Source organism: Dorea sp. AGR2135 (assembly GCF_000420885.1).
Lineage (GTDB): Bacteria > Bacillota > Clostridia > Lachnospirales > Lachnospiraceae > Dorea > Dorea formicigenerans.
On the sequence record NZ_ATVU01000005.1, the window covers coordinates 57,672 to 115,342 of the forward strand.

51 protein-coding genes, 1 tRNA gene and 1 other RNA gene (2 of these 53 cut by a window edge) are annotated in these 57,671 nt (G+C 42.4%); 9 read left to right on the plus strand and 44 right to left on the minus strand.

All coding sequences use genetic code 11. The annotated features are described in order from the left end of the window. The 5 genes from G593_RS0105005 to G593_RS0105030 all read right to left on the minus strand — a co-directional run. Positions 1-96 carry the 5' portion of an aminotransferase class I/II-fold pyridoxal phosphate-dependent enzyme gene (locus tag G593_RS0105005; RefSeq protein WP_005338049.1) on the minus strand. 1,071 nt of this gene lie to the left of the window's left edge, so the window shows 96 of its 1,167 coding nt (coding positions 1-96); its start codon is at positions 94-96; its stop codon lies beyond the left edge, outside the window. After that, positions 96-587 carry an Lrp/AsnC family transcriptional regulator gene (locus G593_RS0105010; RefSeq protein WP_005338050.1) on the minus strand — a complete coding sequence of 164 codons (492 nt, stop codon included), beginning with the start codon at positions 585-587 and terminating at the stop codon, positions 96-98. The genes G593_RS0105005 and G593_RS0105010 overlap by 1 nt, the downstream gene beginning before the upstream one ends. A gap of 27 nt (positions 588-614) precedes the next feature. Further along, complete coding sequence (locus tag G593_RS0105015) at positions 615-1,484, minus strand: AIR synthase-related protein (RefSeq protein ID WP_029730973.1); 870 nt, start codon at positions 1,482-1,484, stop codon at positions 615-617. A gap of 114 nt (positions 1,485-1,598) precedes the next feature. Then, the gene (locus tag G593_RS0105020) at positions 1,599-3,116 is read right to left on the minus strand and encodes a VanW family protein (RefSeq protein WP_242827037.1); all 1,518 of its coding nucleotides are present in this window, start codon (positions 3,114-3,116) and stop codon (positions 1,599-1,601) included. A gap of 137 nt (positions 3,117-3,253) precedes the next feature. After that, a complete protein-coding gene (locus tag G593_RS0105030; RefSeq protein ID WP_029730975.1) occupies positions 3,254-5,002 on the minus strand; it encodes a B12-binding domain-containing radical SAM protein in 1,749 nt (582 codons plus the stop codon). A gap of 159 nt (positions 5,003-5,161) precedes the next feature. On the opposite strand from G593_RS0105030, the gene ffs reads away from it, so the two are divergent. Next, an RNA gene (gene ffs, locus G593_RS19310) (signal recognition particle sRNA large type) lies at positions 5,162-5,425 on the plus strand. A 49-nt stretch (positions 5,426-5,474) separates the two neighbouring features. On the opposite strand, the gene tadA is transcribed toward ffs, so the two are convergent. Genes tadA through G593_RS0105050 form a run of 4 tightly spaced genes read right to left on the minus strand, consistent with a single transcriptional unit; the run spans position 5,475 to position 9,816 of the window. After that, the gene (tadA, locus tag G593_RS0105035) at positions 5,475-5,948 is read right to left on the minus strand and encodes a tRNA adenosine(34) deaminase TadA (RefSeq protein ID WP_029730976.1); all 474 of its coding nucleotides are present in this window, start codon (positions 5,946-5,948) and stop codon (positions 5,475-5,477) included. A 12-nt stretch (positions 5,949-5,960) separates the two neighbouring features. Next, a complete protein-coding gene (locus G593_RS0105040) occupies positions 5,961-6,992 on the minus strand; it encodes a hypothetical protein (protein ID WP_029730977.1) in 1,032 nt (343 codons plus the stop codon). Positions 6,993-7,027: 35 nt separating this feature from the next. Continuing rightward, complete coding sequence (locus tag G593_RS0105045) at positions 7,028-8,467, minus strand: deoxyguanosinetriphosphate triphosphohydrolase (RefSeq protein ID WP_029730979.1); 1,440 nt, start codon at positions 8,465-8,467, stop codon at positions 7,028-7,030. Between the two features lie 35 nt (positions 8,468-8,502). After that, positions 8,503-9,816 (minus strand): hypothetical protein, encoded by a 1,314-nt coding sequence (locus G593_RS0105050; protein WP_029730980.1) that lies wholly within the window; start codon positions 9,814-9,816, stop codon positions 8,503-8,505. 294 nt (positions 9,817-10,110) lie between these two features. On the opposite strand from G593_RS0105050, the gene aroF reads away from it, so the two are divergent. Together aroF and aroB are read left to right on the plus strand one after the other, a co-directional pair. Then, a complete protein-coding gene (gene aroF / locus G593_RS0105055; protein ID WP_005338141.1) occupies positions 10,111-11,124 on the plus strand; it encodes a 3-deoxy-7-phosphoheptulonate synthase in 1,014 nt (337 codons plus the stop codon). A gap of 67 nt (positions 11,125-11,191) precedes the next feature. Further along, positions 11,192-12,253 (plus strand): 3-dehydroquinate synthase, encoded by a 1,062-nt coding sequence (gene aroB / locus G593_RS0105060; RefSeq protein ID WP_029730981.1) that lies wholly within the window; start codon positions 11,192-11,194, stop codon positions 12,251-12,253. A 225-nt stretch (positions 12,254-12,478) separates the two neighbouring features. Here aroB and G593_RS0105065 read toward each other — a convergent pair whose 3' ends face one another. The 5 genes from G593_RS0105065 to G593_RS0105085 all read right to left on the minus strand — a co-directional run bounded on the left by G593_RS0105065 (position 12,479) and on the right by G593_RS0105085 (position 16,891). Beyond that, on the minus strand, positions 12,479-13,093 hold the full coding sequence (locus G593_RS0105065) for an HAD family hydrolase (RefSeq protein ID WP_005338143.1): 615 nt from the start codon (positions 13,091-13,093) through the stop codon (positions 12,479-12,481). Positions 13,094-13,125: 32 nt separating this feature from the next. Next, a complete protein-coding gene (locus G593_RS0105070) occupies positions 13,126-14,286 on the minus strand; it encodes a phosphopentomutase (RefSeq protein WP_029730983.1) in 1,161 nt (386 codons plus the stop codon). 20 nt (positions 14,287-14,306) lie between these two features. Continuing rightward, entirely contained in the window at positions 14,307-14,540 is a 234-nt protein-coding gene (locus tag G593_RS0105075; protein ID WP_029730984.1) for a hypothetical protein, read from the minus strand. A 154-nt stretch (positions 14,541-14,694) separates the two neighbouring features. After that, positions 14,695-16,257 carry a glycogen synthase gene (locus G593_RS0105080; RefSeq protein ID WP_005338150.1) on the minus strand — a complete coding sequence of 521 codons (1,563 nt, stop codon included), beginning with the start codon at positions 16,255-16,257 and terminating at the stop codon, positions 14,695-14,697. 561 nt (positions 16,258-16,818) lie between these two features. Beyond that, a tRNA-Lys gene (locus G593_RS0105085) sits at positions 16,819-16,891 on the minus strand. 376 nt (positions 16,892-17,267) lie between these two features. Here G593_RS0105085 and G593_RS0105090 point away from each other — a divergent pair. After that, positions 17,268-17,753: a QueT transporter family protein gene (locus tag G593_RS0105090; protein WP_005331853.1), complete on the plus strand. Its 486-nt coding sequence runs from the start codon at positions 17,268-17,270 to the stop codon at positions 17,751-17,753. 35 nt (positions 17,754-17,788) lie between these two features. Here the strand turns inward: G593_RS0105090 and G593_RS0105095 are convergent, their stop codons facing one another. The 5 genes from G593_RS0105095 to G593_RS0105115 form a co-directional block, all read right to left on the minus strand. After that, a complete protein-coding gene (locus G593_RS0105095) occupies positions 17,789-18,136 on the minus strand; it encodes a hypothetical protein (RefSeq protein WP_029730985.1) in 348 nt (115 codons plus the stop codon). 140 nt (positions 18,137-18,276) lie between these two features. Continuing rightward, positions 18,277-20,709: a hypothetical protein gene (locus G593_RS0105100; protein WP_029730986.1), complete on the minus strand. Its 2,433-nt coding sequence runs from the start codon at positions 20,707-20,709 to the stop codon at positions 18,277-18,279. Continuing rightward, the gene (locus G593_RS0105105; protein WP_029730988.1) at positions 20,710-21,861 is read right to left on the minus strand and encodes a class I SAM-dependent methyltransferase; all 1,152 of its coding nucleotides are present in this window, start codon (positions 21,859-21,861) and stop codon (positions 20,710-20,712) included. A gap of 132 nt (positions 21,862-21,993) precedes the next feature. Continuing rightward, complete coding sequence (locus G593_RS0105110; RefSeq protein ID WP_029730989.1) at positions 21,994-24,636, minus strand: sensor histidine kinase; 2,643 nt, start codon at positions 24,634-24,636, stop codon at positions 21,994-21,996. A 51-nt stretch (positions 24,637-24,687) separates the two neighbouring features. Continuing rightward, positions 24,688-25,383, minus strand: a complete 696-nt coding sequence (locus G593_RS0105115) for a response regulator transcription factor (protein WP_005331843.1) — start codon at positions 25,381-25,383, stop codon at positions 24,688-24,690. Positions 25,384-25,611: 228 nt separating this feature from the next. Between G593_RS0105115 and G593_RS0105120 the strand changes: the two genes are divergently transcribed. Further along, positions 25,612-25,959 (plus strand): sporulation initiation factor Spo0A C-terminal domain-containing protein, encoded by a 348-nt coding sequence (locus tag G593_RS0105120; protein ID WP_005338160.1) that lies wholly within the window; start codon positions 25,612-25,614, stop codon positions 25,957-25,959. A gap of 92 nt (positions 25,960-26,051) precedes the next feature. On the opposite strand, the gene G593_RS0105125 is transcribed toward G593_RS0105120, so the two are convergent. From G593_RS0105125 to moaC, 16 genes are all read right to left on the minus strand, one after another. Next, positions 26,052-27,437, minus strand: a complete 1,386-nt coding sequence (locus tag G593_RS0105125) for a citrate/2-methylcitrate synthase (RefSeq protein WP_005338162.1) — start codon at positions 27,435-27,437, stop codon at positions 26,052-26,054. 3 nt (positions 27,438-27,440) lie between these two features. Then, positions 27,441-28,319, minus strand: a complete 879-nt coding sequence (gene rsmA, locus G593_RS0105130; protein ID WP_005331837.1) for a 16S rRNA (adenine(1518)-N(6)/adenine(1519)-N(6))-dimethyltransferase RsmA — start codon at positions 28,317-28,319, stop codon at positions 27,441-27,443. Between the two features lie 375 nt (positions 28,320-28,694). Next, on the minus strand, positions 28,695-29,477 hold the full coding sequence (locus tag G593_RS0105135) for a TatD family hydrolase (protein WP_005338165.1): 783 nt from the start codon (positions 29,475-29,477) through the stop codon (positions 28,695-28,697). Between the two features lies 1 nt (position 29,478). Then, positions 29,479-30,465: a diaminopimelate dehydrogenase gene (locus tag G593_RS0105140; RefSeq protein ID WP_022279451.1), complete on the minus strand. Its 987-nt coding sequence runs from the start codon at positions 30,463-30,465 to the stop codon at positions 29,479-29,481. Positions 30,466-30,623: 158 nt separating this feature from the next. Then, positions 30,624-32,570 carry a methionine--tRNA ligase gene (gene metG, locus G593_RS0105145; protein WP_005338168.1) on the minus strand — a complete coding sequence of 649 codons (1,947 nt, stop codon included), beginning with the start codon at positions 32,568-32,570 and terminating at the stop codon, positions 30,624-30,626. A 628-nt stretch (positions 32,571-33,198) separates the two neighbouring features. Beyond that, positions 33,199-33,819, minus strand: a complete 621-nt coding sequence (locus G593_RS0105150) for a hypothetical protein (RefSeq protein WP_005338170.1) — start codon at positions 33,817-33,819, stop codon at positions 33,199-33,201. Positions 33,820-33,913: 94 nt separating this feature from the next. Next, positions 33,914-34,975 carry a sulfate/molybdate ABC transporter ATP-binding protein gene (locus G593_RS0105155; RefSeq protein ID WP_029730990.1) on the minus strand — a complete coding sequence of 354 codons (1,062 nt, stop codon included), beginning with the start codon at positions 34,973-34,975 and terminating at the stop codon, positions 33,914-33,916. 131 nt (positions 34,976-35,106) lie between these two features. Further along, positions 35,107-35,811: a molybdate ABC transporter permease subunit gene (modB, locus tag G593_RS0105160; RefSeq protein ID WP_022279449.1), complete on the minus strand. Its 705-nt coding sequence runs from the start codon at positions 35,809-35,811 to the stop codon at positions 35,107-35,109. Positions 35,812-35,926: 115 nt separating this feature from the next. Beyond that, positions 35,927-36,817 (minus strand): molybdate ABC transporter substrate-binding protein, encoded by an 891-nt coding sequence (gene modA, locus G593_RS0105165; protein WP_005338176.1) that lies wholly within the window; start codon positions 36,815-36,817, stop codon positions 35,927-35,929. 173 nt (positions 36,818-36,990) lie between these two features. After that, a complete protein-coding gene (locus G593_RS0105170; protein WP_029730991.1) occupies positions 36,991-37,926 on the minus strand; it encodes an MOSC domain-containing protein in 936 nt (311 codons plus the stop codon). 4 nt (positions 37,927-37,930) lie between these two features. Next, positions 37,931-38,938, minus strand: a complete 1,008-nt coding sequence (gene moaA, locus G593_RS0105175; protein ID WP_029730992.1) for a GTP 3',8-cyclase MoaA — start codon at positions 38,936-38,938, stop codon at positions 37,931-37,933. Between the two features lie 6 nt (positions 38,939-38,944). Beyond that, a complete protein-coding gene (locus G593_RS0105180; protein ID WP_029730993.1) occupies positions 38,945-39,967 on the minus strand; it encodes an XdhC family protein in 1,023 nt (340 codons plus the stop codon). Between the two features lie 10 nt (positions 39,968-39,977). Further along, positions 39,978-41,000 (minus strand): molybdopterin-binding protein, encoded by a 1,023-nt coding sequence (locus G593_RS0105185; protein ID WP_029730994.1) that lies wholly within the window; start codon positions 40,998-41,000, stop codon positions 39,978-39,980. Positions 41,001-41,270: 270 nt separating this feature from the next. Further along, on the minus strand, positions 41,271-42,071 hold the full coding sequence (gene yqeB / locus G593_RS0105190) for a selenium-dependent molybdenum cofactor biosynthesis protein YqeB (RefSeq protein WP_029730995.1): 801 nt from the start codon (positions 42,069-42,071) through the stop codon (positions 41,271-41,273). Positions 42,072-42,136: 65 nt separating this feature from the next. After that, positions 42,137-43,105: a LysR family transcriptional regulator gene (locus G593_RS0105195; protein WP_242827038.1), complete on the minus strand. Its 969-nt coding sequence runs from the start codon at positions 43,103-43,105 to the stop codon at positions 42,137-42,139. 85 nt (positions 43,106-43,190) lie between these two features. Next, positions 43,191-43,700 (minus strand): cyclic pyranopterin monophosphate synthase MoaC, encoded by a 510-nt coding sequence (gene moaC, locus G593_RS0105200; protein ID WP_029730997.1) that lies wholly within the window; start codon positions 43,698-43,700, stop codon positions 43,191-43,193. 172 nt (positions 43,701-43,872) lie between these two features. Here moaC and G593_RS0105205 point away from each other — a divergent pair, with 172 nt between their 5' ends. Then, positions 43,873-45,675 (plus strand): DUF885 domain-containing protein, encoded by a 1,803-nt coding sequence (locus G593_RS0105205; protein WP_029730998.1) that lies wholly within the window; start codon positions 43,873-43,875, stop codon positions 45,673-45,675. Between the two features lie 49 nt (positions 45,676-45,724). On the opposite strand, the gene G593_RS0105210 is transcribed toward G593_RS0105205, so the two are convergent. The 4 genes from G593_RS0105210 to G593_RS0105225 all read right to left on the minus strand — a co-directional run bounded on the left by G593_RS0105210 (position 45,725) and on the right by G593_RS0105225 (position 51,872). Beyond that, on the minus strand, positions 45,725-49,087 hold the full coding sequence (locus G593_RS0105210) for an SbcC/MukB-like Walker B domain-containing protein (protein ID WP_029730999.1): 3,363 nt from the start codon (positions 49,085-49,087) through the stop codon (positions 45,725-45,727). Then, positions 49,044-49,688, minus strand: coding sequence for a DUF4194 domain-containing protein (locus G593_RS0105215; RefSeq protein WP_029731000.1), 645 nt, complete (start codon positions 49,686-49,688; stop codon positions 49,044-49,046). Before G593_RS0105215 ends, G593_RS0105210 begins: the two co-directional genes overlap by 44 nt. Before the next feature lie 76 nt (positions 49,689-49,764). Beyond that, positions 49,765-51,228: a Wadjet anti-phage system protein JetA family protein gene (locus tag G593_RS0105220; protein WP_029731001.1), complete on the minus strand. Its 1,464-nt coding sequence runs from the start codon at positions 51,226-51,228 to the stop codon at positions 49,765-49,767. A 116-nt stretch (positions 51,229-51,344) separates the two neighbouring features. Then, positions 51,345-51,872, minus strand: coding sequence for a spore maturation protein (locus tag G593_RS0105225; RefSeq protein WP_029731002.1), 528 nt, complete (start codon positions 51,870-51,872; stop codon positions 51,345-51,347). A 96-nt stretch (positions 51,873-51,968) separates the two neighbouring features. Between G593_RS0105225 and G593_RS0105230 the strand changes: the two genes are divergently transcribed. Together G593_RS0105230 and G593_RS0105235 are read left to right on the plus strand one after the other, a co-directional pair. Then, on the plus strand, positions 51,969-53,375 hold the full coding sequence (locus G593_RS0105230; protein ID WP_044994104.1) for an MATE family efflux transporter: 1,407 nt from the start codon (positions 51,969-51,971) through the stop codon (positions 53,373-53,375). Between the two features lie 62 nt (positions 53,376-53,437). Then, positions 53,438-54,058: a nucleoside recognition domain-containing protein gene (locus tag G593_RS0105235; protein WP_029731004.1), complete on the plus strand. Its 621-nt coding sequence runs from the start codon at positions 53,438-53,440 to the stop codon at positions 54,056-54,058. Positions 54,059-54,083: 25 nt separating this feature from the next. On the opposite strand, the gene G593_RS0105240 is transcribed toward G593_RS0105235, so the two are convergent. Continuing rightward, positions 54,084-54,713 (minus strand): hypothetical protein, encoded by a 630-nt coding sequence (locus G593_RS0105240; RefSeq protein ID WP_005338201.1) that lies wholly within the window; start codon positions 54,711-54,713, stop codon positions 54,084-54,086. Positions 54,714-54,980: 267 nt separating this feature from the next. Between G593_RS0105240 and G593_RS0105245 the strand changes: the two genes are divergently transcribed. Continuing rightward, positions 54,981-55,490, plus strand: a complete 510-nt coding sequence (locus G593_RS0105245; RefSeq protein ID WP_005338202.1) for a hypothetical protein — start codon at positions 54,981-54,983, stop codon at positions 55,488-55,490. A gap of 67 nt (positions 55,491-55,557) precedes the next feature. Here the strand turns inward: G593_RS0105245 and G593_RS21715 are convergent, their stop codons facing one another. The 4 genes from G593_RS21715 to G593_RS0105260 all read right to left on the minus strand — a co-directional run. Beyond that, positions 55,558-55,710 (minus strand): cyclic lactone autoinducer peptide, encoded by a 153-nt coding sequence (locus tag G593_RS21715; protein ID WP_081472126.1) that lies wholly within the window; start codon positions 55,708-55,710, stop codon positions 55,558-55,560. After that, positions 55,643-56,263 (minus strand): accessory gene regulator ArgB-like protein, encoded by a 621-nt coding sequence (locus tag G593_RS0105250; protein WP_029731007.1) that lies wholly within the window; start codon positions 56,261-56,263, stop codon positions 55,643-55,645. Before G593_RS0105250 ends, G593_RS21715 begins: the two co-directional genes overlap by 68 nt. Positions 56,264-56,334: 71 nt before the next feature. Continuing rightward, the gene (locus G593_RS0105255; RefSeq protein ID WP_005338206.1) at positions 56,335-57,642 is read right to left on the minus strand and encodes a sensor histidine kinase; all 1,308 of its coding nucleotides are present in this window, start codon (positions 57,640-57,642) and stop codon (positions 56,335-56,337) included. Next, a protein-coding gene (locus tag G593_RS0105260; RefSeq protein WP_005338208.1) for a LytR/AlgR family response regulator transcription factor crosses the window boundary here: on the minus strand, positions 57,643-57,671 show its final stretch. It continues 679 nt past the right edge of the window; only the last 29 of its 708 coding nucleotides appear in the window; its start codon lies beyond the right edge, outside the window; it ends in the stop codon at positions 57,643-57,645.

The following is a 57,671-nucleotide window of genomic DNA, read 5'->3' on the forward strand; positions in this document are numbered from 1 at the left end:
GGAAATTGCATCTGGCATCTCGCTTACAATATCAAAAAATTTACGGATACCTGACGGTGCAATGCCGGTTATTTTCTTAGATAATGGATCTCTCATTATGGCATCACCGGTATCCTTTCTTCTTTTTTCTCATGTTTCAGGATCGTTCCATGATCCTTATATTTCTTTAAGATGAAATGTGTCGTTGTTCCTACTACACCTTCCAGAGTCGATAACTTCTCTGATACGAATCTTGATACTTCCATCAGTGTCTTTCCGTCAATGCTGACAAGGTAATCATAAGATCCGGAAATCAGGTAAACTGCAGTTACTTCCGGATAGTTCACAATACGGTCAGCCATATGGTCAAATCCACGCTCTCTCTGCGGGGTCACGCGAACTTCGATCAATGCATTCACAAAACCTCTTCCGGCTTTATCCCAGTCAATCAGTGTATGGTAACCACAGATAATTCCTTCTTTCTCCATGTCTGCAATTTCATTTGCAACAGAAATTTCGTCTGTCCCAAGTAAAATTGCGAGTTCCCCAAGATCAGCTTTGCTGTTCTTTTCCAGATGTTTTAATATCTCACTACGAATTTCGTTCATCTTAAACCTCCACTTTGGAGGATTCTGCTATATCTTCATCAATTCGTCCGGAGCAGGACGGTCGATATAGCGGATGTCCTCCCCATTCTGTATTATTTTGTCATTATTATCCGTAAGGCGTCCGATCACAGCCGCCTCTGTCTCCTCTTTTCGAAGCGCATCTGCCAGTGCTTCCCCGTCATCACATATCATTAATATGTTTCCCGTGGAAGCAAGCTGATACGGATTGAGCTTGTAATATTCACAAATCTCGATTGTTTCCTGTCTCACAGGCATTGCCTTGAGATCCACTACAAGTCCGGTATCAGCTTCCTTAGCCAGTCTGTAAAGTGCGGCAAAGATACCGCCTTCTCCAACCTGGCGCATGACAGATACGCCTCCGGCTTTTGCAACCCTGATTTCACGTTCTGCGAAGATGGTCTCTCGGAATTCCTCTACCTGATGCAAAAAAGTTCCGGAAAAACGCTTTCCAAGTTCTCTTCTTTTTTCATCCAGGATACGAAGAGTTCCCTCCAGGCCAATCCATTTTGTAAGGACAATGTCCTGACCGGCTCGCATCGTCTCCTTGTTCCACGCCTGCTGCTTTACATCAGCCGACAAAGCGTTCACCTGTACAAATGTACATGCTGCCCAGGCTGCGCGGATAATCTCCGGCTCCCAAAACGTCTGACCGTGTTCTCTTGCGCAGCGCGCGGCTTCAGCTTTCACATCATAAAGATGCTTTTTCTTTTCTTCCAGCGGTGCACAGACTCTGATTTCCATCTGATCCACTCGTTCCGCCTGCGTCAGCACTTCATTCATTGCCGCCGCAATTGCATATCTTCCTATCTGTTTTGAATTTCCGTAAGCTGTTGCCATCTCACTGACCACACAGCCATGTTCTGTCTCAAACTTCATATCTTGTCTGTTCACCTCCTGTCTTTTATTTCATTTATTTTCTCATTGATTTCCTGATTTTCAAAAAAAATAAATCTGTCCTTTTTACCCGGTAGAAAATTCCTCCCGGCATTCTTACTGCTCAGACGAAGATTCCATGGAACTCGCCTCGCTAATCGCCGCCTGTATCTTTGCTTTATCCTGTGTTGAGACTGCTTCTTTCACAACCGCTGCCGCACTGCTGTTCTTTGTCTTGATTCCTACAGAAATGGTTTTGTCCGCTTTGCTGTAAGTACTTTCGTTAATGACATCTTTGCTCACCTGCTTACCATTCTCATAGACAATCTTCCAAAGTTTTACTTCTTTCCCCGTATGTGCACTTCCGGTCACTTCCATCTCTCCAAGCTCCAGTTCCGCATCTGCTTTATACTTGACTCCCGGCTCTTCTGTCGATACCTCTTCCGACTCAAATTCAATCTTTCTTGTCTTATCTCTTGTCTCTTTTCCGTAAATTGCAAAACAAAGCTGATTATCGTCATCAATCTCTCCAAAAATGTAAATCGGAGTATCATAGTTATTTTCAAACACAAAATCTTTCGTGTCACCGGCAATTGCCGCATCTCTTGACGGCGGTACATAGGACACCAGCATCGAGTGTGGATACCGTTTTACGACTTTCAATTCAGAGAATAGCACTGCATTGTAGAGTGTCGTGGAAACCTGACAGATGCCACCGCCATATGTATCTACGACCTGACCATTCTCATAAGAACCTGCCTGCACATATCCATGTTCTTCATCATATGGTGCTGTTACATCGTGAACCGAAATCTGTTCTCCCGGCATCACGACTGTACCATTCAGTTTCTCCACACCATTTTTCAGATTCTTCCAGCGTTCTCCGCCTCCGGCATCTGTAGAAAATGAGCCAAGTTCATCCTGTATCGTGGACAGATCCGCCTCTGTCACACTTGGCTGTTCTTCTTTTACCTTTGCCTCCATGGCGAATGATCCATGATCCCAGGAGTCATTTAAATGCTTCTTAATTGCTTTTATAGTTCCACTCTTATCTACGGTCTCGCCAATTTCCTCTTTGTTAATCTGAAGTCCGCTTCCACTTTTCGTAATGGTCGCATTCTGTGCGTGCTTTGCAAATGGAACTGCCCGTTCTTCCAGAATATTCTCCGCCGCTTTCTGATCCAATGTATATTCCGGGCTCAGGACAACTTTTTCTTTAGATAGTTTACGAAGGCTCTTATATCTTCCAAAAAGTCCGCCGCTTTTTCCATAGTCCATGGCAGCCTTCACATTCGCCTTCACGTCTGCGTAATCAAATCCACATTCCTCAAGTGTCGCTTCTGCCTTCTGACCTTCCACAGTCAACGATACCGTCTGCTTCTGATCTGCTTTCTTCTGACCGGCCAGTTTCTCTAGTGCCTCTTTTTTTGAAAGCCCGGACAGATCTACGGTTCCGACATAGATATTCTCTGCAATCTTATCCTCCGGAAACTGTGATACATAGTGATGAAACGCGCCACAGACAATTCCAAGTATCAGAATACAGCCTGCAAGACAAAATCCTGCAATCCTGATTCTGCGTCTTCTCATTCTCGCCTGTTTCCTGGTCATTCTCCTGCGTCTTCTTCGCGCCATCTTATTTTCTGCATCCTTTCCGGTTTATTCTAGGCCATCATATAAGGGATAATCATCGTTGCCACCATCGCGACAATCACAACAAGTACTACGATTGAAATGATTCTCCTTGTCTTTTTATCATTGAAATTCATTCTCTATCCTCTTCTTTCCAACGAATCTTTCTTTATCATACACGTTCTCGCTTCCTGATTCAATGGATTTCGAAACTTGTAATCAAAAAGTAACATTTTCCCCATATGCGGGAAATATTCCAGGTGCGTCATCTTGCGCATCTGATTTCTATCAAACTGTTCATATCCCGGCAAATGCTTTCGTTCTTTTTCCTCTTCTTCATAAAATGCTCTGACAAACCGCTTGTCTGTTGCATCTTCGCCTGCAAATTCCGGACGGCTCTTCGCATTTTCCCTGAGATAATAATCATAAGTCAGAAGTTCCCGCATTACGTCTGCCTGCTCTGGATATTTTTCTTTCACAAAATCCAGCACAATCTCATACCGGGCGCTTCTTCGGTGCTGAATCCCCATGTAATCATGCTCTTCATAATACTGCCACAAATCTTGGTACATCTGATATGCAGATGCATAGTTTTCCACCAACGCTTCCACTACATGGGTGAATTGTCCACTATTATAGTAGATTTCCACCATTTCTTCAATCCCTTTCAGCTCAATTACATCTGAATATGGAAGCCATTTTGTAGAAAGTACTTCATACGGCGGCTCTTCTTTATATCGCAGCTCATATTCCTGCTGCATCTCCTGCATATACGAACCTTTTAACACTTTCAGAAAACCAAGCTGTAACTGGTCCGGGCGCATGCTGTAGACATCATCAAATGACTTTCGAAAGCTTTTTATGTCTTCATACGGAAGTCCTGCAATCAGATCCAGATGTTGATGGATATTTCCCTTTTCTTTTATCCTTGCCACATGCTCACGGACTTCCTCAAGCCTCATTGTTCTTCGAATCTCCCGAATCGTATCCGTATTCGTAGACTGCACCCCGATTTCCAGCTGAATCAGTCCCGGACGCATCTGCCGGATCAGTCTGATTTCCTCATCATTCAGCAGATCCGCCGCAACTTCAAAGTGAAAATTCGTGATTCCATTGTCATGCTCTTGAATATATTTCCAGATTGCCATAGCATGGTCATGTTTACAGTTAAATGTACGATCTACGAACTTCACCTGCGGAACCTTATAATCCAGGAAAAACTGCAGTTCATTAAACACCAGATCCAGGCTCCGGAATCGAAGCCGCTTATCAATCGAAGACAAACAATAGCTGCATGAAAATGGACACCCCCGGCTCGTCTCATAATAAATAATCTTGTTCTCGAACTTTTTCATATCGTGATAGACAAATGGAACCTCACTCAGATCCATTGGCACACGCCACGGCCGCTCACAGATTGTCCCATCCGGACATCGGAATGTAATCCCGTCTATTTGCTCCAGCGATAATTCTGATGTTTCGGAACGCTTCCCATACACTTTACATAATTTTGCAAACGTCTTCTCTCCTTCCCCTTTCATCACACCAGTCAGTTCCGGCAGCCTCCCCAAAGTCTCCCGGGAGTCATAGGACACCTCCGGTCCCCCTGCCCAGATGATTACATCTTTCATAACTTTTTTCACATCCCGAATCATCGACTCCACATAATCCAGATTCCAGATATAACATGAAAAACAGATCATCTCTGCCTGTCTCCTATAAATATCTTTTAAAACCTCATCTCTATTCTGATTAATCGTATATTCCGCCAGTTCTATCTGAACATTCACATCCTGCGGCATATTCTTTTCGGCATATGCCCTCAGACAATACACGGCAAGGTTCGAATGTATATATTTCGCATTGATCGCGACAAGTAAAATCTTCATAAATATATGCTCCTTTTCGAACGATTATACCACCTGAAATCAAAAAGGGACAGGTTAAAGTTCAATTGGGGACGGGGTTTTTTGAAAAAGAACCGGGGTAAAACTGAAAAAACCCCGTCCCCAATTGACTTTTCCACCATCTTCCGTTATAATATGGACTTGTGCAGCCGGGGTGGTAGCGGTACCTTGAACCTGCAATCCGCTATAGCAGGGGTGATGTTGTGCCGAGGGCATTGGTCTGGTGAAGCCGCCCCTGGTATGTGGCGTTGATATCTGGGTCTTACGCGACGAAAATCCATGAACCGTGTCAGGTCGGGAACGAAGCAGCACTAAGTGGAATCTTTCGGGTGCCGTAAGGGTGCCTGGGTTGAGTTTACTGCCAGGGTAACGTTCGTTGGATCATGTTCGACGCACAACGCACGAAAAAAATATTATTCGTGCACAAATAAAAGCAATAATCCGTAACTTTGGATTATTGCTTATTTTTTTTACGTTTTTCCCTCAGTTCTTTAAAAAATGTTTTCATCATCTGACTGCATTCTTCTTCCAGAACCCCTGTTGTAAGCTCTACCTGATGATTGAACTGCGGCATCTGCAACAGATTTAATATAGATCCTGCGCATCCTGCCTTTGGGTTCATGCAGCCAACTACAACTCTTGTCATTCGAGATTGAACAATTGCGCCGGAGCACATCTGGCACGGCTCCAGAGTCACATACATCGTACATTCTTCCAGCCGCCAGTCTTCCATTTTCTTACTTGCTTTACGAATTGCCTGAAGCTCCGCATGAGCCAGTGTATTTTTATCGATTGTTCTTCGATTATATCCGCGAGCAATAATTTTGTCCTGATACACGATTACACAACCAATCGGAACTTCTCCGATAGCATATGCCTTTTTCGCCTGTTTGATTGCCTCCCACATATATTTTTCATCTGCAGTCATTTTTACTCCTTACTATCTCGGCGGTCTTCGCACCTGCCGGCACCAGTAGCCGAATTGCTGATTTTCATTTCTTTCCTGTGGTTCAAGCGTCACATTCACATCTGCTTCTGCAATAAATTCCGGAAATCCAAATGTTGCCGCCGCTCTTGCTTCCCGTTCATGATAAATGCCAGGAACTCCCAGCTTTAATTGATTACCTTCGTCGATCAGAACAAGATGCCGGTAATTATAATATCCATGAAGCAGAAAATTATTATTGGCAAGTTTCCACTCGCATCGTGGCAGGATACTGATTTCTCCACGCTGGATTTTCATGATCTGCCGCCGGAAATTTTGCAAATCTATGTCTCTATCGTCTTTTTTCAGATCTTTTTTCTCCGAGGATTCTTCTACTGTTTCCTGTTCTTTTTTCTCCGGGAGCTCTTCTACTGTTTCCTGTTCCTTTTTCTCCGAGGATTCTTCTACTGTTTCCTGATCTTTTTTCTCTGGCTGTTCTTCTTCCAGATTTTCTGTCTCTTCATCGTCCCCGAACCGCGTTTCTACCTCTGCCTCTTTTTCGTCTATACTCTTAGTACTCTTAGATTCCCCGGCGGTTTTATCACTATCGAATTCTTGAAAGACCTTCGCCTTCGCAATATCAAGGTCTCCATACATTTCCTCATTCCAAAGCGCTACATAAAATGCTTCCTTGGGATCACCAAGACCAAGCCCACAAATGTCGTCTTTTTTCTCACACGTCTGACCGACACTCTGCTCTGTCTTTCCATAGCCAGCTCTTATCAGTTCTTCTGTATAGCAAAAACATCCCCCGCAGGAAATCATTCCAATCTGTATCTCTCCTGCCGGAACGAAAAGTATATTTCCCATCTCAGAATCCAATTTTATAAGATAACAGGAAATGTTTTCATTGCTTTTTCCACACAGCCCTTTCCCATGTACAGAAATCGTTGTTTCTTTCCCATCTTGTTCAACTTTTACAAACCCGACATTTCTTTTTTTCTGATTCCCTTCATATTCATACAGATATCGAATAAACCTCTTCAATCCTATCCGTCCTGACTTGTATCATTTACCACAGTCTATTCTGTTCCACTCAAAAACATTCCTCGCATTTCCTGATAAAGACGCATTGCATAGCTGTCCGTCATTCCACATATATAATCTGTCACAAGCAGAATCCTCAAATACAGTTTTTCCGCCTCCGTCTTGCCCTCTGCCTGACAATGATATGCCCGCTTATAGTTATCAGAAATAAATGACACAATCCTAAGATCCATGGAATTTAATTTCTGCGACGGGTCATCATATTTGATGATTGCTGTCATAAACTTATCCAAAAGGTCACTCAGCATGACAGATTCTGTCACTTCCATTCGATAAATAGGTTCCGATGTAAAGACTTCTCTGTATGCCAGGTCACCAAGAAGCTGCATCAGCCTCTCACAGTAAGTACCGTAAAACAGATCATACTTATATTCACCCTTCATAATTGCATCATAATTCGATGTAAACCCATAAGTTGCGCAGTTGATCACAAATCCCTGCACACGGATGATCCAGTTCTTTACTGCATAATCCTCTGGATTTGCCACATGCATCTCTTTCCCCCGAAAATATAACTCTTCCAGCTTATCCGCCGGGCGAAATATATTCGTTTCCTGATGATACATCCTTTGCAGTTCCTTAAGTTCCTCCAACAATGTATGATAACTTAAGTACCCTTTTACAAATGCATCCTCGATATCCGCAGTCTTATATGCAATGTCATCTGCCGCCTCTAATATAAACGTCAACGGATGCCGACAGCCATTCGTTCCAGTCTCCCTCTCGATCTCACGGAACATTTTCTCATCTGCCAGATAATATCCCATCTTGCGCGTCTTAATATCCCCGGAATCCAAGTCGATTCCTGTGGACGGCACCGGATATTTTACAATGGTGCTCAGAAGCGCATACGTCAGGTTCATACCTCGCTCATCCACCAGAAAATGCAGTTTCGTCACAAGCCGGAACGCCTGTGCATTTCCTTCAAAATGATACAGATCCTCTACCATCTGCCGGCTCATCACTTGTTCCATCGGCTTTCCATGATATGTCATAAGTGGCAGCTTCCGTTCGAACCACTCCCGGATCACATCTTCTCCAAAATGCCCAAAGGGCGGATTCCCGATATCGTGAATCAGCCCTGCGCATTGCAAAATATTACATATATCTTCTTTCATCTGTGGTGTAAACTCAGAATCTTTTTTGTAAACTAAAATATTTTCTCCGATGTTCTGTCCAAGAGATTTTGCAAAAGAAGAAACCTCCAGAGAATGAGTTAGTCTTGTCCGGATAAAATCACTTTTATCCAGTGGAAATACCTGTGTCTTATCTTGAAGTCTTCGAAATGAAGCACTGCCAATAATTCGATGGTAATCTTTTTCAAATTCACTCCGCAAGTCTGAACTTTTAGCATTTCTCCCTCTCGTCTGTCCACCACGACATCTCTTTGCCGACAGAAGTTCTTCCCATCTCATCTTCTTATTTCTCCTCACAAATGATCTACTATTACTTAATCCAGATAAATCGGAGGCTCGTAATCCTTGCCGAGAAGCGCTTTCTTGCGCTCCTGATATCCAAGGAATGCCCACTCTGTCATGTCGGTCCACTGATGATCACTTCTGTCATAGACCTGGACATAACCGATTCTCTTTGGATGCATTCTCACACTGTTGGATTCATATTCCATGCCCGTATATGGGTTGATATCACCCACATTTTCTTCTTCCGGAGCTTCCCAATCCTGTGCGGTATCAGCAAACTCTTCTTCCATATCCTGTTGATTTTCCTCAACATATTCTTCGTATGCCTGCTCCTCTTCCTGATACGGTTCTGACTCCTGATACTCTTCAGCTTCCTGATATTCTTCCAGCTCCTGATGCTCTTCAGCTTCTTGATATTCTTTCGGCTCCTGATATTCTTCTGACTCCTGATACGGTTCTTCTGATACAGCCTCTTCTGTCTTGTCTTCCGGCTGCGCCTGATTCATCGCAGATTCTGCCTCCAACTGTTCTGTGGCAGCTTCCTGCTTGTCCTCATGAACCGCCTCTGCTTGCTTTTTCTTACGGCGCGGGAAATAAGCCCTCCAGCCACGTGGCTTCTCCTGCTCTTTTTCCTGTTCCTTTTCTCGCTCTCTTTCTCTTTCTTCTCTGTCTTCTCTTGCCTTCTTCTCTTCAGCCTCTATCGCAGCCATTTCTTCCAGAATATCCTTCACATCCTCCTGCTTGTTGTACTCAGGAACTTCCGAAGACTGCGGCTCTTCTTCATATTCTGCCGGTTCTTCATATTCTGCCGGCTCTTCATATTCTGCCGGTTCTTCATATTCTGCCGGTTCTTCATATTCTGTCTGGTCTGCATATTCTGATGTTTCTTCCATCTGATCTAAATCTTTATGGATATCTACCAGTTCTCCAATTGTAATATCACGTTCTGCTCCAGATATGCCAAATTCCCTTGCTTTTACCGGCTGTTCTTCCTGTACCTGCTCTGGTTCATCATACTCCAGATTCAGTGTCAGCTGTTGTGGTTCTTCATCTATAATAATATTATTTTCAGATCGCTTATCGATTTTGATATTTTCACGGGTTGTATATTCACTATCCGCATTCTCTTCCAGTATACTCAGATGAAATGGGCACTCTAATATAGATGCAATTAAACGCATGTCCTGTTCCTGAAAATTATCTCTGGCCAGTCTCTGCGTCAGATTCTGTCTGGACATTTTCTTTCCTGTTCGTTCTTCAATCATCTCCGCTAGCTGCTTGATCGTCATATCTTTACGGTTCAGAACGATTTTGACCTGTTCCCCAAATGTTAACTCTAACATCGCATTTCCTCCTTATTAAATTTCCCTTACTCTCCCTTGAGAATTTTCTGTCTTTGTAAACTTTTTTGTTGCTAGATAAACCCTTATTTTTCCTCTTTCATTTTAGCAAATGCCCTGTATCAAGTCAACTTAATTAAACTGGAACATAATGAGAGATATTTTCATAAAACCCATTGACAAATGCTATTCTAACGGGGTACTATATGTATTAGTTTCACACTTTAAACAACTAAAATTTTACAGTGCGAATATTATAGAAGTTACATATATAAAAGTATAGAAGGAGTTACTATTATGATTATTGTATTAAAACCACTTTCCCCAAAGGAAGATATTGAACGTGTTGAAAATATGGTCAAAGCAAGAGGTCTGGACACTCACGTAATTGAAGGAGCAGAGATGACGATCATCGGCTGTATCGGTGACACATCACGTATCGACCCAAAACTCTTCGAAGTTGATCCTGCTGTCACAAAGGTTATGCATGTGCAGGAGCCTTACAAATTAGCAAGCCGCGCTTTCCACCCGGACAACTCCATCATCGATGTGTCCGGAGTCAAGATTGGAGGAGATAATCTGGCGCTGATCGCCGGACCTTGTTCTGTAGAGTCTGTAGACCAGGTTCTTGAGATTGCAAAAGCTGCGAAAGCTTCCGGAGCCAACATGCTCCGCGGTGGTGCTTTCAAACCTCGTACAAGTCCATATTCATTCCAGGGACTCGGTCTTGAAGGTCTGGATATCCTCTGTGAAGCAAAAGCTGCAACAGGACTGCCAATCGTTACAGAATTGATGTCCGCCGAATATCTGGATGTATTCAACGAAAAAGTTGACCTGATACAGATTGGTGCAAGAAACATGCAGAACTTCGATCTGTTGAAACAGTTAGGACAGGTAGACCGCCCGATTCTTCTGAAACGTGGTCTGAACGCTACCTACGAAGAGTGGCTGATGTCTGCAGAATACATTATGGCATCCGGTAATGAAAATGTCATTTTATGTGAGCGCGGTGTCCGTACATTTGAATCCTATACAAGAAATACACTGGATCTCCAGAGTATCCCGGTTATCCAGAAGCTTTCACATCTTCCGATCATCATTGATCCAAGCCATGCCGGCGGAAAATGGTGGCTGGTTGAACCAATGGCTAAGGCTGCTGTTGCTGCAGGAGCAAACGGTCTGATGATCGAGGTTCATAACAATCCTGAGATGGCACTGTGCGACGGTTCCCAGTCTCTGAAACCTGCGAAATATGATGCACTGCTGAAACAGGTTGCTGAGATTGCAAAAGTAGTCGGAAAAACATTTTAACTATTCAAGACCTGTTCGCGGGTCTTGACGTTTTCACAGGTGTAAAAGAAAGAAGAGGATTATCAGCATGGAATTATATGTAGACCTCGGAGCACACAGCTACTCCATTTATATTGAAAATAATATTTTGAAAGATACCGGAAGCTATATCAAAAAAGTTTACTCCGGGGAAAAAATCATGATCATCTCAGACGACAACGTATTTCCTCTGTACGGAGATACTATTGTAAAAACACTGGAAGATAAATATGAGGTTCATTCTCTTATTCTCCCACACGGTGAGCCAACCAAGAGTTTTCAAAGTCTTCCGAAAATTTATTCCGCACTTTTGGAAGCCCGTTTTTCACGAAGTGATCTGATCATTGCCCTCGGAGGCGGTGTCATCGGAGATCTGGCAGGATTTGCAGCCGCAAGCTTCCTTCGCGGGATCAAGTTTATCCAGATTCCGACCTCACTTCTGGCACAAGTCGATTCTTCCGTCGGTGGAAAAGTCGCCGTAGATCTGCCGGAAGGCAAGAACCTGGTCGGTGCTTTTTATCAGCCGGCTCTTGTGCTCATCGACCCACTTGTGTTAAATACACTGCCAGAGCGTTACATCAACGACGGTATGGGCGAGGTCATCAAATACGGCTGCATCTGGGATGCTGATTTATTCAAAAATCTGGAGGCACACACCTCATTTGAAGATTTGAAGAAAGATCTGACCGAAGTTATCTATCGCTGTGTAGATATCAAGCGAATCGTTGTTGAGCACGATCAGTTCGACACCGGCGAGCGCATGCTCCTGAACTTTGGTCACACTCTGGCACACACAATCGAACAGCATTACCACTACACACGTGAAAGCCACGGTGAAGCAGTTGCCATCGGAATGTATCAGATTACAAAGATTGCAGAGGAAATGGGACTGACGAAATCCGGCGAGGCGGAACATATACGCAAAGTCCTGGATATCTATGGACTTCCACACAAGTGTGACCTTATGCTCCACGACCTGATCGGAGCCATTGCCCTAGACAAGAAAAACCTGGGTGGAAAATTAAATGTCGTGCTGCTCAAGGAAATTGGTAAGAGTTATACCTACCCGACTACAACGGAATTTTTCACAGAGCATGATAGAATGGTGTAATATGTAAAATTTCTTAATATGTAAATAAAAGCCCAACCGGGCATCTTGAAGTCTACCCGGTTGGGCTTTTATATCATGAAATTAATTTCAAACAATAAAATAGGACTGCATGTTTGGGAGGTTGCAGCCCTGAGGAAAAAGTTATGAAAAAGAAAATTGTTTTGTTCTTTCGAACAATTAATAGTATAGACACAAAGTGTGATGAAACTATGTTTAAAATGAAAACTAATTGTGAACAAAATATGACTGAAACCATTCATATAATTCTTCCATAGTCCCTTTGTACTCTGTCTCAGCTTCTTCTAATGGAATGTTCTTTTTATTTTCCAGTGTATCTGTTAATAAATATGTCTTTACGCCAAGGGAGCGGATCGTCAGGTCTTCCTGCACATCATTTCCTACCATGAGGCATTCTTTTGGATTAAGTCCAAACTCCTCCATAACTTCCTGAAAATATTTCGGATTCGGCTTGCAGTAATGATATGTTTCATAGGTCGTAATAACTTCAAAGTCTTCTGCATCGATTCCTGCCCAGCGGATACGGTTCATAGTTCCCACACGCGGGAAGATCGGATTGGTCGCAAGGTACACTTTCACACCATGTTCTTTCAACAGTTTAACCACCTGGTCTGCGCGCGGATTCGGTTTTGTAGATGCAATTGCCTCATTAAATTCATTTGCATAAAAATCCAACGTCTCCTGCTCTACCTCTGCTCTGGAAAGCCCGGATATTTCCTCAAAACATTTCCAGAAAGCATCCTCGTTGGTCATTCTTCCATCATTCAGTACCATTGCCTCCACACCTTTCCAAATCGTCCCGATCAGTGCTTTCTGCCCCATTCATTACTTTAATTACTATTCATTTTCAGTCTTTATTTTAGCATTTCAAGAAATCCCGTACCATCACCATGATACTCGATTTCAAATATCTGTGCAAGGGTGGCCGCTATATCAGCATAAGTATCTCTTGTTCCGATATTCACGCCCTGTTTCCAGCATTTACTGTAACCAAGAAGCGGTACAGACTCACGCGTATGATCAGTTCCTTTATATCCCGGATCACAGCCATGATCAGCTGTGATAAATAACACATCATCGCCGCGCATATTAGCAAGAAATATTTCAAGATCCTTGTCAAATTCATTTAATGCAGTTGTATATCCTAAAATATCTCTTCGATGGCCATATATCATATCAAAATCAACCAGATTAATGTAGCACAGTCCATTAAAATCTTTCTTTTGCAACTCAAATACTTTCTCCATGTTCTTTTTATTTCCATGGTTCGCAGTTGTCTCTGTAATTCCTTTTCCGGCAAATATATCATATATCTTGCCAACACCGATGACATCTTTTCCGGCATCTTTCAAATCATCCAGCACCGTCTGTTTGGGCGGCACAAGCGAAAAGTCATGTCTACGGTCTGTTCTTTCGAAGTTCGGATATTGTCCTACAAATGGTCTTGCAATGACTCTTGCTACTGCATGAGCGCCCATCAAAATTTTTCTTGCTATTTTGCAATATTCATACAGAGTTTCTACCGGCACAACATCTTCATGAGCTGCAATCTGGAACACACTGTCAGCGGATGTATATACGATCAACGCACCTGTTTCCATATGCTCACGCCCATAATCCTTGATAACTTCTGTTCCGGAATATGGTTTATTACACAGCACTTCCCGTCCTGTCTGCTTTCGGAATTCATCCAGCACATCCTTCGGGAATCCGTCCGGATATACCGGAAATGGTTTCGGAGATATCATACCTGCCATCTCCCAATGCCCGATGGTCGTATCTTTTCCCATAGATTTTTCATGAAGTCTTCCGTAACATCCAATTGGACTTAAAGCCTTATCCCCATAATTCATCTCGTCGATGTTATAAATCCCCAATTTTTCCATATTCGGAATATGCAGTTTTCCGGAATCATAACAAGTCTTCCATGTATTGCTTCCCTCATCACCAAATGCTTCTGCATCCGGCGCATTTCCTATTCCTGCACTGTCCAGTACGATCCAAAATGCTCTCATAATAACCCCTGCCTTTCGTATTATGCATTCGCTTTCTTATAAGCAACAAACTCTTCGGGACTCAATAATGCATCCCTATATCCAAGCTCATAAGGATTGATCTTCTCCGCTCCCTTCAAGCCTACCATATCCAGTGCTTTTAATGCAACTTCTTTCGCCTGCTTTTTGCTCATTCCAATCTGAAGCGGACCAAACATCACTTCATCCAAAACTGTATTTTTGAAAATCTGATCATTCGGATTCTGGAACACCATTCCTACTTTCTGACAAAGCTCATCTACCTCTATATTCTAGCACCAATATTTCTTTTTATTTAGGACAAATGTCCTTTTATTTCTCACCTTTTACAAGGGTGTGCGTTCCACTTAAGAACAACACACCCTTATAATTTTTATTACATATATTTTTTTAGTTTCTCGGTGTCAGCTCTACATACAAATCTTTGTATTGTTTTGCACTCTTTTCCCAGGAAACATCTTTGTTCATATCCCGGATCACCATATCATCCCAATACTTTCTGCTCTCAAAATAGAGCGTCTTTGCCCTGTTAATGGCATCGTAAAGAAGTCCGCTTTCATACCGGTCAAATGTAAAACCATTCCCTGTATTGTCGTACATATTATAAGGGGAAACGGTATCCTTAAGTCCTCCTGTTTCTCTGACAATCGGAATCGTACCATATCTCATAGCTATCAGCTGTGTAAGCCCGCATGGTTCAAATCTTGACGGAACCAGGATTGCATCACAGCCCGAATAAATGCCGTGGGCGACATTTTCATTATAATCAATGTATGCACAGAAGCTGCCTTTATATTTATATTCATAATAACGGAATGTATTTTCATACCAGGCATCACCGGTACCAAGAACCACCACCTGTGTATTCCCATCCATAATCCCCGGAATTACAGCATTTACAAGATCAAGGCCTTTTTGGTTGGTAAGACGTGAAATAAGTCCGATCACCATCTTATGGTCATCCACTTCTAATCCCAAAGATTCCTGGAGTGCTTTCTTGTTTATCTTTTTATTTACTACTGCTGACTCGGCATCATAATTAGCTGTTAACAGTTTATCTGTTGCAGGATTCCAGTTATCTGTATCAATTCCATTCACAATTCCTCTGATTTTATTATTATGATATCTCAAATGTTCCGCAAGACCTTCACCGTACTCTTCCGTCTGAATCTCGCCCGCATAAGTATTGCTAACTGTCGTAATTTTATTACAGTAAGCGATACCGCCCTTTAACATGTTGGCATCCAGCCAGTTCTGAATCATGCAGTCTTTATTGAATACATAATCCGGAAGACCTGACCAGTATTGAATCATTTTTCTGTCATATATTCCCTGGAATCTCAGATTATGTATCGTAAGTACTGCACTTGCCCGTCCAACATTCGTATTCTGAAAACAGGTTCTTAAATAAAGCGGTACTAAAGCGGCCTGCCAGTCATGACAATGTACGATGTCAGGTGTCCAGTCCAGATAATTGAGTGCAGCAAGAGATGCCTTCGCAAAATAACAGAACTTCGGAATATCATCTATGAGGTTCGTATACGGATTGCCCCAGGAAAAGAACTCGTCATTGTCGATAAAATCATAGACAACTCCATCTTTCTGATATTCCATGATTCCTACATAATACTGTTTCCCGTCAGAACAAAGATCCATATAAAAAGAACCTCTGTACTCCATCTTTTCCTGAAACTTCTGAGGAATACATTTATATCTTGGAAGAATTACCTTAACATCCAGATTTAACTTCGCCAGAGTCTTTGGAAGCGCAGACATAACATCTCCCAGTCCGCCAGTCTTAACAAATGGATAGCATTCCGAACCGATGAATGCAACACTTCTTCGCGGTCCTAAATCCAGTTGCACCATCTGTTCCTCCTGTTTCACAGGGGTTTTGTTTACAACTGCTATTTGCTTAACAAAATTCTTTTTTCTATTCTTTTTTCTACTCATACCTGGTCTCCAATCTGCAAAACATTTGCACCATCACGGATAATATCATCCTATTATTTTATTTCAAGAATGCCTCGGCATTCTTGCTGCGAGGTGCGCATCATGCAATTGCATAACATACTTCTACTGCGCACCTCTGCAAGTCTACACTCCGTTTCGGTCGGCGCAAAACCATTGTCCACCGGACAATGTGCGCCCTGCCGGAGGCTATATCAGCTGGGGGATTGACTCCCGCCACTGATACCAGCTTGTTTCTCACCACCTATAGAGGTGGTAGTCATCTCCCAGCTGATATAATAATTGTAGCGAATAATACAACGATTATCAATGACAAATCATCGAATCCAACATTCTGGCAAATCTTAACGGATCAAGAATCTGCATCTTTCCTGGACTGTTTATTTTCTCGCGACGAGCTCGCGACAGAATCTGCGACAAAGGCACTTCACCCTTGCTTTCCCTGGTGATTTCCGTTTTATCCCCCTATAAAGTCCCTATTTTCAGGCACAAAAAAATCACCGTCCCCAGAGCTCTAAGCCTCTAAAAACAGTGATTTTGTAGTGCGCGATCAGGGGTTCGAACCCTGGACACCCTGATTAAGAGTCAGGTGCTCTACCAACTGAGCTAATCGCGCATCTCTTATTTTTCTGTCGCATCTCTTAACGACAAGTGTTATTATATAATAGCCTTTCTGAAAATGCAAGCACTTTTTTTCATTTTTTTTACAAATTTTTGCAATTGAGTCTCTTTTCCCATTTTATACTTTTTTGTTTCTTCCCTTGATTTTTCAGAACTTCCATGCTATACTATCACCCGATGTAAAACCCGAAAAACCAAGGTCTTACAAGGGTTTCGCCGATTTCCGGCGTAGGTCATATATCAACATATATGCCTCCGCAGCATTCGTCAGATGTCCATGCAAGCATGCCCGCCTGACTCATTGCTACGCGAAAATGAATCGTGTGTTCGTGACCTTCCACACGTAAAACAAAACTAAAGGAGATTTTAAAATGAAGAACAAAAACATCAGTTTCATGACACAGGCTGCTATGATTGCAGCTATCTATGTGGTGCTCACTTATGTATTCGCACCATTTTCATTCGGAGAGGTACAGGTTCGTATTTCAGAGGCCCTGACCATTCTTCCGGTATTCACACCAGCAGCAATTCCAGGATTATTTATCGGCTGCCTGATAGGTAATATCCTCGGAGGCGCAATACTCCCTGACATTATCTTTGGAAGTATCGCAACATTAATTGGAGCATTCTTTACATGGAAGCTTCGTGAGAAGAGTCCTTACCTTGCCCCGGTTCCACCGATTATTGCAAATATCCTGATCGTTCCGTTCGTTCTGCGTTACGGATACGGAGTTGCACTTCCAATTCCATTTATGATGTGCACAGTTGGTATCGGAGAGATTATTTCCTGTGCAGTACTCGGAATGGTTCTTTACTTTGCACTTAAAAAATACGCAAAGACATTATTTGCACAGTAAAATATCAATCTCTGACACTTTTATTGAACTATATATCAGCTGGGAGATGACTCCCAGCTGATATAGCCTCCGGCAGGGCGCACATTGTCCGGTGGACAATGGTTTTGCGCCGACCGAAACGGAGTGTAGACTTGCAGAGGTGCGCAGTAGAAGTATGTCATGCAATTGCATGACGCGCACCTCGCAGCTTCTAACTGAATTTTAGCCTCCTTTATATTCGATGCTGCGGCTTTTCCTTTATTTTGTTGCTGATTTTGTTGTTTCCCGTCTTCATCATCTGCTGCTGACTGTCCGGCTGCTATAACCGGAGTAATCATTGTTGATGCTGCGACTGCAGAAGCTGCAATAACTGTAGTTACTTTTTTCACCGTTTTTTTCTTCATAATTGCTCTCCTTAATTTGAACTTTTTTATCTGTCATCCTGATTATTGCACGAGAGCAATATGAATCTGTAATCGAGAAGAGCCAGAACCGACAGTTGCCGGTTCTGGCTCTTCGTAATGCCAAAGCAAATATTTCACTTCTATTTTGCTGCCAGATATACACTGACATTTGCAAAGTCACTTTGTGCATGATTGCTGCGTGCACCGCTTCCGATATCTTCACAGCTGACTATTCCGTCACTATAACCAACAATCATCAGCGTTGTTTGCGCATCTAAGACGGCAATTAACGGTCGTCCCTGATTAACATTGTAAAGCAGTTCGTCTATCGTACAGCCACTTAAATCCATCACGCTTCCATAAACTTCTGTAATTGCATCGACCGCAGATTTTCCACCTGCGAGTGCCTGTCTGAGCTGTTCTGTATCTGCATCTTCCGTGTCAATCGAATATTTCAGATCGCGGTTTCCACGCTCCCAGATGTAATTCTGATCAGCATCAACCACGACTCCGCCACAGTCATTGGCTTTCTGAATCGCTTTTCCTGCAGTATTATAAGTTCCCTGAAGTCTTCCATGACCATACACATAAAATGCGTCTGTTTCTTTTTTGCGGTCCAGACTGACCTGTGGAATATTTTCAAGTACCACCTGTTTCGGTTTTAATAGCTTCGGCTCCTTGTCAGAAATGCCATCATCATACGTCAGGCGAACCTGTGTCTCTTTCAGATCTGTTTTATATGTCTGCACATAAATATTGCTTTCTTTCGCCTCTTCGCTGCTTGTAATATAATCCTGTGCTGTTCCGGTGTAAGTATCGCCGTCTTTTACTGCACGGTCAAGGGTGATCATATTATCCTCAAATGCAGCACTTAACACATAGATTCCTGACTGTTCATAAGTTTTGATCACCTTATCTTTACTACTTGTAATCTCCACTTTATACATCGGAATGACCTGGGCTCCTGACAGTGTTGTTCCGACTTCTTCCGTTTTTGCAACACCGTAGACAAAATCACCATCCATGAAGCCAAGTGGTTTGATACACTCGCCATCTTTGCAAGTCACTTCATATTCTTGATCAGTCTCCAGATTCATAACTGTCACAGACTTGGACTTCGAAGGATTTTCTTTCTCATAAGCTACCAGATGTCCATCTTCGCTTGCAACATACTGATCTTCATTCAGTCCTGTCGCAAGCTCCTTTTTCGTACTTTTATTCATATCCATTTTGTAGAGTACGTCATCTGCAATCGTATACAGACAGCCATTTTCTACATTATAGTAGACCAATCCGCCCACTTCTTCCTGGGCACGGTCATAAGCCTTGTCACTGGATACGAATAATTTTTCCTCAACAGAATTCTGTTCAATATTATAATAGTAGACTGCCGATCCAGTCTCACCTTCATGGCTGCCCCGGTTCATGTATCCGCATACGGCAAATGTTGTATTTCCCTTTTCGTCTACATTTAAAATCTTAATATCATGCTGCATCAGCATATTCCGGGTATCCGTATTCTCCGCATCTGCAAAGCTGAACACAAGAGAAACTTCATCTCGGTCACGATTATAATTCCATAGTTCTCCCGCCTGCACAAATGACACAACGGTTCCGTTTTTATTTACCATGTAGACCGGATTCTTGTCTGTGATGCCAAGAAGTACACCTTTTTCATTCAACACCTTCTTCGTTGCATCAAGTATCTGGTCCATCGTCCGGTCATAATCTAACAGATATGTCTTCTGGCTTCCGGAAATGTAACGCACACGGAAATATTCCCGTACCTGGTATTCGTCTTGCTCATTTTCCTCACCAGTACAGTTCACACGATATTCCAGCTCCACTGCCATATATGCGCTGTTCAACTCTTTCATCGTCCAACGCTCACTTCCATCAACCTTCGGGGCCAGATCTCCCCATGTTACATGCGTGTAATCTGAGTGGATCGTCACATGCTGTAATGTCGTGTTGTCTCCTTCATCACTGGGCTCAATCGCCGTTCCAATTCCAACACCCTCCGCTTTCGCCAGTGCATTTTCATGGAAACTTTGTACATAATCCAGGCTTGGCGCCGCATTTAACTTGGCTCCGTCCACGATTCTCGTATAATAATACATGTCGTGATTGTCCATATGCAGCGTGATCTGAAGCATACGCTCCTCAGACAAAATATTTTCGCCATCTACATTTCCTACTTCCAGCGTTGCATTCTCTCCTGGCTTCTTCACCTTTTGTTCCAACAGCTTTTCTTTGCCATCTATCGAATAAACCGTATAGTCCAGGCTGTCGATCACATTTTCATAAGCTTTAATGGTGACCTGAAGCTGGCCATTGCTGACCGGTGTGATGGAATCACGTACGCCTGTCAAATCCATCTCATTCTTATATCCGGGCAGGTCATTGAGCGAATAACCGTTATAAGAAAACGCAATCTGGGGACGTGTTGCTGCCCCCATATCTGTCGTCATGTTACTGTTCTTTTTATTTGTCACATAGCCAAATATGACCACCGCAGCAAGAAATACCAGAACCAGTACCCCTGCGTGGATCACGCGATTTTTCCATTTCATTTAAAGCTCCCCTTTTTCGTCTAGCAGTCTCCCCAGTATCGGTGTCACGCGAAGAAATGTCTCGCATGCGCGGATGCTCTCTTCATTGTCTGCCCGACGACCTGTTTTCACCGCACGAAGCAGAATATTTTTCGGTGTATGTTCCATGTCAATAAATTCCAGAACCTGCACGTCGTATCCCTCCCTCTTTAGATACTCCGCACGTAATCCATCTGTCACAAGCGCCGCCATACGTTCTTTCAAAAGTCCATAATTCATGATCGGCGAAAGCACATCGTTCTTCATCTGCCGGTTCAGTTCATGTTGGCAGCAAGGCACCGATAAAATAACCTTCGCATTCCAGCCAATTGCTTTTGCCAGCGCAAAATCCGTTGCTGTATCACAGGCATGAAGTGTCACAACCATATCTACTTCCTCCGCGCCCGTATAGTCTGCAATATTTCCCTCCAGAAACGTCAGCTTATCATACTGATACTTCTTCGCCAGCTCGTTACATTTCCGGATTACATCCGTCTTCAGATCCAGACCGATGATCCGGATGTCATAAGATTTCAGCTCATGAAGATAATAATACATAGCAAATGTAAGATAAGACTTTCCACAGCCAAAATCCAGAATTGTAAGCTCTCTTCCAGAATCAAGCTGTGGTAAAATATCCTCGATAAATTCCAGGAACCGGTTGATCTGCCGAAACTTGTCGAACCTTGCATGCACAATCTTTCCTTCCTCCGTCATAACACCAAGATCCTGTAAAAACGGAACCGGTACACCTTCTTGCAGGATATATTGTTTCTTCCGGTTATGATTCAGATCCAGCGGGCGCATCTTTACTTTCTTCTGCTTCTTCTTAATTGTAACCTTTCCCTTCTTGCTGATAAGCACAGAAAATTCCGCATCCGCCGTCACAAGCTGCATCTGCTTCATATTCTCCATAGCCTCCAGCATCTTTTCGCACGCCTCATCCGCACTTAAATTCTCATGAAATGCCTGATTCCCACGAAACGTCTCCATCTGATAGACCCTTGTATCTTTCATGAGCACCGGGCGCACCTTAACCTTTGCCGAGAGCTTCTCATCTCTCGGATTACTCAAAACCGCCGATATAAAATTGTCATTTAAATTTTGTTCTAGTATATTTTTTAATTCATTCATAGTAGTAATATTGTACTAGCGGTACGGGAAAAAGTCAATTTGGGACAGGGTAAAAGTTGATTGGGGACAAGGCAAATTAAAGTTAGGGACGTAGTACTTTGGCGAAATGCTACGTCCCTAACTAAAAATTTATCAATCTATTTTATCAAATATAATCACGACTTTGAATAGATCACCGTCCAGATACAGATCAAATGTTCCGCCCATCATTGTGGTCAATGTCTTCGCAATAGACAATCCAAGTCCGCTTCCTTCGGTACTTCGTGACAGGTCGCCGCGGATAAATCGTTCAGTCAGTTCTTCTGCCGAGGAAATGTTAAGTGGCTGCTCAGATATGTTTTTCAGACTGAAGATTACTTTTCCGTCCAGTGTCTGCAGATCTGCATAGATGCGTGTTCCTTCCATAGCATATTTTGCAGCATTATTATAAATATTTGCAAGCACGCGCCACATTCTTCTTCCGTCTACCCGAACAATCGCATCTTCTTCCGAGAGATTCATAATTTGTGTCAGATTTCTGGCCTGGAATTTTTCTTCAAATTCTCCGCTCGTCTGCAGGATGAGTTCTATCATATTAATATTCATAAACTCGAGAGAAATATTCCCCGAGCTGACTTTCGATGCTTCTACAACATCTTCTGTCAAAGTCTTCAATCTCTGAGATTTTTCTTCCAGAACTTCAATATATCTTTGAATCTTCGGATCATCAAATTTTTCTTGTTTCAAGAGATTTACATAATTAATAATGGAGGTCAGCGGTGTCTTGATATCGTGAGATACATTTGTAATCAGATCTGTCTTTAACCGCTCACTTTTCATATTCTTCTCGACTGTCGCATCAAGTCCGCTTCCGATAGAATTGACTTGTTCTGCAATCTTGCGTTGTTCTCCATGTATATCTTCGAGATCAATCTTGTAATCCAGCTCACCTTCACTGATTTTCTCAATACCTTCTTTAATTTTCTGTCGTCCGACTGCCCAGTTGACAAGGATTACAAATCCTGCTGTCTGCACAATGAAAATCACGAATGTCCAAAATGCACTTGGCCAGCCTGATGCCAGATATGCCACCCAATGTACTGCTGCATACGCAAGATATAAAACAATGATTTTTGCTATGTGTCTGGCATTTCGAATCAATAATTTCACAAACTCTACGACACTGTACAGAAAACTGTTCTTCCATGCAATTCCTGCTTTTATTCTTCTGGTCAGACTCAAAATACCAACGAGAAACATATTACATGTATAGACTGCAAGTCCTCCGAATCCAATCATTCCAAAAAATGTTTCGTAAGAAAGAATACCATTTCCTACTGCAAATGTTTTCTGGGAGATAATTCCTGCAGCTCCCATGAAAAGCACAGTCAATAGTGACGGTACGAACCATGCAAATATAACTGCTGCAGCTCCGATTTCTGTCTTACATCTATCAAATTTATATAGATGCAGTTCTCCATCTCTTTCCGTTCGACCTGCGATTACAACAAGCCATACTACACTGGCAAAAAATATTAAAAACGCCAAAATCATTCCTGCACTGACTCCTCGGACAAACGGACTATACTTTTCATAAAAATGTGCATTTTTATAATAACTATCTTTCACAGGATACTTCGTATCCACACCTGTCATAAACACAAACTCTCCTTTACCTGCATTACTCAGATAAACCGTCTGTGACTGCCATAGTTCTGCATCTGCTTCCAGAATATTCGTTTCAAACTCTGACAGTTTTGATTTTATTATGACATATTTCCCCATCTTACGAACACTTTTAGCAACATCATTAATATTATTTTTCTGCCCAAGCTCCTCCCGATTTGTGACAACTTTTCCACTCTTTAAATCTAAATAATAATAGAAAAAGTTACTATCTCCTTCTTTATACTGCTCTGTCAGGCTCTCATAATTTGCATAGCGGTCTCCAATCTGATAAATACAGCTTTCCAGCATATTATAAGCTTCATTGAGCCTGCCATTCCAGTTGGAATTCTCATTCACTATCTGCAAGAGATTTTCTGCTTCCAGTGGAGCTGCCTCCTCACGGAATAACACTCCATCATATTTCCAGCAATCTACATAGAGCATAGTTCCCTCTGCATCTACGATTCCCCGAAAATTCTTTTCCTCTTCCGTCATTTCATTTCTATCTGATATATCCACATTTTCCAGCTTATATAAGATCTGCTCCGATGTCTCCGCACCAATTCCATCTGGCATTAAAAATTTTAATTCACCATTTAACACCTTTTCATTAAAATCATCCTGGCTATAGTAATGATAGCTTCCATCTGATAATTTACAAACGATCGGAGCCTTCAGATCTTCTGCGTCGTTACCTTCTAATTCTGCTGAATCTGTAAGTGTATCTCCGACATAACTGGTACTCTCACTGTAGATCAATTTTTGATACCAATTCAACAAATCTCCCAATCGATACGAAAGACCACTTTCATTCTGATCACTGATCGTCTCACTATTGTTATATACCTGAATATCGACCAGCTTATCCTCGTCAATCTTTCCATCTGTTTCAAACATCTGCTCACTGTCAATGCCGGACATCACTTGATACGCACTGTTCATAAGCTCTGTATCAAAGCCATAGGAATCTTCATAGCTCTGCGTAAGTTTTCCTGTTATAAGGTCATCGAAAAGTTCTGCGTAAGACATGATGCTCATAACGCCGAGCATCATCGAAATAGCCATAACATTTGCAATTATGATCAACAAAATTCTGGTATTTTTTTTCTTATGCCATATCTTTTCCATAACGTCTCCCTTCTGTTAGCTTTTTCTTGCTGATCTTACCCCGACCTGCTTTTACTGCTTCTCGATCTTATACCCTACGCCCCACACGACTTTCAGATATCTTGGTTCTTTCGGGTTGATCTCAATCTTCTCACGGATATGACGAATATGCACTGCCACTGTATTATCAACACCCACCGCATTTTCATTCCAGATATTTTCATATATCTGGTCAATAGAAAATACTTTGCCCTGATGCTTTACAAGCAGCAGCAAAATGTTGTACTCGATCGGGGTAAGCTTCACCGGCTCGCCATCTACTGTCACTTCTTTCAGATCATCGTTGATCGCCAGTCCGCCGACTGTATAGATTGCCTCGCTCTCCTTTATCGCCGTGCTTCCAAGCTGCATATATCTGCGCAAATGTGATTTCACACGGGCAACCAGCTCCAGCGGATTAAATGGTTTCGTTATATAATCATCAGCTCCGATATTAAGTCCCAATATCTTGTCCGCATCCTCGGATTTCGCAGACAGAATAATAATCGGAATATTGTGCTTCTCGCGAATTTTTAAAGTTGCCCTGATTCCATCCATTCTCGGCATCATGATATCCATGATCAGAAGATCTACACTTTCTTTTTTCAAGATCTCCACTGCCTCGATTCCATCGTAAGCTTCCAGAACCTGATGTCCATCCTGGGTCAGATATATCTCGATTGCCTCTACAATCTCTTTATCATCATCACATACTAATATTTTTGCCATCTCATTTCACCTCTCATATCTACTATACAAGATTAGCAAATAAAATTTAAGACATAGGAATGGATTTCTTAAGAAATGATGAATATTTTCAAGAACAACGTCGAAAAATGTCTAAAATAATGTAAACGAAATCCAAGACCCTTTATTTTCAACAAATTTTGATAAAATACTAAAAGATAAAACTTACTTAGACTTCATAATTTCTAGTTTATAAAGGGGGAGTTTTCTATGTACACTCACGACATTGACTATGTAATCCGTACCCTTGGAGTAGGTGCTACATATAGGGGGTATCGCTATCTAAGTTATGGGATTGAATTATGTCTGACAGACGAGGAATATCTGCTTGCCATCAGTAAACAGCTTTATCCGGAGATTGCCAGAAAGTATAAGACGACAGTCGGAAGTGTTGAACGTGATATCCGCACTGTTATAAGAGTCTGTTGGGAAAATGGTTACGATCAGCTTCAGTCCTACTCGTTCCGGCCATTACATGTCCGTCCAACGGCCGGTGAATTTTTCGACATCCTTGTCGCCTATCTAAGCCGTAGCAAACCAGTTCTTCAGGCTGTATGATCCTAAGTAAAAGAAACGGAATTTTATTATCAAAAACAAAGTAAAACCCCGCAAGCTTCGGGCCGCTGCAGGGTTTTATTTTTTACCGGAGACTAACGATCTTCCATCTTCATATACTCACGGTATGGAGACAACGGCTTATAAGCCGGTCGGATAATCTTATCTACATTCTTGAGCTCTTCCAGTCTGTGGGCGCTCCAGCCTACAATACGGGCCGCCGCAAAAATCGGAGTGTAAAGAGATGGCGGAAGATCCAGCATACTATACACAAGACCACTGTAAAAGTCCACATTTGCATTTACACCTTTGTAAATTTTACGCTTTTCGCCGATGACCTGTGGAGCCATGCGCTCTACCATAGCATACAGTGCGTACTCTTCTTCCCGTCCTTTTTCTTTCGCAAGCTGCTCTACGAATTGCTTGAAAATCTCCGCACGCGGATCGGATACAGAATAAATCGCATGACCCATGCCATAAATCAGCCCTTTCTGGTCAAATGCTTTCTTATCCAAAAGGTCTTCCAGATACTGATGTACTTCGTCTTCGTCCGTCCAGTCGGAAATTTTTTCCTTCATGTCTGCGAACATCTGCGTTACTTTGATATTGGCACCGCCATGCTTCGGTCCCTTAAGAGATGCCATCGCTGCAGACATTGTAGAGTACGTATCTGTTCCTGAGGACGTAACTACGTGAGTGGTAAATGTTGAGTTATTACCACCACCGTGATCCATGTGGAGCACCAGTGCCATATCCAGGATCCTTGCCTCAAGCTTCGTATATTTCTTATCCTCACGGAGCATCATCAGAATGTTCTCAGCTGTGGACAGATTCGGCTGTGGTGCATAAATATACAGGTCTTCTCCCATGCGGAAGTTATATGCATGATAACTATAGACCATTAGCATCGGAAACTGGCTGATCAGGTTCAGACACTGTCTCAGTACGTTCGAGATGGTCGTATCGTCTGCTTTATCATCGTAGGAATAGAGATTCAGGATTTCTCTGGACAGACTGTTCATCATGTCGCCGCTCGGAGCCTTCATGATAACGTCACGCACAAAATTCGGCGGAAGCGTTCTTCTCTCCACCAGAGTTTCATGAAACATCTCAAGTTCAGAACTACTCGGAAGTTCACCAAATAAAAGCAGATAAGCAATCTCTTCGAATCCAAAATGATCTTCTTTCAAGAAACCGCCAACCAGATCTTTGATGTTGTAACCCCTGTAATAAAGATTGCCGGCACATGGAACCTCTTCGCCATTCACAATCTTCTTGGCACATACATCGGAAATATTGGTCAGTCCTGCAAGCACACCTTTTCCGTTCAGGTCACGGAGCCCTCTTTTTACTTCGTACTTAGTATACAGCTCTTTATCAATGGCATTATTCTTCTCACATAATCCTGCAAAATGCTGAATCTCCGGAGTAATCTCAAATAATGCACGGTCTACACTTTTATTCCCTGTCTTTCCTACCATAAATCATCTCCCTTTCTTTTCCCACAAGTCGTTGCTAAGCGCAGCAAATTCTTCCAGCGATAATGATTCACCGCGAACACTTTCTCCTTTGCCAAGCTTTGCGATTGCTTCTGTAATCACATCTTTCGGCAAATCAATCTTGTCAGAATTAGACAATCCATTTGCCAGTGTCTTTCTTCTCTGGTTGAAGGATGCTCGGATAATATCAAACATCCACTTCTCATTGTCCACTTTCACCGGAGGAGCCGCATGTCTTGTAAGACGAATGACTGCGGAACCAACCTTCGGTCTTGGCATAAAGCAGTTCGGAGGTACATTTGCCACTATATACGGATCTGCATAGTACTGGACAGCCAGTGATAATGCTCCATAATCCTTGTTTCCCGGTCCGGTCTGCATACGGTCTGCAACTTCCTTCTGCACCATGACCGTAATACTTTCAACCGGAACATTTCCTTCGAACAGCCCCATAATGATCGGAGTCGTAATGTAATATGGAAGATTCGCAACCACCTTCACCGGACGTCCGCCGTTCTCCTTCTCCACAAGACCACGGATATCTACTTTCAGAACATCATCATTGATCACCATGACATTATCATACTCGCTGAGGGTATCTTCCAAAATCGGGATCAGATTCTTATCAATCTCCACGGCAGCTACCTTTCCTGCCGCCTCAGCCAGATATTGGGTCATGGTACCGATTCCCGGTCCAATCTCCAGAACCATGTCATCTTTTGTAATTCCGGCCGCACTGATGATCTTCTCAAGCACATGCGTGTCAATCAGGAAATTCTGTCCGAATTTCTTCTGAAAATTAAAATGATACTTTTGCAATATTTCAATTGTATTCTGTGGATTTCCAAGTGTTGGTTTACTCATACTTCTTTCTATTACTCCTTCATTCCATCTAACCATAAGCCAGATGAACAAACAGCAATTTATGTTCATTTGGCTCAAGTGCCGGTACTGGAAAGATTATCCTCCTCGTACCGGCACTGTTGCCATTAAAGATATTATACACTATGTCGATAAAAAATGTTGTTAAGATTGTGTGAATTTTTCGACATATCACTTCACATATTTTTAATTTATGATACTGCCAGCAGCTGTTCAAGAATGCCTCGGCATTCTTGCTGTGAGGTGCGCGTCATGCAATTGCATGACATACTTCTACTGCGCACCTCTGCAAGTCTACACTCCGTTTCGGTCGGCGCAAAACCATTGTCCACCGGACAATGTGCGCCCTGCCGGAGGCTATATCAGCTGGGAGTCATCTCCCAGCTGATATACCTGCTTCGCATTTATCTCAGTCTGTGTAAGAATCTCCTCCACAGAAATTCCTTTCAGCCGGGCGATCTCCTCTGCCACATACTGGATATATGCAGATTCATTTCGCTTGCCACGGTTCGGCTCCGGTGCCAGGTACGGGCAATCCGTTTCCAGTACAATCGATGTCAGTGGTATTGCTTCCACGACACTTTTTAGTTTCTTTCCATTTTTAAAAGTGACGACACCACCGACTCCGATATAATATCCCAGTTTCACATACTCAGCCGCCAGCTCTTTTGAACCGGAAAAACAGTGGATAATTCCGGTCAGATCCGATGCGTGCTCCTTTATAATAAGAAATGTATCTTCCGACGCATCACGACTGTGGATATTTACCGGAAGCCCGACCTTTCTCGCCAGATCAAGCTGTCTGATGAACCACTTCTGTTGAACCTCTCTCGGCTCCACATCCCAGTGGTAATCAAGACCAATCTCACCGACAGCAACCACCTTCGGATCGTGACACATTTCCTCCAGACGCGCCAGCGCATCATCGTTCAACTCGCCGACCTCGTCCGGATGGACACCGACAGCCGCATAAACTGCCGGATACTGATGTGCCAGCGCAAGTGCATTTTCACTTGTCTGCATAGAAGCACCCACCGTCACAATTGCTTTCAGCCCACGCTCCTTTAAGTTCGTCAGCAACATTTCCCGGTCCACATCGAACTGTTCGTCATCGTAATGTCCATGTGTATCGATAATCATATTACAGAATCTCTTTTCTGAGCTGCTCTGGTGTCTTCATAGATAACAATGCAGGCGCAATATCAAATACACTTCTTGCTCCGTTCTCGCCCTTCTGATTCAGGCGGTAAGCTGCTCTTGCATAAGCAATCAGAACGCTCGCTGTGAACTCTGGATTAGAATCCAGTTTCAGAGAATACTCAATCACATGCTTGTTGCCCTCTTCTCCAGTTTCACCTGTGCGGATCACGAATCCACCATGAGGCATCTTACTGTGGTCTCTCTTCAGCTCTTCCTCAGAAATAAAATGAACGGTCGTGTTGTATTCATCAAAATAATTCGGCATAGTCTTGATCGCATTTTCAATCTCAGCTTTGTTGGCACCCTCTTGCGCTACGACATAGCACTCACGCGTATGTTTGTCTCTTGTAGTCAGCTTTGGCTCACTTCCACTTCTCACCTGATCAACAGCCTCGTCAACAGGAACTGTATACTGGATCGCATTCTTCACACCCGGGATACGGCGGATAGCATCAGAATGTCCCTGGCTTACACCCTTGCCCCAGAATGTATATGTGCTTCCCTGGACAAGAATAGACTCCGCATAGAGACGGTTCAAAGAGAACATTCCCGGATCCCAGCCAACAGAAATAATACCGATATTATTTCCCTCTTTTGCAGCTTTGTCCACATTTGCAAAATACTCTGGAATCTTGGCATGTGTATCAAAACTGTCAATTGTGTTAAAATTCGCTGCAATCTCTGGACCCATGACCGGAAGATCCGTTGCAGAACCACCGCACAGAACCATTACATCCACGTCACCCTTCATAGATAACATATCATCCATGTGCATTACTTTCGCACCCTCAGTCGCAACTTTGACAGACGCAGGATCTCTTCTTGTAAAAACTGCCGCCAGTTCCATGTCCTCATTTCTCTTAATTGCCTGCTCAACGCCACGGCCAATATTACCATAACCTACAATACCAATTCTAATCTTACTCATATTTCCTCCTTTGGGGACGGGGTTTTTTCAAAAAAACCCCGTCCCCAATTAAATTGTGTAATTATTTAAACTGCCTTTTTCCGCTTCTTACAGCGATTGTTAACCTGTCCCTTTTTGAATTGTGCTTCATCGTACACAAAATTTTTAAGTTCTGTATATTAGCAAATCTCTGCTCCTGCCGGCATTGCTTTTTCCGGTGTCATCAGGGCCAGATTTCCTTCTGCATCTTCTGCGCACAGAAGCATTCCTTCTGAAAGTACTCCTGCAAGTTTTGCCGGCTTCAGGTTCACAAGTACCATAACTTTCTTGCCGACCATTTCTTCTGGTGTATAGTGTTTGCGGATTCCGGATACAATCTGTTTTACCTGGCTTCCGATTTTTACCTGTGAGCACAGTAATTTCTTAGATTTCGGGACTGCCTCGCATGAGATGATCTCACCTACCTGGAACTGCATTTTTCCGAAGTCGTCAAATGTAATTTCTGGTTTTGCATCAATATCGATTACTGTCTCTTCTTCCCCATCTGCCTGATTCTCTTTCTCTTCTGCTGTCATCTGTGGGTGAAGTTCTTCTACTTTCTTCATTACTTCTTCTACGTCTAATCTTGCGAAAAGAATTTCCGGCTTTTCTGTCACTTTTCCGTCACCAAGTTGTGCAAGAATCTTCTCAGATGTTTCTGGCATGAAGGACTCCAGAAGTCTTGCGCCTGTTTTGATGCTCTCAATCAGATTATAGAGCACTGTCTCCAGACGGTCTTTCTTAGCCTCTTCTTTTGCAAGTGCCCACGGCATTGTCTCGTCGATATATTTGTTGCAGCGTTTGAAGAGTACGAAAATCTCTGTGATCGCATCTGCCACACGCAGCTCGTCCATCTTAGCTTCCACTCTTTTTGGCGTATCCTCTGTGATTGCTTTCAGATCCGCATCAACTGCTTTGTCTTCTTCTGTCTCAGCAACACCTTTATTCGTCACCGTTCCGCCAAAGTATTTATTTGTCATAGAAATGGTTCTGTTGACCAGATTTCCAAGTGTATTTGCCAGATCGGAATTCATACGCTCTACCATAAGCTCCCAGGAAATAACTCCGTCATTCTCAAATGGCATCTCATGAAGTACGAAGTAACGTACTGCGTCAACTCCGAAGAAATCTACCAATTCATCAGCATACAATACATTTCCCTTGGATTTACTCATCTTACCATCGCCCTGCAGAAGCCATGGATGTCCAAATACTTGTTTTGGAAGTGGAAGATCCAGTGCCATCAGGAAGATTGGCCAGTAAATGGTGTGGAAACGGATAATATCCTTTCCGATCAAATGTAAATCTGCAGGCCAGTTTTTCTTGAACTGCTCTGTGCTGTTTCCATCACAATCGTATCCGATTCCTGTGATGTAGTTTGTCAAGGCATCCAGCCATACATACACAACATGCTTTGGATCAAAGTCAACCGGAATTCCCCATGTGAAGGATGTTCTGGACACGCACAGATCCTGAAGACCTGGAAGAAGGAAATTGTTCATCATCTCATTTTTACGAGATACAGGCTGAATAAATTCCGGATGCGTGTTGATATAGTCGATCAGACGGTCAGCGTATTTGCTCATTTTGAAGAAATATGCTTCTTCCTTCGCTGGTTTACATTCGCGTCCACAATCCGGACATTTTCCGTCTACTAACTGAGACTCTGTCCAAAAGGACTCACAAGGAGTACAGTACATTCCCTCGTATGAACTCTTATAAATATCTCCCTGATCGTACAGTCTTTTGAAAATTTTCTTGACCTGTGCTTCATGATCCTCATCAGTCGTACGGATAAATTTGTCATAGGAAGTATTCATTAAATCCCAGATCTTCTTAATCTCTCCCGCTGCATTGTCAACGAACTGTTTTGGTGTAATACCGGCCTCGTCCGCTTTCAGTTCAATTTTCTGACCATGCTCGTCAGTTCCTGTCTGGAAAAATACATCGTATCCCTGACTTCTTTTGTATCTTGCAATTGCATCTGCAAGAACGATCTCATAAGTATTACCAATATGCGGTTTGCCTGATGCATAAGCAATCGCTGTAGTAATATAATACTTTCCTTTGTTGCATTTCTCACACATATTCTTCTCTCCTTCTATAATCTTAATTTTTCATTATTTAATGATAATTTTTGTCACATCCTGCCGGTGGCTTTTTGTATAGGTAGGAAATGCAATTTCCTACCTATACAAAAAAACCGCCTTCTCATACTGAGAAGGCGGGATATTCCGCGTTACCACTTCTTTTCGCTCTATCCTCACGGATCAGAACCTCATCGAGTGCCATCTACACTCTTTCGCTGTAATGGGCGAATCCCATTAAGTGCTAAATTCCTGACCTGTCTGCCACTCTTCACACTCACTGCTCCAAAGCCATCTTCCGCTTGTTCCAATCCGCCCTTCTCAGCTTAACCGGGGCTTCTCTGTAGAATCTTTCCAACCGTACTCTCTTTTTCCACGCATTTTCTGTTTCATTTTCAATATTCAGCAATTTCCATAAATCATTCTGGCTATCTTATGAATATTTACATCTCTTTTATATAGATATAAAAGAATTTCAACGTAAAAATCGTAGCACAGTAAGGACTGGCATGTCAAGCCTTTTATATAGCTTTCCTATGGCCAGCTATTAATACCCTGCCATTAATACCCTGCCATTAATACCCTGCCATTAATACCCCCGGCTATTAAATACTTTGTTTTGTCTAATTTATTCGCCTGGGAACATAGTTGCTTCCAGTGTCTCCATCTCCGATTCTTCGATTCCGTATGCCCCATCCTTGTCCGCTGTTACATGAACTTCCAATGTCGTCTCATCACCGTAAGAGTTTGCTTCCATCGCACGGTTCAGGCTCTCAACTAAAATATCCATAAGCACATCTGTCTGTGTCGGATCTTTTCCCTGATCTGCATACTCTGTTGCAATATCATTTACATAATTGGAAGAATTACGGAATACATCTGATGGCTTGATCACTACAGTTACTACATAGCTGTCATCATCCTGTTTCTTGGCATCTTTTACTGTGAAATCTGCCAGATCATAGGCCTTATCAGCTACCTCTATGTATTTATCCATCATCTCATCACTAACGTCCATTCCTGAAAATGCGCTCTCGATCTGAGTTCTCATACCTTCTGTCACTTCTTTTTTCGCATCACTCTCAGAAATTCCACGGTATTCAGCATATTTATCATACTGCGCATGATAATTTGCATCTAATACCGATTTTGTGTATCCTGCTGCATCAAAATCTTTGCCACATGCAGTCAGCCCCATACACATCAGTACCGCCATCCCCAAAGCCAATACTCTTTTCATTCTCTTCATACCTTTTTCCTCCTCATTTTGAGTTTTTTTCAAATCTATTCTATGTTCAGTCTAACATACCCCTATAAAACCCGCAACTACTTAAACCTCTCTTTTATCCTCTCAGGAACATCATGCCCTCTTCCGTAAGTTCCAGATAATCCGGCATTCCTTTCTCTCCGATTTTTTCCAGCTTTTCTCTCTGAAGAAACCAGCAGATTGTCTGTTTATTCTGATTTTCTTCCCCCTCCGGGTAAAGGTAATAATTTCTTTCGAAAGGAAGTGCTGCCTCACTTTCAACAGTTATCTTCAGACAGTTCTCCTTTCGCTTTCCCCACACCGGCACAAAATCATGAGCCCGATACCCAAACCAGGTTGCCTGTTCATCAATCTCCTGATTTGTATGTAATGTAATTCCCCAGTCAAGGATCTCTGCCGTATGTACATCTACACGTTTTATTCTGGAAAAGTTCTTACAGCCGGTCAGTTTTGCAGCCTCTTTATATACAGGCTTCGCAAATATTTCTTTCGTTTCTCCATAAATGACCGGTTTCCCCTGATCCATGATCAACAGTTCCTCGCTGAAACGATAAATTTCGTCTCTGCTGTGCGATACCATAATAACAGTTCCGTCATAATCCTTCAGCATCTCGATCAGTTCCTGCTGAAGCCGGTCTTTTAAAAATACGTCCAATGCGGAAAATGGTTCATCCAACAGAATGACATCCGGCTCATACGCCATGATCCTCGCCAGTGCAACTCTTTGCTGCTGCCCACCGGAAAGCTGTCCCGGCAACCGGTCAGCAAGTCCTGTCAGCTCAAATTTTTCAATCATTTCCTGTACTTTTTTTTGCTTTTCTTCCTTGCTGCCTTTCAGACCTGCCGCAATATTTTTTGCAACTGTCATAGTTGGAAACAACGCATAATTCTGAAAGAGGTAGCCGACATTTCTTTTCTGTGGTTTTAAATCCACTTTATTGGCCGAATCAAGCAGCACCTTATCATCAATCTGTATCATTCCAAAATCCGGTGTCTCAATCCCCGCGATACTCTTAAGCGTCATGCTTTTTCCACAACCAGATGCTCCCAGAATCCCGATTCGTTTCGATTCTGTCTGAAAATGTATATCAAGACTGAATTCTCCCAGTTTTCTCTTAATATCTACTTTAATTCCCATTTTTTATCCTTCCCGCATCTTTCCACAATTTCCCGTACAATCCCATGCATTCTCCATCCACAATTTCTTTTTGTCGTATGCCTGGCGACTCAAACAACATACAGAGGATGCAGTATGTTATTTAACCGGATCTACCAGCGTTTGATATTCTTCATCTTTGTGCCGGATATAAAATTCATGGAAAAAATTACAAGAAATGCGATGAGCATAACGATCGCTACCCATACTCCCGCTGTTGCATAATCTCCATCCTGAATGACCATAGCAATTTTCTGAGAAATCGTTCCCGTCTTTCCGGGAATATTTCCAGCCAGCATAGATGTTGCTCCGTACTCTCCAAGGGCTCTTGCAAATGTAAGAATGGTTCCGGATGCAATTCCAGGTCCTGCACTTGGAATCACAACTTTCCAGAAAATCCGGATGTCAGACATACCAAGTGTGCGCCCTGCATAAATCAAATTGACATCTAACTGTTCAAAAGCAGCTCTTGCATTACGATACATTAGCGGAAATGCGATAACGGTTGCTGCAATAATACAACCAAGCCATGACTGCACGACCTTAATATCAAATGTCTCATACAAAAAAATTCCAAATGGTCTTCTTTTACTAAAGATCAAAAGCAGGAAGAAACCTGCGACAGTCGGTGGCAGTACCATCGGCAGTGTCAGTATTCCATCAATGACCGCCTTCTTGCCCGGTGTTGTCTTTACCACTTTTCTCGCCGCATAAATTCCTAAAAAGAATGATATAAAAGTCGCCACGATTCCTGTTTTTAATGATATAAAAAGCGGGCTCCAGTCCAGATTTTTAATAATCGATTCCATTGCATCCATCTATATTCCTCCTTCGACTTCAAGAATGTCCCTGACCTGTTTTGAGACAGGAAAGGGACTTTTTTTGCTTTTTTAATTTCCAGTCAACTTTTTGCTGGCTTAGGAAAGATATTTCTTACTCTACATCTGTATCGAAATAGTATTTCTGGAAAATTGTTTTTGCTTTATCAGATGTTACAAAATCGATGAAATCTTTTGCTTCTGAGACTTCTGCATCACTTGCTTCGTCATTTTTAACCTGAGCAATCGGGTAGATTACATTTCCTGTAAGATCATAGCTTACTGTCTGAAGGATATTAAGCTCATCCTCATATCCATATGTATCAGAATAGTATGTTGTACCAACTTCACAAGATCCCTCTACAACTGCTGCCAATACTTTACTTACGTTATCCTGCTCGCTGATTTCAACTCCGCCAAGTGCCTCAGATACTGTCTCTGTAGGAATTGTGGATACATCGTCAACTTTATCAAGGATTCCAAGGTTTACAAGTGCCTGTCTTGTATATTTTCCAACCGGTACGCTTCCACCTGCAAGAGCGATGCTGGAAGCCTCTTTTAAGGTCTCAAGTCCGGTAACCTTTGTTCCACTGTCTTTACGTGTTACAACTACGACCTGGTTGTTTACAACGTTCTTACGTGTGCCGTCAACTACAAGTCCGTCTGTCTTCTCCAGCTGATCCATCTGTTTCTGAGCTGCTGAAAAGAATACATCACACGCATATCCTTCCTCGATCTGTGTAAGCAGTGTTCCTGAACTATCTGCATTAAATGTAATCTTCACATTTGGATGATCTTTCTGATACTCTGTTGCGACTTCATCCATAACTTTGCTCAAGCTGGCGGCAATAAATACCTGAAGCTCTACATCCTCTGCATCATCAGCCTTCGCCTCTGTTTTTGTCTCCTCTTTTTTGTCATCTTTGCTGTCGGATTTACTTCCGCATGCTGCGAGTCCTAATACCATAGACATTGCAAGTAATGTTGCTAATACTCTTTTTTTCATCTCGTTTCTCCCTTCTTTTGGATTAGCATAATGACTGTTTTTAAAAATCGATTTGTTTTACAAAAACAATCGGTGTTATAAATAATATAGCGGTCGTTTATGCGTGTTTACACATTTTCATGTCTGCTCTCACATGCAACCGCTATTATTATCCTCACTGATATCATGAATTATCAGCTATTTCCACATTCACCATCTGTGCCACGCAAAATTCCAAGTCCATGTCCCAGATGTGGCAATACATACTCCAGACTCTCTTTTACAGCCTTCGGGCTTCCCGGAAGATTGACGATCAACGTCTTTTTTCGAATTCCGGATACAGCCCGGCTTAACATTGCTCTTCCGGTAATAGAAAGTGAATACTGACGGATCGCATCTGCAATTCCCATCGCCATGCGGTCACAGACTGCCTGTGTTGCCTCTGGTGTCACATCTCTTTCTGCAAATCCGGTCCCACCTGTCGTAAAGATCACATTGACCTGTCTCTGGTCTGCCAGTCTCATAAGCTGATGCTTCAAAGGCTGCTCTCCGTCCGGAAGCAGTAATGTCTCTATCACGTCATATCCTTCCTTCATAAGCATCTCCTGAATCAATGGACCACTCTTATCCTCCCGCTCTCCTGCAGCACCTTTATCACTCAAAGTAATAACCGCCGCCGTAAACGGACGATCTTTTTCTAATGGAAGCATTGTGATCTCATCACCAGCCTTAATCTCGCCGCCTTTCAGAACCCTTGTGAACACACCTTCTCTTGGCATGATACAATCACCCATAGCCTTGTAGATTGCACAGTGGCTATGGCATTCTTTTCCAATCTGCGTCAATTCCAAAATTGCTTCTCCAATCTGAAATTTCGTTCCTACCGGGACTTTACTCAGATCAAACCCTTCCACAACAAGATTCTCTCCGAATGCTCCAAAGTCTACGTCCGCACCTTTCTCTCGAAATGCTTCAATCTTTTCAAATGAAAGCATACTCACCTGACGGTGCCATTTCCCCACATGGGCATCTCCTTCAATTCCCCATTCTTCCACCAGTCTTGCAGACTCGATCGGTTTTTTCTGGGTTCCTTTTTTCTCACTAATACAAATTGCTAATATCTTTCCCACAGCTCTATCCCCCAATTTGACTCATTTTCTTATCTTCTGTAATTTCACTTAAATTTTCAAAACGGTGGCTTTTCGGCTTTAACTGAATTGCCTCCGTGATTGCCTGATACAAACATTCCAATGTTTCTTGATCTGCCATTGTTGTTCCGCATCTCTGCGGCTTTTCATGCCTGTCAAAAATATCCTTCAGCTCCACGCCTTTTCCATAGCACAGACAAGGTTTTAAACACCCTTGCGCCGTCATGCGTATCCGGTTACAATACTGACAGAATTTTCCATGAAGTGCACTGATAAATCCTACACTTCCCTGTCCTCCCGGAAGCTTCACATAAACTGCCGGTCCATTTCCATGAATCTGTCGATCTTCCTGAATATCAGGATATTGTTTCTTTAACTCTTCCAAAATGTCTTCATTGTAAATCGTCTCAAACTTTTTTCCAAGCCCAATCGGCATCATCTCAATAAAACGTACATCCAGCTTTTTCTCCAGCGTCAATCTTGCAAGTGCCAGAAATTCATCCTCATTCATGCCTTTTTGAAGTACACTGTTGATTTTCACCGGGATTCCGGCATCTACTGCCTGATCCACACTTTCCAGCACCCTGAAAAGTTCGTCCCGTCCGGTAATTACCTGATAACGTTCCCGGTTCAGTGTATCCAGACTAATATTCACCGCATCCAGCCCATTTTTCAATAGTTCTGGCAAATATTTTGACAGCAGGACACCATTCGTAGTCATTGTTACCTGCTCTACTCCCGGAATCTTCTTAATCTTTCCAATCAATTCCGGACACCCCAGTCTTACCAGCGGTTCTCCTCCTGTAATTTTGAATTTACGGATTCCGGCCTTTGCAGCCGCCTGACAGACCATCTCAATTTCTTCGTAAGAAAGAATGTTCTTCATCGGAACTAATTCTACTCCTTCCGGCATACAATACCGACACCGGAGATTACACCGATCCGTAATGGAAATTCTCATATAATCTATTATTCTTCCATACTGATCCTTCATAAATCTTTAAACTTCCTCCAACAATACCTTTACTTTACCACCACACACCATGCCTTCTTCCTCGGCATCTTCACCAGTCATATCCACATGCACGATTTGTGGCGCTTTTGCGCATCCTCGCAGTATTAATAACGCTTTGCTGACAATCGCGGCTTCAATACAGCCGCCCCCAATAGTGTCTACACATCGTCCGTCTTCCATTATCAACATCTTCGTTCCAATACTTCTTGGCGCACTTCCTTTTCGTTCGACTATCGTCGCCAATATCTTTTTCTGATCCTCACATTTCACGATTGCATCCCGGATTTCATTCGAATAACCGGCTCCTCGTTTATCCTGATTCTTGACCTGTATAATTTCTGCCATAATGGATATTGCGATTTCTTCCGGTGTCTCCGCCTTTATATCCAGGCCGATTGGAGAATGTAACTGACTGATCACCTGTGGATCGGCTCCATTTTCAAGAACACTATGTTTTACCTGTGCCACTCTTCTGTGGCTTCCCATCATTCCAATGTACGCATGTGGTTTTCTTACAATACTTTCCAGACAGATCCGATCATACACATGTCCGCGGGTAACGATTACAAAAAACGTATCTGAATCACCGGGAATCTGTTCCAGTCCCGCTTCAAATGTATCACAAATAACTTTGTCTGCTCCTGCTCTTCTGGCGTTATCTGCAAATTTCGGTCTGTCTTCCAGTACTGTTACATAACATCCAATCTGTCTGCCAAGCTGAATAATCGGCATGGAAACATGTCCCCCACCACAGATCACGATTTTCTTCTGTCCACCTATAACTTCACCAAATATTTTTTCGCCATCAACAAGCGCTATACCATTTACTTCTAACTGCTCTATCTGCTGGTCATGCTGTTCTAAAAATCCCCCTGCAACAGATGCCCATACCAGCTTTCCATTCGATACAAGCGCTTTTTCCCCAAGCACCTCTCCTGTCAGTCCTGTCAAAACGATATTTTTACTCTCTGGCTGCAGTTGTTTTAATTTTTGTAAGAATTCCCACATCTGCACTCACCTACTTTCCAAATCCGCAATTCGGGAAAGTACAGACCGGACAATTCAAGCATAAGCCGCCTTCTCCCAGTGTATCAATATCTGCTTTTTTCAGAATCTCTCCAGCCACGATCCGTGGCAGAACCAAATCAAAAATAGTCCGTTTCGCATACATAACGCATCCCGGAAGACCAATGACGGGTCTTTTTTTCTCTCCATAGTAGGACAGCAAGAACATGGCTCCCGGAAGTACAGGTGCTCCGTAAGTCACGATCTCAGCACCTGTATTCTTAATCGCAAGCGGAGTACGATCATCTGGATCCACACTCATTCCGCCTGTACAAAGCACCATATCCACCCCTTCATCCAAAAATTTCTGAATAGCCGCTGTAATATGTTCATGGTTATCATCACTTACTACATGCCCGACGACCTCTGCTCCATATTCTTTCAATTTTTCGATAATAACCGGTGTAAATGTATCTTTGATTCTTCCGTAAAATACTTCGTTTCCAGTATTTACAATTGCAGCTTTCATCTTTTTAAATGGAATCAGCTCAAAAATCGGTTCTTCACCAGCTGCTTTTTTTGCACGCTCCATTTTTTCTTTTTCAATAACAAGAGGAATAATCCTTGTCCCGGCAATCTTATCGCCCTTTTTTACCGGAAAGTTTCCATGACGACAGGCAATCATCATTTCACCAAGCGCATTTACTGCATTCAATCGCTCTGTATCAACCTTTAAAAGACCGTCACACTCCGCGATCAGTTCAATTTTTCCTTCTTTGATTTCCGATGGGATCATGTGCTCATTTGCACACATATCATACAAGATCTTAGCCGCATCATTTTCATGAAGCATATTCTCATTATTCTCCCAAATGTAAATGTGATCTTTTCCCACACTTAAAAGTACCGGTATGTCTTCCTCTGTAATAATATGGCCTTTTCGAAATACGGCATCCTTCGTAACGCCTTTGATAATTTGTGTGATGTCATGGCACAATACCTGCCCCACTGCATCTTCCGTTCGCATTAATTTCATTTTATCCATTCCCTTCGAATATTTTTTCAAAACTATTCGCAGTTTAAAAAAATATTTTTATAACATTTCTCAGTTATTTTAATATCAATTTTTTTGATATTAAAATAGGGATTTTTCACCTTTTATCTAAGGTAAACAAATCCCCGTTGATCGCAATCAAATTTATATAATAATATTATAGCAAAACAGACTTTTTTGTCAACCAATTCGTCACATTCTTCAGTCATTCAAAATTCACAAATTCTTTTATCCTGTCCCTCGCATCATTTCTTATAGGATATGTTTTTCTCCATTGAAATGCTCCATGATTGCTTCCAGCACCCCGCCACCGATTGCTCTGGCTTTATCCGAAATTGTATAGCAATATTCTTCCTTACATCTGGCATCAATATCTCCACACTTCATGCCAATTGTAACATTTACCCCTGGCTGCAGCATTCCCCGGACAATACCACTCATCAACGCTCGGACAGATTTTCCACCGCTATAAGCAACAATCTGATCTTTTTCCACATGATCACCGATTTTAACCACAGGCTCATAAAGTCCGTCTGCCGATGCACGGATGATCCTTTCAATAGAATATCCTCCTATTTCTGCCGGGATTCCTGTATTCGGAATTGCACAGCCTTCATGGATCACTTTACCAAGATTATGTCCTCTCATAGTCTCCACTACTACGTGGCAGTCTTTTCCAGCGGTAAATCCAGGTCCGACCCCAATTACAAATTCAGCAGCGTCTATCGTTGTTCCCAGATTTTTTTTTGCCAGTATTGCATCTACAACTACATCTGCCTTATACTCTTTCAGATACTTAAGTCCTGGATCCACAAGAAGCGGTATATACCCCTTTTTTATTCTATCATCTATCTGTTCCGGTCCGTCAGTCAGTTTCGCAGTAACATGTTCTACTTCTGCATTTCCTTCATACACTGCTCTAGAAAATGCAATTGTCCGTCGTACAGTCAATGGAACTTTCGTCTCTGTCATAATAATTTCAAATCCGCATTTATATAGGCGATATGCAATTCCTGTAGCCAGATCTCCTGCTCCTCTTATTAAAATTCTCATGCGCCAGTCTTCTTTCCCTTTTTGTGATTATCTGCTCGTCCCCTGTAGAAGTGCTTTCGACTTAATTAAAATAATTCACCGTCTTGAAAAACATCTTTATAAATGTCCTGAGCTGCCGCTTCAACACGTTCCCTGTAAAGTTCATATTTTTCAAGAAGCATATGCCCACGCTCAGTTATATAGGCTTCGCCACCATTCTTTCCACCGCTCATGCGCTCCACGATCTTCCAGCCAGTCTCTTCCTCCGCTGTATGGATGAGCTTCCAGCCTTTACTGTAAGACATACCGGTCTTTGCGCAGGCCTCCCGCACAGAACCCAGACGATCGATCTGAGTCAGAAGTGTTACAACACCCGGTCCAAAAAAAGAACGATTCACTGCAAGGCTTACTTTCACATGACCTCGTATCTGCTTCTCTGCAAATATCTGCCGTCTTTCTTCATATTCCTGTGCCGATGTCACCTTCACAAGAATCCCTTCATTCTCAACCTCTATATGCGCGATCCGATAACCGAACTGCTTCCAGAAAGCCGCCACACCGGTACTTCTGACGGTTCCTTCTGCCATCTCTGCGCTCTCTTCAATCTGTTGTTCCAGTTTTTTGCAGATATTTCTTGCGCATGCCTGACTGATACAAATCAAGTCGCCAAACATACCTCCATATACTGCACCAAGCAATTCTGCCTGACGCTTCTGCATCATTACCAATATATCCGGTTGAAAAAAAGGAAAACGAATATCTCCGACAAAAATACGTTCGCATGTATCCGATAGATAAGAAAGTCCCTTCAGAACTGCTAAATCAAAGGAATCTGACTCTATATCCAAAAATGTAACCCCGCGACGATGCAATGTCTGCTCTATCTTATCTGCCATTCCATCCCGTGTGACCAGAGCAATGTCTGCCACACCCGCACGTTGATAGCTTACAATCATCTGTTCGAAAATGGTCGGTCTCTTCATCTCAAGAAACTTTTCCATCTCCTCATCTGGTATCCCGACTCCGGCCACCAATATTACTGCGCCTATCTTCATCTGTCCCACCATTTCTAATATGTAATAAAATTATTATAGCAATAACCTCTTATTTGTCAACGAATTTAGCTCTCCCCTAACTTCCCTAGTTCTGGCACGGTCTTGCTTTCTGACCGTCAATCTTTTCGTTTCTGATCTCACCACTTTTTCCGCCACTTTTATGACAAAGATAAATCTCTCCGATTTCCATAGATTTATCGATGGCTTTACACATATCGTATACAGTAAGAAGTGCCACACTGACACCTGTGAGGGCTTCCATCTCCACGCCTGTCTTCCCGGTCACTTTTACTGTACAATAACAGTCAATTGCACATTCCTCTGGTTTCATCTCGAAATTCACACGGCATTTTGTGATTGGAAGAATATGGCACATCGGAATCAGTTCGGAAGTTCTCTTTGCACCCATAATTCCGGCAGTTGTTGCCACTCCGAGCACGTCCCCCTTTCCGACTGTTCCGGCTTCAATCGCATCGTAGACTTCCCTGCTCACCAGGATGCGTCCTTTTGCCGTAGCCTCCCGGACTGTGTCATTTTTCTCCGTAACATCGACCATGATTGCTTTTCCATTTTCATCAAAATGTGTTAGCTGCATTTTCTAACTCCTTTCAAATGTGATTTTCTGTAAATTCACTACACATTTTACAAAAATCACTTTTTTTCAAGAATGCCTCGGCATTTTTTCTATGTCATGTATTCCATGATAACACATTTTCTCCGAACTCTGTTCATAAATATTATAGAAAGGCACTGAAAGGATTCTTTGTATGTCTCTTTATAAAAAACGGCACTTTCTATTGGTTGGTTTTATGTCCGGCCTGCTGATTTTTGCGCTGCTTCTAAGTGCGATTGTTGGTGGAACTTCAGCTTTGGATATGAATTCCCGCTTCGACCGATACGTGGAGGAACTATTTAGGCAGGAGGTGTCTGCGAATACGATCACGCTTCATTACACAGTAAAAGATCCGGAATCTTATGGAATTCAAAATCCACCTGTCTCTTGTGGATACGCCGGAACAGACTCGGCGCTTATATGTGCTTCTGCGGAAAATGCTCTTGCAAGCCTTCATCAGTTCAAACGGAACAAGCTGTCTGATTATAATAAGCTGACTTACGACATTCTTGAACACTCTTATACCTCTTCTTTGGAAATGGGGCCGTATCTTTTATATGAAGAACCTCTCACACCACTTACCGGTACTCAGGCACAGCTTCCTATTCTTCTGTCAGAATATCGTTTTTATAATACTGACGATATTGACACTTACCTGAAACTTCTGACTACCATTCCCGATTATTTCCAATCTATTCTCACATTTGAGAAAGCAAAAAGCAACGCCGGACTTTTCATGGCTTCCTACGTCGCCGACGACATTATCACGGAATGTCAGACATTTGCCACCATGGAAAATAACTATCTTTATGCCACATTTGATTCTAAAATTGACGCTTTGAATTTGCCTGCTGTAACTTCTGAAGATTATAAGAAACAAAATCGTGACGCCGTTTTAAATTACGTTCTTCCGGCGTTCACTTTTCTTAGTGACGGACTCCAAAATCTTCGTGATACCGGAAACAACAAACGGGGACTCTGTTATCTTCCTGATGGAAAAAAATATTATGAACTCTCAGTAAAAGAACAGACCGGTTCTGCCAGAACCATTCCACAGCTTCAGAAACTTGCACAAAGACAAATTCAAAGTGACCTGCTAACGATGCAGAAATTATTAAACAATTCCAGTTTCCATAAGAACTCTGAAGCTCATTCCGGCTCTGTACAAGGTACCACGCCGGGAGCAGCTTCTGATTTATTCAAAGGTCACGGTACCGAATTTTCTTCCGATGATCCGGTCAACATTTTAAATACGCTGCAAGATAAAATATCCGGCTCATTCCCAGAACCTCCAAAAGTTTCTTTCGAAATAAAATATGTTCAGGAAGCTATGGAAGAATATTTAAGTCCTGCTTTTTACATGATTCCGCCAATTGATAACAGTGGCGAAAACGTCATCTATATTAATCCCGGACACATTTCTGATGACCTGACTCTCTTTACAACTCTGGCACACGAAGGTTATCCGGGGCATTTATATCAAACGGTCTACTACTCCGCCACCAAACACCCTCCGATTCGAGATCTTCTGTCATTTGGCGGATATACCGAAGGTTGGGCTACATATTGTGAAATGCTGAGTTATTACTATTCCCCGCTTTCTCATGATACGGCAACACTTCTCCAACATAATGCCTCCATCATTCTCGGACTTTACGCCCTCGCCGATATGGGCATCCACTATGACGGCTGGACTCTTGCTGAAACAGTTGCCTTTTTCCGAACCTATGGAATCACGAATGAAAAGACAATCGAGGACATTTTTGATCTGATTGTCGCAGATCCCGGCAATTATCTCAAATATTACATCGGATACGTGGAATTTCTGGAATTAAAAAAACTGGCAATAAAAACCTGGGGAGATGATTTTACCCAGAATCAGTTCCACCAATGCATCCTCGATACCGGACCGGCGCCATTTGAAATTCTACAGAAGCAAATTAAAAATGCGTATTAGCGGAAGAGTTTCAGGGGAAAGTTTCAAGGGAAGATTTGACTCATGCGAGTCAAATCTTCCCCTCAATCATATCCAGATATTCTCCTTTATCGATATGCATCATACTTACCTGATTCTGATATCTTCTAAATCCGTACACACTGTCTACATTTCGGATCAAGGACTGCAGCCGCTCGTCCGGTACGCACACAATCAACTGTAATTCCAGTTCTCTTGCGTAGTGCAGGCAGACTTCGCTTCGTTCTTTGTCCATTTTGGAAAATGCTTCATCCAAAAGTACCAGTCTTATCTTGGAATCGCGGTTTGTCTGCTGCATATAAAGCATTGCAAATCCAGCCAGAAGTGCTACATATTTCGGATTCTGTCCTTCTCCTCCGGAATCACGCCCTGCCATGTCATCGACCGCATTTTTTTTCACATTTCCATCTTCATCTTCCACTCGTTCGTACATACTGAAGGTCAGATAATTCCGGTAATCCACGTACTGCTCCATCTGCTGACGGTGCTGGCTTAAGGACTTGGCATCTTCGTCTTTCGGAGGCATGAATTTCTCCGTCAAGCGCAAGATCTGTTGCTCGTATTTCTGATAAAATGTGTCTTCGCCAAGCGTGATCTGTCCGTCGAAACCATCATCGTCTAGCACTTTGCTGTCCAATTCCGGTGCCATCAGCATCTCATAGAACTGTCCATTTTCATTTTCTGCCGGAAGAATATCAATCTGGTAAATACTGTCAGAGAATTTAATCTTTGCCAGCATACGATTGATTTCTTTCCTGTGACGGTATGCCGCTTTGATTTCACCGTGGATCGTCGCGATTACATTTTCACGAAGCGTATGGTAGATCAGATCATACTGTTTCTGAAATTCATCTTTATACTTCGGCTCAAAGTCCTGTCTGCATTGATTCAAAATCCTGTCATAAGAAACATTTTCGTGTTCTACGCCCGTCAGGCCATAGGATGGATATGCCTGATTGAACTGATTTCTCGCACGGGTCAGAAGATCACGTACTTCCTCTTCCTGCTTCATCAGCTCTTCAGATTCTTTACTTTTCTTACGTCGGTATGTCTGCTCAGATTGTATCTTTAATGCTTCCTGGACTTCAGTCTGCAGTTCTTCATTCAGTACAAATCCCTGCATCAGGAAATCCATACGATTCTGGAAATTCACAATATCCTGCTCTGCCTGTCCCTGTGTCTTGGCATAGCCCAGTATTTCTTTCTGAAGCTGTTCAGATATCTTCTCAATTTCCCGGATTTTTACTTCTAATTCTGTCTTCTGCTGATTGAGTTCCGCAGTTCTGCTTCCTTCGCGAAGCTCTCTCAGTTCCTTCTCCAACTGATCCTGTTTCTCGTAAAATGCCTGCAGTTCTTCTCCTGCCCCGGCCAGATGCAGAATCTGATCTGTGCTTTGGTTCAGCCGCTCAAATCCCTGGGCTGCTTTCAGGCTTTGCTGCATCTGCTGATCTTGCAATACTTCTTCACTCAGCTTCAGAACCTCATCTTCCATTTCACGAAGCTTTGCCTTAGAAACCTTCGTTCCAATGCAGGCATATTTTTCGTAATCATTTTTCTTCAGATGACGGAAAATGTAATTATTATAGGAATAGCAGTCGGCTGTCACACCATTTCCGGAGGCACGGAGTTCTTCCTCTGTCTCGCATTTGGCAATTCTTCCGAGATAACGGCGCAGGCACTGGTCCACGTATGGTTCTTCTGCATGAACAGCCTCATAGATCGAATTGTCATGAACTTTTGGCTCGGACTTCACAATTGCGGCCGTATCTAACAGATCTACTTCATCAATCCCACCAAGATATTGAAGCTTACGAAATACTTTCGCTGCATCAAGGGCGTACTCCGGTGCGGTCACAAGACTGTGTTTCACACGCCCCATACGACCTTCAATCGCATTTTTCCACTTCTCATCTGTAATATCAAAAAGGTCTGCGAAAATGTTGACGTGAATGGTTCTTCCATATTGTGTGCTCAGACGGTTCTGTAACTCCTGCCTTGCCTGTTTCAACTCTTTTCGGTACGGTTTGCGGTCGTTTTTCAGATCCTCCACCATTTCCTTTTTCTCTTTCAAATCCTTGCGGTTCTGACTGATTCTTGTACCGATTTCATCAACTTCTTCATTAATGCTCTCCAGCGCGTCACTTAGTTGTTTCTTTAGCTTCTCAATTGCTTCCTTTGAAACATTTCCCGACTTAATCTCATCAATCCTCTGAAGTGCCGGATTGCTCACATAGGCACTGATCTCTTCATCTTCCTCCCAGCGGACAAGTCCTTTTACAACCTCTCGCCACTGCTCACTGTTGCGGGCCAGAAGCTTGATGGTTTCCTTAAGACTCTTCAGCTCCTTCTCCTTCTGACCATAATCACTGGATTTTAGTTCCGCTTCTACCTCAACAAGTGCGTTCGTAAGCTGTGTCTTTTTCTCATTATTCTCATTCTGCTGTTTTTCTCTGGTACGAATCTTCTCATTGATATCCATAAGATCCTGACTTCTTGCCTCAATCTTCGTCTTGAAGCTTTCAATATCAATATATTTTAACACCTGTTCCACATGGATCTTATCCGCACGCGTCGTCTGAAGTGCCAGATTCTGCCGGCTGATCTCATCCAGAAGATGGATCCGATTCTCCAGGTCTTCCACACGCTCTTTGATCTCACGGTACGCACCAAGCTGGTCACTGATGGTCGAAACCGTGTCCTCCTTACTCTTCGGGAACATATAATCACGGATAAACTGACCCGTTCCATTTGTCATGCGAAGGGCAATCGCACTCTTTTCCATGGTCATCATGCGCCCCGGCTCCACATATCCAAAGATCACATCATAAACCGTTTTCAGATATGCCTCTTTTGACGGATAAAGACGATTCACATCACCTCGTCCACGATTGTCCGAAGAATCCACCCGCTTTTCCACAAGCTTTCTGAGTGCTGCAATTGTATATGGCACACCTTTCTCCGTCAGATACTCGTCCTCCGGAATTTTCCCGGAGTGGCTGAAAAATGTATACTTCCGGATATCGGTATCATTTTTTCCAACTTCGAATGCAACACCGATACAAGTGCTCACCTTCGTTCCGGTGTCAAATATCTCCAGTACGATCTGAGAGCAGAAGTCCTGTCCATCACGATTGTAAGAGCCGTCTTTCTGCGCACCTCGCAGGTAACTGAGCACACTTCGGCGGTTCTTCGCATCGTCCGCCGCCTTATTTAAAAATGTAGCGGAAATACTTCCGTACAGAACGACTTGAATGGCATCCATAACTGTTGATTTTCCAGAGCCACTCTTACCACTGAACAGATTCACATACTCATGGAACTCCATGACCTTGTGGCTGACACCGCCCCAATTATTCATCAGCATTCTTGTAAATATCTTCTTCGCCTGCTTCAACTTCTGCACCGCCTTCCTCATCAACATATTCTTTTATCAATGCCTGAATATCTACACCACTGCAATACAGATTAATTGTGCTGTAAATGTAAATCTTTGTCTGATCTTCTACGTTCTGGATCGCGCCCGGCACCTCGATGATCTGATGCTTGCTCATAACATACAGCGCATCTTTCCACTCTGCCATAGTCAGCTTCTCATTGATCAGATTCGTGTCCTTTCCATACTCACGGATCTCCGCCAGATTCGTCACAGTCGCATTCAGACCTTCCCCGAGAATCTTATCCCGATAGATTATTTTAATAAGAAGAATGATCTTCGTAGCCGTCACATTCAAACGTTCCACAGCCACGCCTTCTCCGGTCAGCCTGAAAATGTGTTCCTGCGGGTCGTGTACCAGTTCGCACCCAAGTACGGACAGATAGTCTTCTATAAATTTCCGGTGTCTCACACAGATTTCATAGTGAAGGTTATCCCTCGGCGTCAGCGTGACCGGATCATATTTTACTTGTAAAATGCATGTCTGCCGAAACAGCGCGGAAATGGTTTTCTTCAGATTCTCCGCCTCCGTCACAGACAATTCTTCCATATAATTTACCATATATTTTTCCTTATCCTTGTCTTTCTTATTATGATGTTGGGGCACAAGCCTCCATCTATGATATTTCACCTGATGATTACTGAGATTTTTTAATCATAAGCTTAGAGAATCTCAGACCATTCTCGTTCTCAAGCTCTTCTCCAACCTCAATCTCTTCCGTTCCTTCCGCAACTTCCGTAGCATCCTGCCAAACAAGAAACAGCTTTTCCAGATCTTCCATGGATTTTACTGTGTCTTTCGTCACAATAAAGTTTCCATCCTGCTCGTTTTGTTTCCGGAACTCTCGGATTTCCTTCTGCGTGTAAAGCGGCTTCAGAACATACTCATTCATTTCTTCCGAATCTGCCTGTTCTGTTACCTCTGTCACCGCCTGCGGTACAAATGCTTCTTTTTTCCGGTCCCGTCTCTGATACAGACTCTTTTCATTCATCACACGGTATGGTTCGGTCAGCTTCATTTTCTGCGACAGCTTGTCCAAAATTTCATCACGTTTTTCACTCTGAGTCAAAAGATTTACAAAGGCAATTGTCTGATCTTCCTCGACCGCGCCTTCCATCAAAATGTACCGGATTCTCGCAGCAGCCCGGCTTGCAAATACAGTCTTCTGCTCAATCAGCATATTGTATCTTCGCTCAATGGCATCAAACTCTCTGGAAATGCGGTACAACATTTCATTCGCTTCGTCACAGAGCTTCACTGCCCGCTCCAGACGGTAACGCTGAATGCTCAGCTTATTCTGCACATTTCGTTCTTCAGACTTCTCCTGCTCCTCTCGCGCCAGCTGAACTTGAATATCCATGAGCTTTTCCACAAAACCTTCGCGCCTTGTCTCATTTTCCCCAAGATTCTTCTCTATCAGCTCTTTGACCGCTTCCTTGTAACGATAAAAGCTGTCGGTTGTCGTCAAAATCGCATATTTTTGGCTGTCACTATTGTTGATTTCCTTTACAAGAACTTCCTGGATTCCTAAAAAACTTCGCTGGCTCGATAATTCATCAAAATATCCGCGCATCCCTTCCTGCATATTTGCCAGCATCTGAAGCAGGGATCTTGACGTATGCAGTGCACTTTTCAGAATGTCATTATTCTTCTCCCGATCCGAACTATATGTATAAAGGTGACTGTACACTGCCAGCACACTCTCGCGCTCCTTGCTGTCCTCATCACTATAAAGATTACGGAACAACTCCACATACAACTGACTATACTCCGGGAAAGATACTACATAGCTGTTTAGTGTTTCGTCATAGTCACGTCTAAGCCATCCCCAGTCTTCAAAATGCCGTAAACTTATCATTGCCATGTTCGACCGCGTCAAAAGCTCCCCTTCCTCATCAAAGCGCTCCTCACTCCAGTCTAACGTCATACGGGCAAGCTGCTCATTCATAATCGCCTGACACTCGCCCTCAGTCAACCCCAAAAGCGAATACGACTGGCTGCTCTCCTCGTAAACCGCCACAAGAAACTGCATATAGAATTCCATATATTTACTTCCGAATACCTTGTAAAAATCCTTCGGAATCCGACTGATCAGATTCATTCGTTCCTCCTTCACCCACAAACACACGGGATTTGCTCCTATCAGTATACCGAATTTTGCCCCTAAGAGCAACCTTTTGGGGACGTAGTTATTCTGCGTTTTCTACCGTAACTTTTCTATTTTACTACGCCCCCTAGTACTACGCTGGCCGCCAATCCGGCGAGTGTTGCCAGTAATGCCCCTGGCAGTGTGTATCTTGTTTTTGTTACTTTTGCGGTCATGAAGTAAACGCTCATGGTGTAAAATATTGTCTCTGTGCAGGACATGCTGATGGATGCCACTAGTCCCAGATAGGAATCTGTCCCGTACTCTTTGTAGACATCAAGGAGTAAACCTGTCGCTGCAGACGAGGAGAACATCTTTACTATTGTGAGTGGAACTAATTCGCCCGGGAATCCGATATATTGTGTAACTTTTCCAATCATTTGTGCCAGAAATTCCAGAAATCCGGATGCTCTTAGTACTCCGACTGCTACCATAAGCCCTACCATAGTCGGCATAATTTTGATAACAGTCAAAAATCCGTCCTTCGCTCCTTTTACAAATGTGTCATAAACTGGAATTTTCATTGTGATTCCGTAACAGATAATCCCGAATATCATGAGTGGTACAATAAAATCCGACAGGTAAAGAAATAGTTTCAATTCTTGAATTCTCCTTTTGCTTGCCCTATACTATCTGTTGTATATTATGCCAGTGTAAAGAAATCCATACCGGCATCAGAAAGGAAGTTTCCGAAATTGAATCTTTTACATAAAAATAATACAAATGCTTTACCAAAAGCAAACTCTACGGACACTCATGACTTTGGTGAGGGCAGCATCTCTGGAAATATTCTGCGTCTTGCAATTCCTATGACGCTTGCCCAGCTCATTAATGTCCTTTACAACATTATTGACCGCATTTACATCGGTCATCTCCCAGACGTGTCCACCCAGGCGTTGACCGGAATCGGTCTGACTCTGCCGGTCATTACAATCATCACCGCTTTTGCCAATCTGTTCGGTATGGGCGGCGCACCGCTTTTTTCTATGGCAAGAGGTGCCGGTGAACCTGCGCGCGCCCGGAAAATTCTCGGCAACTCCTTTTCCATGCTCCTGATTTCCGGCGGTATTCTCATGGTTTTGTGCTACCTGTCCAAGCGCCCATTGCTTTACCTGTTCGGCGCCAGTGATATTACTTATCCTTATGCAAATGCATACATCAGCCTCTACCTTATCGGCACACTTTTTGTCATGATCAGTCTTGGCATGAACAATTTTATCAACGCCCAGGGATTTGGAATGACCGGAATGCTCACCGTCTCCATCGGTGCTGTCCTGAACCTGATCCTGGACCCGCTTTTTATCTTCGTTCTCCATATGGGAGTCCGCGGAGCCGCTCTTGCGACCATCATTTCGCAAGGAATCTCTGCAATCTGGGTATTACATTTTCTAACCGGAAAGAAAGCAATCCTTACACTCTCACTTGCTTATATGAAACTGGACTTCCGATTAGTAAAGGAAATCTGTGCTCTTGGACTTGCCGGATTTATTATGGCGATTACAAATGGATCGGTACAGATTGTCTGTAACGCAACTCTTTCCAGATACGGTGGTGACCTGTACGTTGGAATCATGACCGTTATTAACTCCGTCCGGGAAATCATTACTATGCCGGTCACCGGTCTTACAAGTGGTGCGCAACCTGTCATGAGCTTTAACTACGGTGCCGGGAAACATGCGCGTGTAAAATCAGCAATCAAATTTACAACGATTGTCTGTATCTTATTTTCCTGTTTTATGTGGGCATTACTGCTCGCCTTCCCACGCTTCTTCATTCACATGTTCAACAGAGAATCGGAATTGTTAGCCGAAGGCGTACCTGCGATGCATTTATATTTCTTTGGAATCTTTATGATGTCGCTGCAGTTTGCCGGACAGTCCACATTTACTGCACTGGGAAAAGCAAAACAAGCCGTATTCTTCTCCCTGCTGCGAAAGGCAATCATCGTTATTCCACTGACACTGTGGCTTCCGACTGTAGGCGGACTTGGAACAAATGGAGTCTTTCTTGCCGAGCCGGTTTCCAACTTCATCGGCGGAACCGCCTGCTTTGTCACGATGATTTTTACCGTATGGAGAAAACTGGATGATTCTCTAAAATAATATGACATACTTATTACACAAACCTCATAGTTTTTATAAAGCGAAAACTATGAGGTTTTCTTATGCTCAATTATCTCTGGGCCGGTATGATGATGCTTGGGATTATCTACGCCGCATTTACCGGACGCATGCCCGACATCACCAATGCCGCACTGGATTCTTCCAAGGAAGCAATCACGCTATGCATTACTATGATCGGTATCATGTCCTTCTGGGTAGGGCTTATGGAAATTGCAACAAAAGCCGGCATCATCGAACAGCTTTCTCGAAAGTTGAAGCCACTGATTCATTTCCTGTTTCCAAATCTTCCGGACAATCACCCTGCTGCCACCCACATCACCACGAATATCATTGCTAACATTCTGGGACTTGGCTGGGCTGCGACACCTGCCGGACTGAACGCAATGGAAGAACTGAAAAATCTGGAAGACGACCGCCGCAAATACCACCTCCCGGGAAAAGTACGCGCTCCCGGAACCGCCAGCAATGAAATGTGCACATTTCTTATCATTAATATATCATCCCTGCAGCTCATTCCTGTAAATGTCATTGCCTACCGCAGTCAGTACGGCAGTATCAACCCTGCTGCCATCGTCGGCCCCGGCATACTGGCAACCGCTGTAAGCACATTAGTGGCCATAATATATTGCAAATGTAAAGAAAAACCAGATGCTGGGCAGTAACACAGCATCTGGTCTTGTAAAATTTTTAATCAAGATGAAATTCTTCCAGCAATTTCTTTCTGTGTTCAACATCTTTTATAGCTTTCCAAATATCTTCTTCTCGATTTAATTCATGTAATTTATCATACAAATCATTAATTCTCTCTTCGCCTTCTTCAAAGCCTTCCTGCCTGCTTTCTTCTCGTTCCTGCCTCATATGTTCTTCTTCATCATACTCAAATATGCTCACCCTTAACACCTCAGCTCTGTTCTTCCTTAAAAACTCCGCAAGAATACCCTTTTTTATACATTCATCAATTGCCTTTTCCACTGCTTCCGGAAATGGCATTTCCTGCTGATATTTGCGGACTGTATCTACAAATTTCACATATTGATATAATGTCGGACTTCTTTCTATCATTTCCTCATTATATCCAGGATTTATATTTACAAAGCGAATCTTTAACTCCAAATCTAAATCTTCAGATTTACTTTCATAAGCATCGGATAAACGTAAAACACTTTGTTCCGGCATCTTGTCCCTTCCATTATAGAATACCACAAATCTCGGTTCGGGAATCTTAATTAACTTCCGTCTATACAGATTATCCCCAAATACATATGCCATATAAATATTTCTAAAAATCCCTTCTGCTTGTTCATTGTGGTAATTCAAGCATTGAAAATTCCTAGAAAATATATTGAAATTAGAAATGGTACAAACCTTCAAGATCTTGGAAATATAATGCTTGAAAGAATTGTACCACAATCGATATATTATGTCTAGATATTTTTCTAAAATTAATATAGTCAAAATTGTATCTGAATTTACAACTTAACATTTTAATTTTTTTGTAATTCAGTTTACATTCCCACATATAATTTCTTTTTAATAATTGAATAATCGATTATTACATTTATGAATTGAAAAGGAGATTTTATTATGGGAACTTTATTTGTAAACAAAAGCGGTCGTGCCTTTAAAATCACACGAACAAACGGAGGATCTGATGTTATCGGAACGCTTCCAGTAAATGCCATTTTTGCATGGACAGATTCCTGGGCTGGAAACGGCGCTGGAGCCGATTATCAGGGGATTTATTGCAACGGTATGTATGGTTGGATTGATGGAGCTACTGGTACCGGAGCATTTACACCTCTAACGGAATGTGGTCTATACAATGTTGACGTAGACGGTGATGGCACTGTTGAAGCTGTGTTCCAGACAAGACGTGCTGCAAAATACTATGACAAAACCGGAAAATACCTTGGAACTGTACCGAAAGGCTATTTTGTTGCTACTTCCAGCAACACTTCCGGTAAGTCTCATCCAAACTTGATGTACGTAGAGCGTTGGGGCGAAGAAGATCCTAGCAATGGACCAATGTTCATGGATACTGGCATGGATCGTTACCCAAGTTTTAGAGACTGCAATATCATCGGCAATCTTTAATATCATTGCTCAATACAAAAAATAAATGCTATTTAAGAGGCAGGGCGTTATTTCCAACGCCCTGTTTCTAAGAATTATGTTTTGTTCTATTTTTCAATTTCTCTGGTATGGGCGTTTCATAAAATCCCCATCTTGATGGATCTTTACTGGATTTAAAAGCTACTCGTTCTACCAGTGTAATTGTTCTTTTCAATATTACTTTTTTTATCTTTTCTCTCATTCTTTATCTTGTCAATTATCGTGAATAAAAATACTGCAAAAAAAGATAAGAGAATTCCTCCTTTTATCCTCTTATCTTCAAGCAATAAGACAAGCATTATCCATGTCAGTTCTCTCAGTATTACTTTTTTTTTCAATCTTTTTAGTTCTTTATCAATAACAGCTCTTTTATTGGTAATCGCAAAATTAATTAATGTAATTATCCCCATTAAACTACACACCATTAACCAATTTGAAACACAAAAAATTTGAGTGACTTTTTCTAAGCATAACACGATTGTAATATACGTCACACACCCCAATATTTCACATCTCAAATATGTTGATGCATGATATCCTCCTGTCAAAGTCCGAATTGTCGCTAATATTAAAAAATGACATATACTCAACAAAACTGTTTTCGTAATAATTCCTATTACCAATAAAAGCATTATATTAATTGCCGTTGATATTAAAACCTCTATTCCATACTGATAAACATCCTTGTCCTTATTCTTCACTAAATTTTTTTCTACTAATTTTTCAGATATATATTTTGCTTTTTTTTCTATCACGGCATTTATAATGCCATCAATACCTGTCCATATCTACTTTTAGGGATAATTTACATATCAATCATCATCATTTACATCGGCAAATATATATGGGCACAGAACATTTCGTCCTCATAATATTCTACCATACCGCCAAGTCTCTTCACTTGTTCTTCTACAATCAGATGTCCCATGCCATGCTGGTCTTTCTTGTCCTTGGTAGTTTCAAATGACGGGTTTTCTGCCAGTACCGACTGATCAATACTATTTTCTAAAAATATATTTACCTCGTCCGCTTCTCTGGCAATCTGGCAAACGATTCTCTTTTCTTTTTTATTTTTCTCACACGCCTCAATTGCATTGTCCAGCAAATTAAATAAAATACTCCCAACGCCCATATCATCAAGGCATTTCACACTTCCTGTAATATTGCATGAAATATCAATCCTTTTTTCTTTACATATAGACATCTTATTATGAAATACTGCATTTATAATCGGACTGTCTGAGTATATTGATCTAACCTCTCCAAGTTCTTCTGACACAAACTGTTTTAAATACTTGTCCAAACTTTCATACTCACCTTTCTCAAGTAAATGCTCCATATTCATGCAATGATTCTTATAATCGTGGCGAAACTTTCGCATACTCTCTTCGGAATGTTTCCACTCTTCCAGTTGTCGCTCCTGCTCCTGACTTTTTAACTCTATCAATTGATACAATTGCATTTTTTCATTTTTCTTACTAATCGTTATCATCATGTAGATAACATAACCACACAAAGCAATAATCCCCAAAAAAACAATCATAAGCAAAACAACTGTGTAATGACTGACACCTTTCTGCGAAACTGCCAGAAAGATGCACCCTTCACTTACTGTCGTAAAACCAATCATTACATTTGTAAGAACAATCTGCTCTTTAGGAAAATGTATTGTCATATAATCCAAATAAGTATATACGCCTTTATATACCAGCCATACTACGATTTTAGATACAATTGCCCCTGTTTGAAAAATCATTCCTTCATTTTCAAGAAAATCAAAAACTGACGTATTGATAATATAAGCTGTCAATTGCATAACACTTAATGTACAAATGGTGCTTATTATCTGCTCTAAGATACATATCATAAGCTTCATGCCTGCCGTTTTTTTTAAATACAGATAACTAAACAAATATGCCAGACACATATCAAACGCTGCAATAATATTATAACTTCCTGCAAATCTTCCATTTCCCTGTGCAACTATAAACCATATCAGGCAAACACCTATATATAACTGCTTTCGATGCCTCACCCCCTCTTTCCAGCCGAGGCATTTTATTATAAAATCAATCGCCAAAAACGGTTCTACTAATCCTACCAGTTGTCCAATTAAAAAATTTATTATCTCCACTTATCTTCTCCTGCCTATCATGAATTGTT

Coding starts and splice junctions, on each gene's coding strand:
- G593_RS0105070 (WP_029730983.1), bottom strand. CDS start 14,286: ATGAGAGCATTTTGGATCGTACTGGACAGTGCAGGAATAGGAAATGCG.
- modA (WP_005338176.1), bottom strand. CDS start 36,817: ATGAAAAAAAGAGTATTAGCAACATTACTTGCAATGTCTATGGTATTA.
- G593_RS0105105 (WP_029730988.1), bottom strand. CDS start 21,861: ATGAATGAATTAAAAAATATACTAGAACAAAATTTAAATGACAATTTT.
- G593_RS0105045 (WP_029730979.1), bottom strand. CDS start 8,467: ATGAGATGGGAAGAACTTCTGTCGGCAAAGAGATGTCGTGGTGGACAG.
- yqeB (WP_029730995.1), bottom strand. CDS start 42,071: ATGAGAATTTTAATAAGAGGAGCAGGAGATCTGGCTACAGGAATTGCA.
- G593_RS0105135 (WP_005338165.1), bottom strand. CDS start 29,477: ATGATTATCGATACACATGGACATTACGATGACGAACAGTTCGATGTG.
- G593_RS0105075 (WP_029730984.1), bottom strand. CDS start 14,540: ATGGTGTTCCAGAATCCGAATGATCAGATTTTCAAAAATACAGTTTTG.
- G593_RS0105100 (WP_029730986.1), bottom strand. CDS start 20,709: ATGAAATGGAAAAATCGCGTGATCCACGCAGGGGTACTGGTTCTGGTA.
- G593_RS0105150 (WP_005338170.1), bottom strand. CDS start 33,819: ATGAAGAGAATGAAAAGAGTATTGGCTTTGGGGATGGCGGTACTGATG.
- G593_RS0105220 (WP_029731001.1), bottom strand. CDS start 51,228: ATGAATCTGATCAGTCGGATTCCGAAGGATTTTTACAAGGTATTCGGA.
- G593_RS0105080 (WP_005338150.1), bottom strand. CDS start 16,257: ATGAGTAGAAAAAAGAATAGAAAAAAGAATTTTGTTAAGCAAATAGCA.
- G593_RS0105235 (WP_029731004.1), top strand. CDS start 53,438: ATGCTCAATTATCTCTGGGCCGGTATGATGATGCTTGGGATTATCTAC.
- G593_RS0105125 (WP_005338162.1), bottom strand. CDS start 27,437: ATGGTAGGAAAGACAGGGAATAAAAGTGTAGACCGTGCATTATTTGAG.
- G593_RS0105205 (WP_029730998.1), top strand. CDS start 43,873: ATGTCTCTTTATAAAAAACGGCACTTTCTATTGGTTGGTTTTATGTCC.
- G593_RS0105245 (WP_005338202.1), top strand. CDS start 54,981: ATGGGAACTTTATTTGTAAACAAAAGCGGTCGTGCCTTTAAAATCACA.
- moaC (WP_029730997.1), bottom strand. CDS start 43,700: ATGCAGCTAACACATTTTGATGAAAATGGAAAAGCAATCATGGTCGAT.
- G593_RS0105185 (WP_029730994.1), bottom strand. CDS start 41,000: ATGAAATTAATGCGAACGGAAGATGCAGTGGGGCAGGTATTGTGCCAT.
- aroB (WP_029730981.1), top strand. CDS start 11,192: ATGGAATTATATGTAGACCTCGGAGCACACAGCTACTCCATTTATATT.
- G593_RS0105095 (WP_029730985.1), bottom strand. CDS start 18,136: ATGAAGAAAAAAACGGTGAAAAAAGTAACTACAGTTATTGCAGCTTCT.
- G593_RS21715 (WP_081472126.1), bottom strand. CDS start 55,710: ATGAGAGAAAAGATAAAAAAAGTAATATTGAAAAGAACAATTACACTG.
- G593_RS0105065 (WP_005338143.1), bottom strand. CDS start 13,093: ATGGGGCAGAAAGCACTGATCGGGACGATTTGGAAAGGTGTGGAGGCA.
- G593_RS0105010 (WP_005338050.1), bottom strand. CDS start 587: ATGAACGAAATTCGTAGTGAGATATTAAAACATCTGGAAAAGAACAGC.
- G593_RS0105015 (WP_029730973.1), bottom strand. CDS start 1,484: ATGAAGTTTGAGACAGAACATGGCTGTGTGGTCAGTGAGATGGCAACA.
- metG (WP_005338168.1), bottom strand. CDS start 32,570: ATGTGTGAGAAATGCAACAAAGGAAAGTATTATATTACTACAGCGATT.
- modB (WP_022279449.1), bottom strand. CDS start 35,811: ATGGATGCAATGGAATCGATTATTAAAAATCTGGACTGGAGCCCGCTT.
- G593_RS0105140 (WP_022279451.1), bottom strand. CDS start 30,465: ATGAGTAAGATTAGAATTGGTATTGTAGGTTATGGTAATATTGGCCGT.
- G593_RS0105050 (WP_029730980.1), bottom strand. CDS start 9,816: ATGTTAGAGTTAACATTTGGGGAACAGGTCAAAATCGTTCTGAACCGT.
- G593_RS0105120 (WP_005338160.1), top strand. CDS start 25,612: ATGTACACTCACGACATTGACTATGTAATCCGTACCCTTGGAGTAGGT.
- G593_RS0105215 (WP_029731000.1), bottom strand. CDS start 49,688: ATGGTAAATTATATGGAAGAATTGTCTGTGACGGAGGCGGAGAATCTG.
- rsmA (WP_005331837.1), bottom strand. CDS start 28,319: ATGAGTAAACCAACACTTGGAAATCCACAGAATACAATTGAAATATTG.
- G593_RS0105030 (WP_029730975.1), bottom strand. CDS start 5,002: ATGAAGATTTTACTTGTCGCGATCAATGCGAAATATATACATTCGAAC.
- G593_RS0105020 (WP_242827037.1), bottom strand. CDS start 3,116: ATGGCGCGAAGAAGACGCAGGAGAATGACCAGGAAACAGGCGAGAATG.
- G593_RS0105110 (WP_029730989.1), bottom strand. CDS start 24,636: ATGGAAAAGATATGGCATAAGAAAAAAAATACCAGAATTTTGTTGATC.
- G593_RS0105195 (WP_242827038.1), bottom strand. CDS start 43,105: ATGAAGATAGGCGCAGTAATATTGGTGGCCGGAGTCGGGATACCAGAT.
- G593_RS0105115 (WP_005331843.1), bottom strand. CDS start 25,383: ATGGCAAAAATATTAGTATGTGATGATGATAAAGAGATTGTAGAGGCA.
- tadA (WP_029730976.1), bottom strand. CDS start 5,948: ATGACTGCAGATGAAAAATATATGTGGGAGGCAATCAAACAGGCGAAA.
- G593_RS0105090 (WP_005331853.1), top strand. CDS start 17,268: ATGAAGAACAAAAACATCAGTTTCATGACACAGGCTGCTATGATTGCA.
- aroF (WP_005338141.1), top strand. CDS start 10,111: ATGATTATTGTATTAAAACCACTTTCCCCAAAGGAAGATATTGAACGT.
- G593_RS0105155 (WP_029730990.1), bottom strand. CDS start 34,975: ATGGGAATTAAAGTAGATATTAAGAGAAAACTGGGAGAATTCAGTCTT.
- moaA (WP_029730992.1), bottom strand. CDS start 38,938: ATGAAGGATCAGTATGGAAGAATAATAGATTATATGAGAATTTCCATT.
- G593_RS0105180 (WP_029730993.1), bottom strand. CDS start 39,967: ATGTGGGAATTCTTACAAAAATTAAAACAACTGCAGCCAGAGAGTAAA.